This window comes from Duganella caerulea (assembly GCF_040362985.1).
Taxonomy (GTDB): Bacteria; Pseudomonadota; Gammaproteobacteria; order Burkholderiales; family Burkholderiaceae_D; genus Rugamonas; species Rugamonas vulcania.
The window spans coordinates 278,130-335,800 of record NZ_BPWJ01000007.1; the positions used below are offsets into that span (position 1 = coordinate 278,130).

Annotated in this window: 41 protein-coding genes and 2 tRNA genes (2 of these 43 cut by a window edge); 27 read left to right on the forward strand and 16 right to left on the reverse strand. The window is 67.3% G+C overall.

What is annotated here, in order from left to right; all coding sequences use genetic code 11:
- Together ACUJB0_RS21955 and ACUJB0_RS21960 are read right to left on the reverse strand one after the other, a co-directional pair.
- Positions 1-1,058, reverse strand: the 5' portion of a protein-coding gene (locus ACUJB0_RS21955) for an NPCBM/NEW2 domain-containing protein (RefSeq protein ID WP_444847066.1). 856 nt of this gene lie to the left of the window's left edge; the window shows 1,058 of its 1,914 coding nt (coding positions 1-1,058); it begins with the start codon at positions 1,056-1,058; the stop codon falls past the left edge of the window.
- A gap of 13 nt (positions 1,059-1,071) precedes the next feature.
- On the reverse strand, positions 1,072-3,036 hold the full coding sequence (locus ACUJB0_RS21960; RefSeq protein WP_444847067.1) for a sialate O-acetylesterase: 1,965 nt from the start codon (positions 3,034-3,036) through the stop codon (positions 1,072-1,074).
- Between the two features lie 166 nt (positions 3,037-3,202).
- On the opposite strand from ACUJB0_RS21960, the gene ACUJB0_RS21965 reads away from it, so the two are divergent.
- Complete coding sequence (locus ACUJB0_RS21965; RefSeq protein ID WP_444847068.1) at positions 3,203-5,512, forward strand: glycoside hydrolase family 31 protein; 2,310 nt, start codon at positions 3,203-3,205, stop codon at positions 5,510-5,512.
- Between the two features lie 7 nt (positions 5,513-5,519).
- Here the strand turns inward: ACUJB0_RS21965 and ACUJB0_RS21970 are convergent, their stop codons facing one another.
- Positions 5,520-5,918 (reverse strand): VOC family protein, encoded by a 399-nt coding sequence (locus ACUJB0_RS21970; RefSeq protein ID WP_444847069.1) that lies wholly within the window; start codon positions 5,916-5,918, stop codon positions 5,520-5,522.
- A 186-nt stretch (positions 5,919-6,104) separates the two neighbouring features.
- On the opposite strand from ACUJB0_RS21970, the gene ACUJB0_RS21975 reads away from it, so the two are divergent.
- A complete protein-coding gene (locus tag ACUJB0_RS21975) occupies positions 6,105-6,662 on the forward strand; it encodes a TMEM175 family protein (protein ID WP_444847070.1) in 558 nt (185 codons plus the stop codon).
- Here the strand turns inward: ACUJB0_RS21975 and ACUJB0_RS21980 are convergent.
- Positions 6,631-7,020 (reverse strand): MmcQ/YjbR family DNA-binding protein, encoded by a 390-nt coding sequence (locus tag ACUJB0_RS21980; protein WP_444847071.1) that lies wholly within the window; start codon positions 7,018-7,020, stop codon positions 6,631-6,633. The two genes, ACUJB0_RS21975 and ACUJB0_RS21980, sit on opposite strands and share 32 nt — an antisense overlap.
- 213 nt (positions 7,021-7,233) lie before the next feature.
- Between ACUJB0_RS21980 and ACUJB0_RS21985 the strand changes: the two genes are divergently transcribed.
- The 4 genes from ACUJB0_RS21985 to ACUJB0_RS22000 all read left to right on the forward strand — a co-directional run bounded on the left by ACUJB0_RS21985 (position 7,234) and on the right by ACUJB0_RS22000 (position 12,094).
- The gene (locus ACUJB0_RS21985; RefSeq protein WP_444847072.1) at positions 7,234-9,357 is read left to right on the forward strand and encodes a M3 family metallopeptidase; all 2,124 of its coding nucleotides are present in this window, start codon (positions 7,234-7,236) and stop codon (positions 9,355-9,357) included.
- Between the two features lie 26 nt (positions 9,358-9,383).
- Positions 9,384-11,510, forward strand: a complete 2,127-nt coding sequence (locus ACUJB0_RS21990; RefSeq protein WP_444847073.1) for a M3 family metallopeptidase — start codon at positions 9,384-9,386, stop codon at positions 11,508-11,510.
- An 87-nt stretch (positions 11,511-11,597) separates the two neighbouring features.
- Positions 11,598-11,807, forward strand: coding sequence for a VF530 family protein (locus ACUJB0_RS21995; RefSeq protein WP_161083084.1), 210 nt, complete (start codon positions 11,598-11,600; stop codon positions 11,805-11,807).
- 8 nt (positions 11,808-11,815) lie between these two features.
- Complete coding sequence (locus ACUJB0_RS22000; protein ID WP_444847074.1) at positions 11,816-12,094, forward strand: DUF4404 family protein; 279 nt, start codon at positions 11,816-11,818, stop codon at positions 12,092-12,094.
- 59 nt (positions 12,095-12,153) lie between these two features.
- Here the strand turns inward: ACUJB0_RS22000 and ACUJB0_RS22005 are convergent, their stop codons facing one another.
- A complete protein-coding gene (locus ACUJB0_RS22005; protein ID WP_444847075.1) occupies positions 12,154-12,663 on the reverse strand; it encodes a DUF1269 domain-containing protein in 510 nt (169 codons plus the stop codon).
- Between the two features lie 159 nt (positions 12,664-12,822).
- Between ACUJB0_RS22005 and ACUJB0_RS22010 the strand changes: the two genes are divergently transcribed.
- From ACUJB0_RS22010 to ahpF, 6 genes are all read left to right on the forward strand, one after another.
- Positions 12,823-15,174, forward strand: coding sequence for a YgiQ family radical SAM protein (locus tag ACUJB0_RS22010; protein WP_506737535.1), 2,352 nt, complete (start codon positions 12,823-12,825; stop codon positions 15,172-15,174).
- Between the two features lie 233 nt (positions 15,175-15,407).
- Complete coding sequence (locus tag ACUJB0_RS22015; protein WP_444847077.1) at positions 15,408-16,823, forward strand: RCC1 domain-containing protein; 1,416 nt, start codon at positions 15,408-15,410, stop codon at positions 16,821-16,823.
- Positions 16,824-16,965: 142 nt separating this feature from the next.
- Positions 16,966-19,773 carry an EAL domain-containing protein gene (locus ACUJB0_RS22020; RefSeq protein ID WP_444847078.1) on the forward strand — a complete coding sequence of 936 codons (2,808 nt, stop codon included), beginning with the start codon at positions 16,966-16,968 and terminating at the stop codon, positions 19,771-19,773.
- A 50-nt stretch (positions 19,774-19,823) separates the two neighbouring features.
- Positions 19,824-20,183 carry an Imm72 family immunity protein gene (locus ACUJB0_RS22025; protein ID WP_444847079.1) on the forward strand — a complete coding sequence of 120 codons (360 nt, stop codon included), beginning with the start codon at positions 19,824-19,826 and terminating at the stop codon, positions 20,181-20,183.
- Positions 20,184-20,380: 197 nt separating this feature from the next.
- On the forward strand, positions 20,381-20,944 hold the full coding sequence (gene ahpC, locus ACUJB0_RS22030; protein WP_444847080.1) for an alkyl hydroperoxide reductase subunit C: 564 nt from the start codon (positions 20,381-20,383) through the stop codon (positions 20,942-20,944).
- A gap of 107 nt (positions 20,945-21,051) precedes the next feature.
- Positions 21,052-22,647, forward strand: a complete 1,596-nt coding sequence (gene ahpF / locus ACUJB0_RS22035) for an alkyl hydroperoxide reductase subunit F (RefSeq protein WP_444847081.1) — start codon at positions 21,052-21,054, stop codon at positions 22,645-22,647.
- A gap of 164 nt (positions 22,648-22,811) precedes the next feature.
- Here the strand turns inward: ahpF and ACUJB0_RS22040 are convergent, their stop codons facing one another.
- Genes ACUJB0_RS22040 through ACUJB0_RS22055 form a run of 4 tightly spaced genes read right to left on the reverse strand, consistent with a single transcriptional unit; the run spans position 22,812 to position 26,231 of the window.
- Complete coding sequence (locus ACUJB0_RS22040) at positions 22,812-23,936, reverse strand: AI-2E family transporter (RefSeq protein WP_444847082.1); 1,125 nt, start codon at positions 23,934-23,936, stop codon at positions 22,812-22,814.
- Entirely contained in the window at positions 23,933-24,415 is a 483-nt protein-coding gene (locus ACUJB0_RS22045; protein WP_444847145.1) for a cyclic nucleotide-binding domain-containing protein, read from the reverse strand. Before ACUJB0_RS22045 ends, ACUJB0_RS22040 begins: the two co-directional genes overlap by 4 nt.
- A 53-nt stretch (positions 24,416-24,468) precedes the next feature.
- Positions 24,469-25,086 (reverse strand): ABC transporter ATP-binding protein, encoded by a 618-nt coding sequence (locus ACUJB0_RS22050; RefSeq protein ID WP_444847083.1) that lies wholly within the window; start codon positions 25,084-25,086, stop codon positions 24,469-24,471.
- Positions 25,077-26,231 (reverse strand): hypothetical protein, encoded by a 1,155-nt coding sequence (locus ACUJB0_RS22055; RefSeq protein WP_444847084.1) that lies wholly within the window; start codon positions 26,229-26,231, stop codon positions 25,077-25,079. The genes ACUJB0_RS22050 and ACUJB0_RS22055 overlap by 10 nt, the downstream gene beginning before the upstream one ends.
- 69 nt (positions 26,232-26,300) lie before the next feature.
- Between ACUJB0_RS22055 and ACUJB0_RS22060 the strand changes: the two genes are divergently transcribed.
- Positions 26,301-27,350, forward strand: coding sequence for a Fic family protein (locus tag ACUJB0_RS22060; RefSeq protein ID WP_444847085.1), 1,050 nt, complete (start codon positions 26,301-26,303; stop codon positions 27,348-27,350).
- A 52-nt stretch (positions 27,351-27,402) separates the two neighbouring features.
- On the opposite strand, the gene ACUJB0_RS22065 is transcribed toward ACUJB0_RS22060, so the two are convergent.
- The 3 genes from ACUJB0_RS22065 to ACUJB0_RS22075 all read right to left on the reverse strand — a co-directional run bounded on the left by ACUJB0_RS22065 (position 27,403) and on the right by ACUJB0_RS22075 (position 29,802).
- Positions 27,403-27,479 (reverse strand) — tRNA-Asp (locus ACUJB0_RS22065).
- Positions 27,480-27,501: 22 nt separating this feature from the next.
- Positions 27,502-27,577 (reverse strand) — tRNA-Val (locus ACUJB0_RS22070).
- A gap of 110 nt (positions 27,578-27,687) precedes the next feature.
- Positions 27,688-29,802 carry a S9 family peptidase gene (locus ACUJB0_RS22075; RefSeq protein ID WP_444847086.1) on the reverse strand — a complete coding sequence of 705 codons (2,115 nt, stop codon included), beginning with the start codon at positions 29,800-29,802 and terminating at the stop codon, positions 27,688-27,690.
- 58 nt (positions 29,803-29,860) lie between these two features.
- Here ACUJB0_RS22075 and ACUJB0_RS22080 point away from each other — a divergent pair, with 58 nt between their 5' ends.
- The 3 genes from ACUJB0_RS22080 to ACUJB0_RS22090 all read left to right on the forward strand — a co-directional run bounded on the left by ACUJB0_RS22080 (position 29,861) and on the right by ACUJB0_RS22090 (position 32,458).
- On the forward strand, positions 29,861-31,141 hold the full coding sequence (locus tag ACUJB0_RS22080; RefSeq protein ID WP_444847087.1) for an MFS transporter: 1,281 nt from the start codon (positions 29,861-29,863) through the stop codon (positions 31,139-31,141).
- A gap of 70 nt (positions 31,142-31,211) precedes the next feature.
- A complete protein-coding gene (locus tag ACUJB0_RS22085) occupies positions 31,212-31,568 on the forward strand; it encodes a nuclear transport factor 2 family protein (RefSeq protein WP_444847088.1) in 357 nt (118 codons plus the stop codon).
- Positions 31,569-31,606: 38 nt separating this feature from the next.
- Positions 31,607-32,458: a helix-turn-helix domain-containing protein gene (locus ACUJB0_RS22090; RefSeq protein ID WP_444847089.1), complete on the forward strand. Its 852-nt coding sequence runs from the start codon at positions 31,607-31,609 to the stop codon at positions 32,456-32,458.
- On the opposite strand, the gene ACUJB0_RS22095 is transcribed toward ACUJB0_RS22090, so the two are convergent.
- Complete coding sequence (locus ACUJB0_RS22095) at positions 32,455-33,288, reverse strand: substrate-binding periplasmic protein (RefSeq protein WP_444847090.1); 834 nt, start codon at positions 33,286-33,288, stop codon at positions 32,455-32,457. The genes ACUJB0_RS22090 and ACUJB0_RS22095 overlap by 4 nt on opposite strands.
- A gap of 104 nt (positions 33,289-33,392) precedes the next feature.
- On the opposite strand from ACUJB0_RS22095, the gene dinB reads away from it, so the two are divergent.
- From dinB to ACUJB0_RS22115, 4 genes are all read left to right on the forward strand, one after another.
- Positions 33,393-34,544: a DNA polymerase IV gene (gene dinB / locus ACUJB0_RS22100; RefSeq protein ID WP_444847091.1), complete on the forward strand. Its 1,152-nt coding sequence runs from the start codon at positions 33,393-33,395 to the stop codon at positions 34,542-34,544.
- Between the two features lie 81 nt (positions 34,545-34,625).
- Positions 34,626-35,522 carry a recombination-associated protein RdgC gene (locus tag ACUJB0_RS22105; protein ID WP_117015403.1) on the forward strand — a complete coding sequence of 299 codons (897 nt, stop codon included), beginning with the start codon at positions 34,626-34,628 and terminating at the stop codon, positions 35,520-35,522.
- 172 nt (positions 35,523-35,694) lie between these two features.
- A complete protein-coding gene (locus ACUJB0_RS22110; RefSeq protein WP_444847092.1) occupies positions 35,695-43,458 on the forward strand; it encodes an SPM autocatalytic domain-containing protein in 7,764 nt (2,587 codons plus the stop codon).
- 127 nt (positions 43,459-43,585) lie between these two features.
- The gene (locus ACUJB0_RS22115) at positions 43,586-46,795 is read left to right on the forward strand and encodes a hypothetical protein (protein ID WP_444847093.1); all 3,210 of its coding nucleotides are present in this window, start codon (positions 43,586-43,588) and stop codon (positions 46,793-46,795) included.
- A 21-nt stretch (positions 46,796-46,816) separates the two neighbouring features.
- Here ACUJB0_RS22115 and ACUJB0_RS22120 read toward each other — a convergent pair whose 3' ends face one another.
- Positions 46,817-47,302, reverse strand: a complete 486-nt coding sequence (locus tag ACUJB0_RS22120; RefSeq protein WP_117015400.1) for an asparaginase domain-containing protein — start codon at positions 47,300-47,302, stop codon at positions 46,817-46,819.
- A 128-nt stretch (positions 47,303-47,430) separates the two neighbouring features.
- Here ACUJB0_RS22120 and ACUJB0_RS22125 point away from each other — a divergent pair, with 128 nt between their 5' ends.
- On the forward strand, positions 47,431-48,198 hold the full coding sequence (locus ACUJB0_RS22125) for an L-asparaginase (protein WP_444847094.1): 768 nt from the start codon (positions 47,431-47,433) through the stop codon (positions 48,196-48,198).
- Here the strand turns inward: ACUJB0_RS22125 and ACUJB0_RS22130 are convergent.
- A complete protein-coding gene (locus ACUJB0_RS22130) occupies positions 48,195-49,190 on the reverse strand; it encodes a D-2-hydroxyacid dehydrogenase family protein (RefSeq protein WP_444847095.1) in 996 nt (331 codons plus the stop codon). The two genes, ACUJB0_RS22125 and ACUJB0_RS22130, sit on opposite strands and share 4 nt — an antisense overlap.
- 283 nt (positions 49,191-49,473) lie before the next feature.
- Here ACUJB0_RS22130 and ACUJB0_RS22135 point away from each other — a divergent pair, with 283 nt between their 5' ends.
- The 6 genes from ACUJB0_RS22135 (at position 49,474) to ACUJB0_RS22160 (ending at position 57,474) form a co-directional block, all read left to right on the forward strand.
- Positions 49,474-51,342, forward strand: coding sequence for a phosphoenolpyruvate carboxykinase (GTP) (locus ACUJB0_RS22135; RefSeq protein ID WP_444847096.1), 1,869 nt, complete (start codon positions 49,474-49,476; stop codon positions 51,340-51,342).
- Between the two features lie 100 nt (positions 51,343-51,442).
- Positions 51,443-52,060, forward strand: a complete 618-nt coding sequence (locus ACUJB0_RS22140; protein ID WP_444847097.1) for a TetR/AcrR family transcriptional regulator — start codon at positions 51,443-51,445, stop codon at positions 52,058-52,060.
- A 209-nt stretch (positions 52,061-52,269) separates the two neighbouring features.
- Positions 52,270-53,271 (forward strand): hypothetical protein, encoded by a 1,002-nt coding sequence (locus ACUJB0_RS22145; RefSeq protein WP_444847098.1) that lies wholly within the window; start codon positions 52,270-52,272, stop codon positions 53,269-53,271.
- A 7-nt stretch (positions 53,272-53,278) separates the two neighbouring features.
- Positions 53,279-53,896 carry an HAD hydrolase-like protein gene (locus ACUJB0_RS22150; protein ID WP_444847099.1) on the forward strand — a complete coding sequence of 206 codons (618 nt, stop codon included), beginning with the start codon at positions 53,279-53,281 and terminating at the stop codon, positions 53,894-53,896.
- Positions 53,897-54,012: 116 nt separating this feature from the next.
- A complete protein-coding gene (locus tag ACUJB0_RS22155) occupies positions 54,013-55,533 on the forward strand; it encodes a carboxylesterase/lipase family protein (RefSeq protein ID WP_444847100.1) in 1,521 nt (506 codons plus the stop codon).
- 132 nt (positions 55,534-55,665) lie between these two features.
- Entirely contained in the window at positions 55,666-57,474 is a 1,809-nt protein-coding gene (locus ACUJB0_RS22160) for a DUF885 domain-containing protein (protein WP_444847101.1), read from the forward strand.
- 4 nt (positions 57,475-57,478) lie between these two features.
- Here the strand turns inward: ACUJB0_RS22160 and ACUJB0_RS22165 are convergent, their stop codons facing one another.
- On the reverse strand, positions 57,479-57,671 hold the 3' portion of the coding sequence (locus ACUJB0_RS22165) for a hypothetical protein (RefSeq protein ID WP_444847102.1). 362 nt of this gene lie beyond the right edge of the window; 193 of the gene's 555 nt are visible here — the last part of the coding sequence; its start codon lies off the right edge, out of view; the stop codon is at positions 57,479-57,481.

Below are 57,671 nucleotides of genomic sequence, written 5' to 3' on the forward strand. Positions count from 1 at the left end.
ATCAACGGTTGCGCCATGGTCCGCAGGTCGGCGCCCAGCATCAGCGGCGAGTTCAGCATGGCCCACAGCGTGAAGTGCGAGCGCGCTTCCACCAGATGGTCGGCGTCGAAATCGCCCTTGCCGATGTACAGCATGTCGGGGTCGTTCCAGCTGCCCGGATGGCCATACAATTCGCGCCGTGCCGCGCTGTCGAAGTTGGTCAGCAGGCGCGACCACGAGGGCGTGATGTCGTCGCTGGTGCGCGACAGGTTGCCGTAGTTCTTGCCCCAGGCGCGCACGTCGGCGGCACCCCAGATGCACAGCGACAGCAGGAAGTCGCCGTCCGGCTTGTTGCGTTTCAGCGCCGCGTTGATTTGCGTGAATTCCGCCTGCACCGCCGGGATGTCGGAACGGCTGACCGATTCCAGGTCCAGCACCGGCGTCAGCGCGCGGTACTGGCCCGAGCGGACCTTGGCGCTGTCGGCGCCGTAGGCGCGCAGGCCGCAGCCGTCGACCTTGATGAAGTCGAAACCCCAGTCACCGAAGAACAGGTTGATGTCCTGGTCGATATGGCCGTACAGGCCGATCTCCCGCTCCAGCACGCTGCCCTTGGGCAGGTCGGTGTCGACGCCGGAATACGCTTGCGAGCAGGTGTTGCGGCCGAGGTCGGAATAGATGCCGGCCTTGAGCCCCATCGCGTGCAGCTTGTCGGTGAGCGGGCGGAAGCTGCCGCTTTGCACGGACGACGGGAAGCGCTCGGCGCGGATCACCAGGCGGCCGTCCGGCATCTGGCGGCGCGCCGCCCAGCCGTCGTCGATGTTGATGTAGCGGTAGCCGCGCGCGGCCAGTCCGCTGTCGGCGATGCGCTGGGCCGAGCCGAGGATCTTGGCTTCGTCGATGTCGGTGCCGAAGGCGTTCCAGCTGCTCCATCCCATCGGCGGCGTCGCGGCGCGGCCGGCGGTGTAGGCGCTCCAGCGCGCGGTCGGGGCCAGCGGATCGGCCGCCGCGTGCAGCGAGGCGGCGGCCAGGAACAGGGTGAGCAGGGCCAGACGCGGCGGCCGGCGGGAAGTCGTTTGCATAAGGGTCTCCGATTTATTTTGTTGTGTCGAGCTGGAAGGTGCCGACCGGCAGGTCGTCGCCACTGAACAGGTTCACGAACGGCGCGTCGGCCCAGCCGTAGCGCACGTGCGTGACGTTGGCTGCGCCGGCGCCGGGCAGGACCACGGTATCGCCGGCCACACGGGCGTCAGTGTAGCGGCAGCTGGCGCCCGCGCACACTTCAAAGCCGATGGCACGGTCGGACGAGTACGTCACCAGGCCGCCGCCCGTGTCGCGGAAGGTGATGACGATGTCCTTGCCGCTGTGCCGCGCGGAGACCGGGGACGGGCTGCCGGGCACGATCTTTTCGCCGTAGGCCACGGCCCGCGCCGCGCGCGCCATCCGCTCGCCGACCACGGTTTTCTGCGTCGGATGGATGTCGAAGCGGTCGCCGACATCGAGCGTGACGGCCAGGCCCGCATGGGCGTCGCGCGCCACCGCCTCGGCCTGCGCGTCGCGCAGCTCGGCCCAGCTGGACTGGCCGGGCGCCTTGGCCGTTCCCGCGAACGAGGTCAGCTGCGTGACCAGGAAGGGCAGCGCCGGCTGGTTGAAGCGCTGGCGCCAGTCGCGCATCAGCAGGGGCAGCAGTCCGCGGTATTCCTGCCCGGCGCCCGCGTTGGCCTCACCCTGGTACCACGCCACCAGCTTGAATTTGTAGCCGACCAGCGGGGCGATCATGCCGTTGTACAGCGTGGTCAGGCTGTTCGGCCAGTCCCACGGCGCCGGCGGCACGGCCTGGTTGCGCAGGACGCTGCCGCGCTGGACTTTCCAGGCGGCCGGCAGTGCGATCGTCTGACCATCCGTGGTGCCGATCACGCGGCTGTCAGGCGCACCTGACAGGCCACCGCCCTGTCCACCGCTCAGCACGCGCATGGCGATCACGTTGCGTCCGGCCTTGAACACGCCGGCTGGCACGGGATACTCGCGCCAGATCCACGACGTGCTGACGCCGCCCACGCGCACGCCGTTGACCCAGGTGCTGTCGTAGGTGTCGACCGGACCCAGCCGCAGCATGTTGGCCGCCTTGGCCTGCGCCTCGGTCAGCGTGACCGCGGTGCGGTACCACGCCACGCCGTCGAAGTCCTTGAAGCCGGCCAAGCCGCTGTCCTTCCATGAGCCGGTCGGAGTGACGGTGGGCCAGGCGGCATCGTCGAAGTCGGGCGCGGTCCACGCGTGCTGTGCGGCGGCGGCCGGATCGTGGGCACGCCACCAAGCCTCGTTGCGCGCTTCCTCGGCGCGCATGCCCTCGGCCGGATCGACACCGTATTGCGCCACGGCGGCCACGCCAGCCGCGTAGTCGCCGAAGCCGCGCAGCGATTCGGCCCCGATCCAGCTCTGGATCGCGGTGCCGCCCCAGCTGGCGTTGATCATGCCGACCGGGATCTTGTAGCGGGCCTGCAGCGTGCGCGCCATGTAGTAGCAGACCGCCGAGGCGTCGCCGACCGATTCCGGCGTCAGCGGCGTCCACGCCACCTTGCCCTTGAACTCGTCCTGCGGCGCGGCCGCGCTGTATTTCTCGATGTTCAGGTAGCGCATGTTGTCGTTGCGCGCGCCATAGGTGGCGCCCATCGCGTTGGTCGACGCGCGCACCGCGAATTCCATGTTGGACTGGCCCGAGCACAGGTAGACGTCGCCGACCAGCAGATCGCTGCGGCTGACCGTCTGGCCGTCCGACGTCACCGTCAGCGCGTACGGGCCGCCGGCCGGTTGCGGGGGCAGCTCGACGCGCCACTTGCCGTGCGCGTCCGCGCTGGCGGTGACGGTCTGGCCGCCAAGCTTCACGGTCAGCGAGCGCCCGGCGCCGGCCGTGCCCCAAACGGCGATGGGCTGGTCGCGCTGCAGCACCGCGTGGTCGGAGAACAGCTTTGCCAAGCCGAGCTCGGCGGCGTGCGCGGGCAGGCCGATGCAGCCGAGGGAAAGCGCCAGCAGGGGCGCGGCGGTGCGGAGTGTCGCCATCATGAATCCTCATTGTTTGGGGGGCAGGGCGGATTCTGCGATCTTGTCCGCCGTGGAGCAATTACGAAAATGGCCAAAGGGGCCAACATTATTGAGGAAATCCGTCGGCATGGATTTTTGACGGGCGCATGTGCCGATAGAATGTGTGCTCTTCAATATGGGGACTGTCATGACGAAAAATCTTCCGCGCGCCGCCGTCGCGCTTGCCATCGCCTCGCTGTGCGCGGCCTCGATGCCCGCCTTCGCGCAGAGTGCCGCGCCAGCCGTTTCCGCCGCGGCCAGGAGCGCCAGCGGCCTGACGGTGACCACCGCCCAGGGCACCGTGCGGATCGAGCCGTGGAGCGAGCGCATCGTGCACGTGCTGTCCGGCCCGGCGGCGCCGTGGAACGGCAACTACAATCCGGCCGTGATCGCCCGCCCGGGCAGCGTCGACTGGACCCTCACTGAAACGGCGGACTACTACCAGCTGACGACAAAGGCACTGTCGGTGCGCGTGGCCAAAGCCTACGGCGGCGTCAGCTTCTTTGACGCGCAGGGCAAGCAGCTGCTGGCCGAGTCCGGGCGTGACGCCTCGAAGGCCGGCGTCATGCAGGGATTCGATTATTCCGGCCCGGTCTACGGGCTGGGACAGCACCAGAACGGCAAGCTGGACTATCGTGGCACGACGGTGCGCCTGCAGCAGGCCAACCGCGACGTGGCGGTGCCGATGCTGACCACGCCGGAAGGCTTCGGCATCCTGTGGAACAACGCCTCGGTCACGCAGGTCGACGCCGGCCTGCCGGCCGGGCCGTATCCGCTGGTCATCCGCTCCGAGGCGGGACAGGGCTCCGATTACCACTTCATCCTCGGTCCCGAGCTGGACGAGGTGGTGGCCGGCTACCGCGAACTGACCGGACGCGCACCTATGATGGCGCGCTGGACCTGGGGCTTGTGGCAGTCGAAGGAGCACTACGCCAACCAGGCCGAGCTGCTCGACATCGCCGCCCGTTACCGCGCGATGAAGGTGCCGCTGGACGCCGTGGTCCAGGACTGGCAGTACTGGCAGCCAGGCGCATGGGGCGAGCACCAGATGGACCCGGCGCGCTATCCTGATCCGAAGGGCATGCTCGACCAACTGCACGCGCAGCACGTGCACGCCATCCTCTCCGTCTGGGCTCGCTTCGACGCCGGCACCCGCAACACGGCCGAGCTGGACAAGGCGGGCGTGCTGTATCCCGAGCTGTACAACAACGTCTACCCGGCCGGCAAGGGCCGCTGGTATGACGCCTATTCGCCGCGCGGCCGCCAGCTGTACTGGGAACAGATCAACCGCACGCTGGCCCCGGCCGGCTGGGACGGCTGGTGGCTGGACGCCAGCGAGGCCGAACTGGGCGGCTGGTGGGGCCAGATGCGCGACGTCACCACCGCCGCCGGCCCCGGCGCGCAGGTGTACAACGCCTATCCGCTGCTGCACACGACGGCCGTGTTCGAAGGCTCGGCGCAGGCCGCGCCGGCCAAGCGTCCCTTCATCCTGACGCGCTCGGCCTACAGCGGCCAGCAGCGCAACGCGGCCATCACCTGGTCCGGCGACACCATGGGGACCTGGGACGTGTTGCGCGCCCAGCTGCCGGCCGCGCTGAACTTCACGCTCAGCGGCATCCCCTACTGGTCGGCCGACATCGGCGGCTTCTTCGGCGGCAAGCCGACCGATCCTGAATATGCCGAGCTTTACACGCGCTGGTACCAGTTCGGCGCCTTCAATCCGATGTTCCGCGTCCACGGCACCGGCGACGGCAAGGAAATCTGGCGCTTCAGCCCGGCCACGCAGCGGATCCTGCGCGACATGACGCAGCTGCGCTACCGCCTGCTGCCGTACATCTATTCGGCGTCATGGGACGTCACCAGCCGCAACGGCACGATGATGCGCGCGCTGGCCATGGACTTCCGCGCCGACGCGCAAGCGGTCGCCACCGCCGACCAGTACATGTTCGGCAAGACGCTGATGGTGGCGCCGGTGATGACGCCGCACACGGACGTGCGCACCGTCTACCTGCCGGCGCAGAACGACTGGTTCGATTTCTGGACCGACAAGCGCTACGCCGGCGGCAAGGTCATCGCCGCCAAGGCCGACATCGCGACCATCCCGCTATTCGCCCGCGCCGGCAGCATCCTGCCGCTGGGGCCGGTGCTGCAGTATGCGGACGAGCGGAGCGAACAGCCGATGGAGCTGCGCGTCTATCCCGGCCGCGACGGCAGTGTCGAGCTGTACGACGATGCCGGCGACGGCCAGGGTTATGTCCAAGGCGAGCGGGCGACCCGCCGCATCACCTGGACCCAGGCCGGCGGCAAGCTGTCGATCGCGCCGGTGCAGGGCAGCTTCCCCGGCATGCGGCGCGAGCAGGCGTTCGTGGTGCGCTGCGCGGCCACGCCGGCCGGCAAGGGCGTGCGCGTGGTGGCCGGTAACGCGGCGGTCGAAGTGTCCTTGCCGGGGTGCCGCTGATTCGGGATCAGGCTTCCGGCGCCGTCCAGACCAGGTTCCACAGGTGGCCGTCGATATCCTCGAAGCCCTGGTCGTACATGAAGCCGTTGTCTTCAGGCGGATGTGGTATGCGGGCGCCGGCGGCGGTGGCCTTGGCGATCAGGCTGTCCACCTCTTCGCGGCTCTCGCAGTTCAGGCAAATGACGAGCTCATTGGTCTCCTTCGCGTTCGCGATGGGCTTGTCGATCAGCGACTGGAAGAAGGGTTCGGTCGTCAGCATGGCCTGGATGGTGTCGTCGACGATGCTCATGAACGCCGCGTTCTCGCCGCTGAAGCGGGGATCGAAGCTGAAGCCGAGCGCTGAAAAGAAGGCCCTGGATTTGTCCAGATTCTTCACGGGCAGGTTGAGGATGATCTGATTTTTCATAGCGTTTCCTTGGTGGAGTGGAATAGGCAACCGGTGTTTCATCCCTACGACGGGTGACGTTACACAAAATCGACACGCTTGAGAAAAATATTTTCCATCCAGGACGATGAAAGAACCCAGGCTTCTGGAGGAGTTGCGTACAGGTACAAGTTGAATCACAATGCGTCGATTAACAGGGAGCGGCGCATGGGTAAAGGCAGGTTGGAAGCATTCAGCGATGGCGTGATCGCCATCATCATCACCATCATGGTGCTGGAACTGAAGGTGCCGCATGGCGCGGATTGGGCGGCGTTGCAGCCTTTATGGCCGGTGTTCCTCAGTTATGTGCTGAGCTTTGTCTACGTTGGGATCTACTGGAACAACCATCATCACCTCATTCACACCGTCAGCAAGATCACTGGCGGCGCGCTGTGGGGCAACTTGCATTTGCTGTTCTGGCTGTCGCTGGTGCCGTTCGTGACCGGCTGGATGGGCGAGAACCACTTCGCCGCGCTGCCGCTGGCCTGCTACGGCTTCATCCTGTTCATGTCCAGCGTCGCCTATTATGTGCTGGCGAAGTGCCTGGCGGCCAATAACGAGGCGCTGCGGCTCGCGCTGGGACAGGACCGCAAGGGCAAGCTGTCCACGCTGCTGTACCTGGTCGGCATCGGCCTGTCGCTTTGGGAACCGATGGCCGGCTTCGCGGTCTATGTGGTGGTGGCGATGGCCTGGTTTATTCCGGACCGCCGCTTCGAGCAGCGCTAGCGTTCTGTGCCAGCGCTTTTTGTTTGGCCTTGCTCAGCGACTCCACCGCGCGGCGGTAGGAGCCGTCCACCAGTTCGGCCAGGTAGTCGGCCGGGAACTTGCCGACGTCGACGATGGTCACCCAATGAAAGCGACCCATGTAGCGCGCCGGCTTTACGCCCGGCATGTCGGTCAGCTCCAGGAAACGGTCCGGCGTCACGCGCACGCTGAAGCGCCATTGCTCCGGCTCGCTGGTCTTGAAGTAGGCGAAGGTCTTGTCCCCGACCTTGTAGACCAGGATGTTCGACGGCTCGCCGTGCAGGCTTTCCACCGCGCCGGGATATTGCCGGCAATGTCGTTTCAGCTGTTGAGTGTTCATTTCTGCGGCCATGTTGCAACGGAGCCTCAGTGTAGCCGCAAAAATGCCATTTCGACAAAGTATTCTTCGGGAAAAGCACCCGCTTTCCGATCAAGTGCAGTGCAGCATTTTTTGCCAGTGACTGCCGCCATATCACCCTGATATGATCTTGCGCTTCCATGCTGCGCTTTGTCGCGTCAGCATTTTTCCCCGGCGTTTATGAAAGATACCCACATGTCCCGTCCTCAAATGCTCATCATTGCGGCCGCCCTCGGCCTGGCCTTCTCCTCGACCGTGCTGGCCGCTCCGGCGGCTGCGCTGGCCGGCAATCCGCTGGCCACGGCCAGCACGCTGCCGTTCCACTATCCGGCATTTGACAAGATCAAGGACGAGCACTTCCAGCCTGCGTTCGTCGAAGGCATGCGCATCCAGCTGAAGGAAATCGAGGCGATCGCCAACAACAAGAAGCCGGCCACCTTCGAGAACACCATCGTCGCCATGGAAAAATCCGGCGAGCTGCTGACCCGCGTGCAAACCACCTTCGGCAACCTGCAGGGCGCCAACACCAATGACAAGCTGGACGCGATCGACAGCGAGATGTCGCCCAAGCTGGCCGCCCACGGCGACGCCATCTACCTGAATCCCAAGCTGTACGCCCGCGTGAAGTCGCTGTACGACAACCGCGACAAGCTCAAGCTGGACGCCGAATCCAAGCACCTGCTGGAACGCTACCACACCGATTTCGTCCGCGCCGGCGCCAAGCTGTCGAACGCCGACAAGGAAAAACTGAAGGCCATCAACGGCGCCATCGCCACGCTGCAAACCACCTTCACCCAGAACGTGCTGAAGGAAACCAACGCCTCGGCGCTGGTGGTCGACACCCGCGAAGAGCTGGCCGGCATGACCGATGCCGCCATCGACGCCGCCGCGGCAGCCGCCAAGGCCAAGGGCATGGACGGCAAGTTCCTGGTCGCGCTGGTCAACACCAGCGGCCAGCCGCCGCTGGCGGTGCTGACCAACCGCGCCGTGCGCGAGCGCCTGATGGCCGCTTCGTTGGCACGCGGCAGCCACGGCGGCGAGTTCGACAGCCGCGAAGTGGTGCTGAAGATCGCCAAGGCGCGCGCCGAGAAGGCCGCCCTGCTGGGCTACGCCAACTTCGCCGCCTATTCGCTGGAAGACCAGACCGCGCACGACACCGCCGCCGTCAACAAGCTGCTGGGCGAGCTGGCCAAGCCGGCCGTCAACAACGCCAAGAAGGAAGCGGCCGACCTGCAAGCCGTGGTCGATGCCGACAAGGGCGGCTTCCAGATCGACGCTTCCGACTGGGCCTTTTACACCGACAAGGTGCGCGCCCAGCGCTTCGCCTTCGACGAGAACCAGCTCAAGCCTTACTTCGAGCTGAACAACGTGCTGACCAACGGCGTGTTCTACGCCGCCGGCAAGCTGTACGGCCTGTCGTTCAAGGAGCGCAAGGACCTGCCGGTGTACAACCCGGACGTGCGCGTGTTCGACGTGTTCGACGCCGACGGCAAGCAGCTGGCCATCTTCATCGCCGACATGTACGCCCGTAGCAACAAGCAGGGCGGCGCCTGGATGAACGAGTACATCTCGCAATCGTCGCTGCTGGGCACGCACTCGGTGGTGGCCAACCACCTCAACATTCCGAAGCCGCCAGCGGGCGAGCCGACGCTGCTGACCTACGACGAAGTCAAGACCGCCTTCCACGAGTTCGGCCACGCGCTGCACGGCATGTTCTCCAACGTGAAGTATCCGCGCTTCTCCGGCACCAGCGTGCCGCGCGACTTCGTCGAATATCCGTCGCAGGTCAACGAGATGTGGGCAGTGTGGCCGGAAGTGCTGGCCAACTACGCCAAGCACTACAAGACCGGCGCGCCGATGCCGAAGGAGTTGCTGGACAAGGTCATCGCCTCGAAGAAATTCAACCAGGGCTTCCTGACCACCGAGTACCTGTCGGCCTCGCTGCTGGACCAGCGCTGGCACCAGCTGACCCCGGCGCAGATCCCGACCGACGTGCTGGGCTTTGAAGCGCAGTCGCTGAAGGACATGGGCGTGGACTTCGCGCCGGTGCCGCCGCGCTACCGCACCACCTATTTCTCGCACAGTTTCTCCGGCGGCTATTCGGCCGGCTACTACGCCTACCTGTGGTCCGAGAAACTGGACGCCGACACCGTCGAATGGTTCAAGGAAAAAGGCGGCCTGAAGCGCGAAAACGGCGACTGGTTCCGCGCCAAGCTGCTGTCGCGCGGCGGCACCGACGATGCGATGAACCTGTTCCGCAACTTCCGCGGCCGCGATCCGATCATCGAACCGCTGCTGGAGCGTCGTGGCCTGAAATAATATAAACCGTTTATAAGAATCGCCACATGAACAACAACCTGATTATCGCCGCCGGCGTGGCGGCTGTCTTCAGCGTCGCGCATGCGGCCGAGCCAGCTTCGATGCTGCCGGCCAGCAATGCCTTCGCCAAGGCCAGCACGCTGCCGTTCGGCTATCCGCCGTTCGATCAGATCAAGAACGAGGACTACGGTCCGGCGTTCGCCGAGGGCATGCGCATCAACGCCGCCGAGATCGAAGCGATCGCCAACAACAAGCAGCCGGCCACGTTCGAGAACACCATCGTCGCGATGGAGAAGGCCGGCCAGCTGCTGTCGCGCGTGTCCAGCGTGTTCGGCAACCTGTCCGGCGCCAACACCAACGACAGCTTCAAGGCGCTGGAGCGTGAACTGTCGCCGAAACTGGCGGCCCACAACGACGCCATCCGCCTGAACGCCAAGCTGTACGCGCGCATCAAGTCGCTGTACGACAAGCGCGCCAAGCTGCACCTGGACGCCGAGTCGCTGTACGTGCTGGAACGCTACCACACCGACTTCGTGCGCGCCGGCGCCAAGCTGTCCAACGCCGACAAGGAAAAACTGAAGGCACTCAACAGCGAGCTGGCGCAGCTGTCGACCAGCTTCGCCCAGAACGTGCTGGAGGAAGCCAACGCCTCGGCGCTGATCGTCGACACCCGCGAGGAATTGGCCGGCATGTCGGACAAGGCGATCGATGCGGCCGCCGCCGATGCCGCCAAGCGTGGGCTGACCGGCAAGTTCGCCATCCCGGTGGTCAACACCACCGGCCAGGCCAACCTGGCGGTGCTGACCAACCGCGCCGTGCGCGAACGGCTGATGGCCGCCTCGCTGGCGCGCGGCAGCCACGGCGGCAAGTACGACAACACGCAAGTCGTGCTGAAGACCGCCAAGCTGCGCGCGGAAAAAGCCGCGTTGCTGGGCTATGCCAACTACGCCGCCTATTCGCTGGAAGACCAGACCGCGCATACGCCGGAAGCGGTCAACAAGATGCTGTCCGAGTTCGCCCGTCCAGCCGTGGCCAACGCCAGGAAGGAGGGCGCGGAGATCCAGCAGGTGATTGACAAGGAACAGGGCGGCTTCCAGCTGGCCGCGCACGACTGGTCGTTCTACAGCGACAAGGTACGCGCCGAGCGCTTCAACTTCGACCAGAACCAGCTCAAGCCCTACTTCGAGCTGAACAACGTGCTGACCAACGGCGTGTTCTTCGCCGCGAACAAGGTCTACGGCCTGACGTTCAAGGAGCGCAAGGACTTGCCGGTCTACGATCCCGACGTGCGCGTGTGGGACGTGTTCGATGCGGACGGCAAGCAGCTGGCCATCTTCATCGGCGACTACTACGCCCGCAGCAACAAGCGCGGCGGTGCGTGGATGAATGCCTATGTGTCGCAGTCCAGGCTGATGGGCACGCATCCGGTGATCGCCAACCACCTGAACATTCCGAAGCCGAACGCCGGCGAGCCGACGCTGCTCACCTACGACGAGCTGCGCACGGCCTTCCACGAGTTCGGCCACGCGCTGCACGGCATGTTCTCGGACGTGAACTACCCGCGCTGCGCCGGCACCCGCGTGCCGCGCGACTTCGTCGAGTTCCCGTCGCAGGTCAACGAGATGTGGTCGGTCTGGCCCGAGGTGCTGTCCAACTACGCCAAGCACTACCAGACCGGCGAGCCGATGCCGCAGGCGCTGCTGGACAAGGTGATCGCGTCGAAGAAATTCAACGAAGGCTACCGCACCACCGAGTACCTGGCCGCCTCCATCCTGGACCAGAAATGGCATCAGCTGGACGCGTCGCAGATCCCGTCCGACGTGCTGGCCTTCGAGGCGGCGTCGCTGAAGGCCGCCGGCGTCGACTACGCGCCGGTGCCGCCGCGCTACCGCACCACCTACTTCTCGCACGTGTTTGCGGGCGGCTATTCGGCCGGCTACTACGGCTACCTGTGGTCGGAGAAGCTGGACGCCGACACCGTCGACTGGTTCACCGAGAACGGCGGCATGCTGCGCAAGAACGGCGACTGGTTCCGCAAGATGCTGCTGTCGCGCGGCGGCAGCATGGATGCGATGCAGATGTTCCGCAACTTCCGCGGCCGCGATGCCCGCATCGAACCGCTGCTGGAGCGCCGTGGCTTGACTGAAAAGTAAGCTCCAGGCTGGACAGGGAAGCAGGGCCGGGCGCGATTTGTGTAAGAATCGCGTCCGGCCCTTTCATTTTATGAGTAAGATACAACCATGAGTAACGAACTGCACGGCGTGACGCTGGAAGCCATCGTGACCCGTTTGCACGCGCATTACGGCTGGGAACAGCTGAGCCGACGGATCGACATCAATTGCTTCATCAGCGATCCGAGCATCAAGTCCAGCCTGAAATTCTTGCGCAAGACCCCGTGGGCGCGCGCCAAAGTCGAAGAACTTTACGTCGCCACGAAATTTACCGACTAGGGATTTATATGGACAGCAATCTGAAGGATACACTGAGTTCCCTGCGCAACCACCTGGCCAGCGCCGGCCCCATCGATGATGAGTTGAAGCAGTTGCTGACGCAGCTGGACGGCGACATCAAGCAGTTGCTGGAGCGCCGCGCCGCCGAGGCCGCGCCGGACGAGAGCACGACCTACGGCCTGGCCGAGCGCACGCAGGAAATCTCGGCCAAGTTCGCGGTGCGGCATCCGCAACTGGAGCCGGCCCTGCGTGAGCTGGGCAACATCCTGTCGAGCATGGGAATCTGAAGCAGGCGGTGAAACAGGCGGGGAGAACCCGGGGAACCTAAGTCCCCGGGCGGCCGGCGTTACGGAAACGCCAGCATCGGCGGTTCCATACCGCCAAAGCTGATTTCGGGATGACGCTTGGCGATCATCTCTTCGATTTCTTCGACCCGCCGCACCGGCACGTCGACGATCAACAGCACCTGCCCCTGCTCGATGCGCGAGGCGAACGGCTTGAGGCGCGAATTCGGCACGGCCGCCGCGTTCATGCCCGAGGCCCAGCCGCCGAAGATCGCCCCGGCCAGCGTGACCAGCAGGATGGCGGCGGTGCGCAAGGTCATGCCGTCCACCGGGAACAGCGTCAGGAACACGCCGGCGCCCAGGCCGACGATGGCGCCGATCACCACGCCCAGCTGGGCTCCATGGATCAGGTCGGTTTTCTGCATGAAGTTCACGTCCGGCATGTCCGAGGGCAGCGCGTCCCTGGCCATGAAGCGCATGTGGCCGATCTCGATGCGGGCCAGCAGCAATTCATCCAGCATGGCGCGGGCGCTCGGCACGTCGGGCAGCATGAAATATAGTCTGCGTCGCATAATGGTCTCCCAGCGATAGGTATCTAACCGTTATAGCAAAGTTGCGGACTATAGCAATGTGAATCCGTCATCATTTTCACTCAAGTGATTGAATAGTAAAAGAATTTTTCTTTCAGGCACAAGCGGACCGGGGGCATTTCCGGTACAATGCTGTCCGATATGAGCTCCCCTACCAATTTATTTGCGACCGTCCCGAAGCGGTCTGCCCGCGCTGCCGCTGCGCCTTTCCTCCCGATGTCCCGCGCCGAAATGGATGCGCTGGGCTGGGACGAGTGCGACGTCATCCTCGTCACCGGCGACGCCTACATCGACCATCCGAGCTTCGGCATGGCGCTGGTCGGCCGCCTGCTGGAGGCCCAGGGTTTCCGCGTCGGCATCATCTCGCAGCCGGACTGGACTTCGGCCGAGGCCTTCCGCGTGCTGGGCAAGCCGCGCCTGTACTACGGCATCACGGCCGGCAATATGGATTCGATGGTCAACCGCTACACGGCCGACCGCAAGATCCGCTCGGACGACGCCTACACCGCCAACGGCGAGCCGAACAAGCGGCCCGACCGCGCGGTCACCGTGTACGCGCAGCGCGTGCGCGAAGCCTTCCCCGGCACGCCGGTGGTGATCGGCTCGATCGAGGCCTCGCTGCGCCGCATCGCCCACTTCGACTACTGGTCGGACAAGGTGCGCCGCTCGGTGCTGACCGATTCCAAGGCCGACCTGCTGATCTTCGGCAACGCCGAGCGCGCGCTGGTCGACCTGACCCACCGCATGGCGGCCGGCGAGGACATCAAGTCCATCCGCGACCTGCGCGGCACCGCCTTCATGGTGCCGGCCGGCTGGCTGCCTGGCGAGGACTGGGGCGTGCACAACAGCACCCGCGTGGACGTGCCGGGCAAGGTCGACGCCCATCCCGATCCGTACATGATGGTGCAGCAGAACACCGCGTCCTGCGCCACCAGCAACGGCGGCGCCGACGAGGGCATGGTCGAGCCGAAGCCGGCCGAGGTGGTCAAGCCGATCCGCATCATGAGCCGCGAAGAGCGCCAGGCCATGGCCAAGGAAAAGCACAACAAGACCGTGGTGCGGCTGCCGTCGTACGAAACCGTCAGCACCGACCCGGTGATGTATGCGCACGCCTCGCGCGTGTTCCACCTGGAGTCCAACCCCGGCAACGCCCGCGCCATGGTGCAGGCGCACGGCGAGCGCGACGTCTGGCTCAATCCGCCGCCGCTGCCGCTGCGCATGGACGAGATGGACGGCGTGTACGACATGAACTACGCGCGCGCGCCGCATCCGTCCTACGGCAAGGCCCGCATTCCGGCGTGGGAAATGATACGCTTCTCGGTCAACATCATGCGCGGCTGCTTCGGCGGCTGCACCTTCTGCTCGATCACCGAGCACGAGGGTCGCATCATCCAGAGCCGTTCGGAGCCGTCCATCCTGCGCGAGATCGAGCACATCCGCGACAAGACCAAGGGCTTCACCGGCACCATCTCCGACCTGGGCGGCCCGACCGCGAATATGTACCGGCTGGCCTGCAAGGATCCGAAGATCGAGGAATCGTGCCGCCGCCTGTCGTGCGTGTACCCGTCGATCTGCGTCAACCTGGGCACCGACCACAGCAAGCTGATCTCGCTGTACCGCAAGGCGCGCGCGATTCCCGGCGTGAAAAAGATCCTGATCTCGTCGGGCCTGCGCTACGACATCGCGGTGCGCTCGCCCGAGTACGTCAAGGAGCTGGTGACCCACCACGTGGGCGGCCTGCTGAAGATCGCGCCGGAGCACACGGAAGAGAACACACTGTCGAAGATGATGAAGCCGGGCATCGGCGCCTACGACGAGTTCAAGGAAATGTTCGACCGCTTCTCGCTGGAGGCGGGCAAGAAGCAGTACCTGATCCCGTACTTCATCGCGGCCCACCCCGGCACGACCGACCTCGACATGCTGAACCTGGCGCTGTGGCTGAAGAAGAACAACTTCAAGCTGGACCAGGTGCAGACCTTCATGCCGACGCCGATGGCGATGGCCACCACCATGTACCACACGCGCAAGAACCCGCTGCGCAAGGTGACCGAGGATTCGGAAGTGGTCGAGACCGCGCGCAGCGGCAAGATCCGCCGCACCCACAAGGCCTTCCTGCGCTACCAGGATCCGGAGAACTGGCCGATCCTGCGCGAGGCGCTGGTGGCCATGGGCCGTGGCGACCTGATCGGCAATGGCGACAAGCATTTGATCCCGTCGTGGTCGGCGGGCGAGGGCAACGCGCCGGACCCGAGCCGGCGCACGCCGTCCGGCCCGGCGCCGAGCGCCAAGGGCGCCCGCTCCGGCGTGGTGGCCAGCGCCCAGCCGCCGGCGCGCCAGCAGGGGCAGCGCGCCAATGCGCTGACCGGCTCGCTGACGGCGCGCCAGTCGCTCGACACCAAGCCGCGCGCCTCCATCCTCGACACCATCAAGGTCAAGAAACCGGCCGCTGCCCCGGCCAAGGGCGCCAAGCCGGCCCCGCGCGGCCGCAAGTAAGCCGCGCGACCGGTCCAATCCGCATCGAATCGGCGGCGCCTCCCGGGGCGCCGCTTTTTTTCGTCTATTCCCGTAAAGAAATGTTGTTAAATTCCCCGATCGGTGCAATTGCGTGGATAATTCAGGCTTGCTCCAACGATGCGTGAGGAGCGCTTGCGGCTACACTTGCAAGCAAGCTGGCCACCGTTCCGGTCGGCCCCGCACGCAGACCCCATTCTGTGAACTGGAAGATCATGAAAAAATTTAAATTCTCGACCCTGCTGCTGGTACCCGTGCTGGCCATCCTGGCCGCCTGTGGCGGCGGCGGTGGCGGCAGCTCGTCCACCGCTACGCCCACGCTGAAGAGCATCACCATCGGCAGCGCCGACAACGCCACCACCATCGCGGTCGCCGCCGCCGCCAAGCAGATGACCGCCACCGGCCTGTATTCGGACGGCACCAGCAAGGTGCTGACCGCAGGCGGCGGCCTGGTGTGGGGACCGGCCAATTCCACGGTGCTGCAGATTTCCACCTCGGGCAACCTGACCGGCAAGGTGGTCGGCACCGACACGCTGACCGCCACCCAGGACGGCGTGACCGGCAAGCTGTCCATCACCGTCACCGCGCCGTGGCGCGCCGTGGTGGCCGGCGGCAACCAGACCATCGCCCGCCGGGCCGACGGCAATCTGTACAGCTGGGGCGAGAACATCAAGGGCCAGCTGGGCGACAGCACCACCATCAACCGCAACGCGCCGGTGCTGGTGTCGGGCGGCGGCACCGCCTGGAAACAGGTGGCGCTGGGCGACCAGTTCGCCGTGGCCATCCGCACCGACGGCACGCTGTGGGCCTGGGGCTACAACCAGGACGGGCAGCTGGGCGACGGCACCCAGATCAACCGCGCCGCGCCGGTCCAGGTCGGCAAGGACAAGGACTGGAGCATGGTGGCGGCCGGCAAGGCCCACGCGCTGGCGGTCAAGAGCACCGGCCTGCTGTACGCCTGGGGCCGCAACGACCGCGGCCAGCTGGGCGATGGCACCACGATCAACCGCTCCGCGCCGCTCAAGATCGGCACGGCGGTGTGGCTGGCGATCTCGGCCGGCGAAACCCACTCGATGGGGATCCAGACCGGCAACGACCTGTACGGCTGGGGCGGCAACACCTATGGCCAGGTCGGCAACCTGCTCAAGGTCGACGTGCCGGCGCCGGTCAAGATCGGCACGGCCAAATGGAACTCGGTGTCGGCCGGCGCCTTCCACACCACCGGCATCAACACCTCGGGCATGCTGTTCGCGTGGGGCCAGAACACCTATGGCCAGCTGGGTAACAACGGTTCGGTCGACCTGACCTCGCCGGTGCAGATCGGCACCGACACCAACTGGTCGCAGGTCGCGGCCGGCACCCAGCACACCCTGGCCGTGCGCAACGACGGCACGCTGTGGAGCTGGGGCGCCAACACCGAGGGCCAGCTGGGCACCGGCGGCACCGACGTCACCACGCCGCAGCAGGTGGGCACCGACAACAACTGGCTGTCCGTGGCGGCCGGCCGCGCCCACAGCCTGGGCCTGAAGGCGGACGACACGCTGTGGGGCTGGGGCCGCAACCAGGAAGGCCAGCTGGGCAGCAGCCTGTCCGTCCCGTACTCGCCGATCCCGGTCAAAGTACCGAACTAAGTAGTACTACGTTGTTTCGACGGACGGCGGGCGCGAGCCCGGCCGTCCGTTGTGTTTTATGGCCGGGTATGGTCAGAAAGCGACGATATCGGTCGCCGAAGCGGCTACAATTTCACCTATGTCGCTTCCCTCAGGAACCCTAGTGTCTTTACCCGATGCCGCCCCCGCTTCCTCCCCGTCCCCCCGTGCCTTGCGCCGGCTGCGCCTTGGCGGCCTGACGCTGCTGGCGCTGCTGTGGCTGGCGCCGGCCGCGGCGCAGGACAAGATCACGCTGCAGCTCAAGCACAGTCACCAGTTCCAGTTCGCCGGCTACTACGCCGCGCTGGAGCAGGGCTATTACCGCGAGGCCGGGCTGGACGTGTCCATCCTCGAAGGATCGGACGGCAACGAGCCGGAGCGCGACGTCGTGTCCGGCAAGGCCGAGTACGGCGTGGGCGCGAGCAGCCTGCTGCTGGCGCGCCTGGCCGGCAAGCCGGTGGTGGTGCTGGGCGTGGTGTTCCAGCACTCGCCGTACGCGCTGGCGATGCGCCAGACCAGCGCCGAGCCGGACATCCGCCGCATCATCGGCAAGCGCGCCATGATCGGCTCGCTGACCGACGAGCTGGGCAGCGCGGACGAGCTGCTGGCCTACCTGGTCAAGGAAGGCATCCCGCCCACCAGCTTCCAGCGGGTCGAGCCGACCTACAACACGGCCGACCTGATCAACGGCAGGGTGGACGCCATCGCGGTCTACACCACCAACGAGCCGGACACCTTCGACCGCCTCGGCTTCCCCTACGATATCTACAGCCCGCGCGCGGTCGGCATCGACTTCTACGGCGACAACCTGTTCACCAGCGAGCGCGAGATCGCCAACCATCCGGCCCGGGTGCGCGCCTTCCGCGCCGCCAGCATGCGCGGCTGGCAGTGGGCCATGAGCCACCAGGAGGAGATGGCCGACATCATCCTGCGCAAGTATTCGCACCGCAGCGACCGCGCCCACCTGCTGTACGAGGCGCGCCAGATGGTGCCGCTGGTGCAGCCGGTGCTCGTCGAGATCGGCTACCAGAACCCGGAGCGCTGGCGCCACATCGCCGACGTCTACGCCGGCCTGGGCATGGTGCCCAAGAACGCCAACTTCGACGGCTTCATGTACCGCCAGGACGGCGGCGCCAGCCTGCTGTGGCTGTACCGCGTGCTGGGCGCGGCCGCGCTGCTGCTGGTGGTGGGCGCGGCCATCCACTTCAGCCTGCTGGCGCGCGAGCGGCGCCGCGCCAACGCCGCCATCCGCACCGGCGAGCAGCGCTTCCGCACCATGTTCGAGGCCTCGCCGCTGGGCATCGCGCTGGTCGACTCGATCACCTACGAATACCGCGACATCAACCCGCGCTTCCAGGAGATCGTCGGCCGCTCGCAGGTCGAGCTGGGCGCGATGCGCTGGCTGGAGGCCGGCCACCCGGAGGACGTGGCCCAGATCAAGGTGCAGATGGGGCGCCTGCTGGCGCACGAGGTGCACAGCTTCAAGGTCACCAACCGCTTGTTCCGCCCGGACGGCGAGCTGGTGTGGATCGAGGTGTCGGTCACCGCCATCGAGACCGAGAAGGGCAGCCACCCGCACCACCTGTGCATGATCGAGGACGTCACCGACAAGAAGCAGAGCGAGGCGCTGATCTGGCAGCAGGCCAACTTCGACCCGCTGACCCAGCTGCCCAACCGCCGCATGTTCCACGACCGGCTGGCGCACGACATGCTCAAGAGCCAGCGCGACCGCTCGCACATCGCCATCCTGTTCATCGACCTCGACCACTTCAAGGAGGTCAACGACACGCTCGGCCACCACCAGGGCGACATCCTGCTGGTGGACGCGGCGCGCCGCATCGGCGCCTGCGTGCGCAAGTCGGACACGGTGGCGCGCCTGGGCGGCGACGAGTTCACCGTGATCCTGTCCGAGCTGGACGGCACCGAGCGGGTCGAGCAGATCGCCCAGCACATCATCGACAGCCTGCGCCAGCCCTTCCCGCTGGGACAGGAGCAGGCCTTCGTGTCGGCCAGCATCGGCATCACGCTGTACCCGGACGACGCGCTCGACATCGACGACCTGCTCAAGCACGCCGACCAGGCCATGTACGCCGCCAAGGGGGCCGGGCGCAACCGCTACAGCTATTTCACGCCGACCCTGCAGGTGGCCGCGCTCAACCGCATGCGCCTGACCAACGACCTGCGCGGCGCGCTCAAGGGCGAGCAGTTCGCGCTGTACTTCCAGCCCATCGTCCACCTCAAGAGCGGGCGCATCCACAAGGCCGAGGCGCTGATCCGCTGGAACCATCCGCAGCGCGGCGTGGTCAGCCCGATGGATTTCATTCCGCTGGCCGAGGCGAGCGGCCTGATCGTCGACATCGGCGAGTGGGTGTTCCGCGAGTCGGCGCGCTGGGTGCAGCGCTGGCGGCATGAGCACCATCCGGAGTTCCAGGTCAGCGTCAACCAGTCGCCGCTGGAGTTCCAGCGCGAGGACGGCGCCTACGACGCCTGGCTCAGCTACCTGCAGGCGCTGGACCTGCCGGGCCAGTCGGTGGTGGTGGAGATCACCGAGGGCCTGCTGCTCGACGCCAACACCACGGTCAGCAACAAGCTGCTGCAGCTGCGCGACGCCGGCATCCAGGTCGCGCTGGACGACTTCGGCACCGGCTACTCGTCGCTGTCCTACCTGAAGAAGTTCGACATCGACTATTTGAAGATCGACCGCTCCTTCACCCGCAACCTGGCGCCGGACTCGAGCGACATGGCGTTGTCGGACGCGATCATCGTCATGGCCCACAAGCTGGGCCTGCGGGTGATCGCCGAGGGCGTGGAGACGCCGGAACAGCGCGACCTGCTGGCCGCCGCCGGCTGCGACTACGGCCAGGGCTATCTGTTCGCCCGCCCCATGCCGGCCGAGCAGTTCGACCAGATGCTGCGCCAGCAGGCGGCGTGATCTGCTTCAAATCCAGGCCGGACGCTGACCGCGGCTATTTGCATCCCCTGATGGCGGACACCCCTGCGCCCGAGGCATGGGACAGCTTCTGGCCGGCGTTGTATGCGCAATTGCCGTTGCCCGCACGGCTGGACGATGTCCCGCTCCCGCTCGGCGAGACCGTGATCCGCAGCGGCGCCGAGGTGCCTGTGTTCGGAATCTATGAGCCGCAAATCAGGGATGGTTGCATGAACTATCTGCTGGGCGGCACTCCGGCGCCGACATTGTGGGAAACCGATGGGGTGGAAAGCACCGGCAATGTGCTCAGCATCAGCTGGCGGTTGATATGGGAAGACCGCCGCTACCAAGACGGCTCGATACCGGCAGAAGAACGCCAGTACTTCCCGCTTGCTACCGGACACCACCCTTAGCGCGATTTCGCCTGCGACCCCGCCCCCCCCCGGCCGGGCGCGCCTCACGCCCGTCCCGAAACAGCGATAATAGCTATTCCGTTTGCCAATCCTATAGTTGATAGCTATTGAAACTATTGGAACAATCAATTTTGCAAATGGGGCAAAAGCCCTTAAACTGGCGTCTCAATGATTCACAACCCAACGAGGAAACCACAATGTCTCTGATCAATACCCAAATCAAACCATTCAAGGCCACCGCATACGCCAACGGCAAGTTCATCGACCTGAGCGAAGAGTCCCTGAAGGGCAAGTGGTCCGTTCTGATGTTCTACCCAGCCGACTTCACCTTCGTGTGCCCAACCGAACTGGAAGACCTGGCCGAGCAGCAGCCTGAATTCGCCAAGCTGGGCGTGGAAGTGTACGGCGTGTCGACCGACACCCACTTCGCGCACAAAGCATGGCACGACACCTCGGATGCGATCAAGAAAGTGAACTACCCGCTGATCGGCGACCCAACCGGCACCCTGTCGCGCAACTTTGAAGTGATGATCGAAGAAGAAGGCCTGGCACTGCGCGGCACCTTCGTCATCAATCCAGAAGGCTTCATCAAAGTGATGGAAGTGCACGACAACGGCATCGGCCGCGACGCTACCGAGCTGCTGCGCAAAGTGAAGGCCGCCAAGTACGTGGCCGAGCACCCAGGCCAGGTTTGCCCAGCCAAATGGACCGAAGGCGCAGCGACCCTGACCCCATCGCTGGACCTGGTCGGCAAGATCTAAGTCTGAGCACGTCTTGAAAGAGACCGCAGTACACAAGTAATACCGCGATGCCGGTCCGGGCGTCCGGCCCGGCATACGCCTAAATATTTGTAAAAGGAAGAAAAATCATGTTAGACGCTACTCTCAAAACCCAGTTGAAAGCCTACTTGGAAAAAGTGGTGCAACCGATTGAGATCGTCGCTTCTCTCGATGACAGCGCCAAGGCCCGCGAGATGGAAGAACTGCTCCAGGAGATCGTCCTGTTGAGCGACAAGATCACGCTGGTCAAGCGCACCGACGATGCCGAACGCAAGCCGTCGTTCAGCATCAACCGCCCAGGCACCGACATCGGCGTGCGTTTCGCCGGCGTGCCGATGGGCCACGAATTCACCTCGCTGGTGCTGGCGCTGCTGCAGGTCGGCGGCCACACCATCAAGTTCGACGAAGCCGTGATCGAGCAGATCCGCAACCTGGATGGCGATTACGCATTCGAAACCTTCATCTCGCTGAGCTGCCACAACTGCCCGGAAGTGGTGCAGGCGCTCAACGCGATGTCGGTGATCAACCCGCGCATCAAGGTCACCACGATTGACGGCGGCGTGTTCCCGCAAGAAGTCGAGGCGCGCCAGATCATGGCGGTGCCGATGATGTTCCTGAACGGCGAGCACTTCGGCCAGGGCCGCACCAGCGTCGAAGAGATCCTGGCCAAGCTGGACACCAACGCCGGCGCCCGTCAGGCGGCCGAGCTGAGCAAGAAAGACGTGTTCGACGTGCTGATCGTCGGCGGCGGCCCCGCCGGTGCGGCAGCGGCCGTCTATGCCGCCCGCAAAGGCATCAAGACCGGTGTGCTGGCCGAGCGTTTCGGCGGCCAGGTGCTCGACACCCTGGCGATCGAGAACTTCATCTCGGTCACCGCCACCGACGGTCCGAAGTTCGCCGTGGCGCTGGAGCAGCACGTCAAGGAATACGACGTCGACATCATGAACACCCAGCGCGCCGCCAAGCTGGTGCCGGGCAAGCTGATCGAGGTGCAGACCGCGACTGGCGCGACCCTTAAAGCCAAGTCGGTGATCCTGGCGACCGGCGCCCGCTGGCGCGAGATCAACGTGCCGGGCGAGAAGGAATACCGCAACCACGGCGTGGCCTACTGCCCGCACTGCGACGGCCCGCTGTTCAAGGGCAAGCGCGTGGCGGTGATCGGCGGCGGCAACTCCGGCGTGGAAGCGGCGATCGACCTGGCCGGCCTGGTCAAGCACGTGACCCTGATCGAGTTCGGCGCCGAGCTGCGCGCCGACGCGGTCCTGCAACGCAAGCTGCACAGCCTGCCTAACGTGACCGTGATCGTCTCGGCGCAGACCACCGAGATCCACGGCGACGGCAAGATCGTCAACGGCCTGAGCTACAACGACCGCGTGTCGGGCGAAGCGAAGAAGGTCGAGCTGGAAGGCGTGTTCGTGCAGATCGGCCTGGTGCCGAACACCGAATGGCTGAAGGGTACGGTGGCGTTGTCGCGCCACGGCGAGATCGAAGTGGACGCACGTGGCCAGACCTCGATCCCCGGCGTGTTCGCGGCCGGCGACGTCACCACGGTGCCGTACAAGCAGATCATCATCGCCACCGGCGAAGGCGCGAAGGCTGCACTGTCGGCCTTCGACCACCTGATCCGCTCGGACGACGAGGAAGTGGTGGCCGAGTCCGCCGAGAAGCAAGCGATGACCGCATAAGCGATCGCAGCAAAGCACAAGGGCCGCTACAACAGCGGCCCTTTTTTTATGTCACAACATTCGCCGAATAATATTGGGGTCAAGTCTGACATTCGGACACGAGCTCTGCTTTAAAGCGCCCGCTTAAAGCAGAGCCCGTGTCCGAATGTCAGACTTGACCCCAATTATGTTAAGTCGACGCTGGCTTGGCGGGTGCGCAGTTCCATGGCGTTGCGGTGGCGGGCGCGCAGGCGTGGGTCGGTGATTAGCCGGCCCAGCGTTTCGCCGATGACCATCACCACACCCAGCAGCGGCAGCACCAGCATCAGGCCCGCCACGCCGGCCACCGAGCCGCCGATGAAGATCATCAGCACCGTGATCAGCGGATGGATGTGCAGGCTGCGGCCCAGCGTCATCGGCATGAAGACGAAATCGTCCAGCAGCCGCACGGCGATGAATACGCCGATCGCCATGTAGGCCACGGCTGGGTCGGCCGGCGCGTCGGTCGAGGCTACCATCACCACCAGCATGCAGCCGACGATGGAGCCGACGTACGGCACCCATGCCAGCATCGCCGCGATCAGCCCCAGCACCAGCGGCGACGAGACGCCGATCGCCCACAGGCCGATGGCCAGCACCGCCGTGTCGAGAATGGTCAGCTTGATCAGGCCCTGGAAGTAGCGGTGCGCGGTCTGGTCGACTTCGTGCAGCAGGCACAGGGTCTTTTCAAAGAAGGCGTTGGGGACGGCGCGCGCGAGGAACTTTTTGAAGCGCAAACCGTCGCGCAGGAAGAAGAAGGTCAGGAACGGCGCCAGCAGCAGCGACGGCAGCCATGCCGCCACCGATACCAGGATGTCGGTCAGGTGCTTTTGCACGAAGGTGCCGGTGAACGCGCTCACGCGGCTGTTGACCGTGCGCGCCAGCTTGATCTGCTTGAGGATGGGGAACTCGCGCTCGAGCGACAGCATCGTGTGGCGCACGAACTCCAGCCCGCCCGTGAGGTATTTGCCCAGCATGTCCTGCCACGAGTCGGACGGGCCGCTGTCCCAGAAAATGAACACCAGCCCGGCCATCGCCAGCAGCAGCAGGAACACGCCGCCGACGATCATCGTGGACGCGTTGTGGCTCAGGCCCATGCGGATCAGGCGCTGCATCGGCGGTTGCAGGATGTAGTACAGCACGATCCCCAGCAGGAAGGGGATGGCGAGGAACAGCATTTGCTGCAGCAGGAACAGCAGCACGCAGGTGGCGGCGATGATGCCGCTCCAGACTACCGGCCCGGCGCGCTGTTGGGTCGGCAAGAAGTTCATATCGCCTCGACCTGCGGCTTGCCGCTCATCCAGTCGCGCAGCCGGCTGCCGATGTGGCGCGCCAAAGCCAGCGAGATCTTGTAGCCGATGACGGCGTCGGTTTCCATCAGGCCCATGAAGTCGGCGCGGAAGAACACCGCCAGCTCGCAGTTGTCCAGCGCGCGCGTTTGCGCGTTGCGCGGCGTGTTGTCGAGCAGCGCCAGGTCGCCGAAGAAGGAGCCGGCCGATAGTTCGGCCACCACTTCGCGCGTCTCGCCCAGCTTGCGGCTGATGATCACCCGCCCCGACATCACCAGGTACAGCGCCTGGCCTTCCTCGCCCTCGTCGAAGATGATTTCGTCGGCCAGGTAGCGGCGTTCGTGCATCAGGCCGTCGACGATTTTCAGTTCGAGCGGAGTCAGCGTGGCGAACAGCGCCGATTCCTTCAGGCGCAACAGACGCGGCGACAACGTGGGCGATTTCAGGAAACCAAACATCAGGGGAACTCCGTGCGGGAATGCGGGCCGGGCCGGCTCATCATTCCCATGATAACTTAAAGTTGCACGGTGGCGGACAGCGGCAGGGCCGGGTCGAGGTGGCTGGTGAGCAGGATGCACTGGCGCGCCAGCCGCTGCGGCGCCGACAGTTGCTGGCGCAGGTAGGCCACGGCGTCCACGTCGAGGCCGTTGAACGGCTCGTCGATCAGCAGCAGCCGCACCGGCAGCGCCAGCGCCAGCGACAGCTGCATCTTCTTGTGCTGGCCCAGCGACAGCGTGGTCACCGGCTGGTCCAGCGTGTGCAGCAGGTGGAACGCTTGCAGCTCGGCGTTGAGCAGCGCCGGGTCGGTGCCAGGATACAGCGACAGGTGCAGGTCGAGGATTTCCTGCACGGTCAGCCATGGCAGTTGCGGCGTGTCGCCGCCGCAGTAGTAGCACTGCAGGCGGTAGGCCAGCGGCTGGGCCAGCATGTCGAGGCCGTCCAGAATGATGGTGCCCGCGTGCGGCGTCAGCGCGCCGCCGGCCAGCTTGAGCAGCGTGGTCTTGCCGGCGCCGTTCTCGCCGCGCAGCCAGGTGATGCCGGCGTCCAGTTGCAGGTCGAAGCGGCGGAACAGCGGATGGCTGGCGTATTCGAAGGTCAGTTGTTGTATGCGCAGCACGGGCTTCAGTTCCATAGTTCGCTTCCAATGGCGGTGAGGATGATGATGGCGCTGATGACCAGCCCCACGCGGCCGCGCACGCTCAGGCGGCGCAGCGTGATGATGGCGGCCTGGGCGACGCCGGCAAAGCACAGCCAGACGGTGGCCACGGTGGTGCTGTAGCCGGCGCTGCTGGCGCGGCCCAGGTGGCCCAGCGTCAGCAGCGCGAACCAGGCCATCACGGCCAGGCCGGGCAGCAGCGCCGACCAGCGGGCGAAGCGGAACAGGCGCTCGATGCGCACCGGCCAGGCCGCCGCGACGGGACGCAGCAATGTGATCTGTTCGGTGACGGCCTTGTCGCCGCGGTCGGTCAGCACCATCAGCAGCAGCGCGGCGTTGAAGCCCCACAGCGCCGGCGGCACCACGGCCGGATGCCACAGCCACGCGCCGATGCCCAGCACGGCGCCCAGCAGCAGCACGGTCTGCTGGATGCCGACCAGATTCTCGGCGCGCCAGAACGGCAGCCAGAACAGCTGGCGCCAGTGGTAGAGCGCGGTCCGTGCACGCTGCATCGCTGGTCTGGCGCCGGCGCTGGCCGGCAGGCGTGGTGTATAGGGGCCGGGCGCGGGGCGGTCGGGATCGAGCCGGACGGCGGCCGGCATGCGGCAGCGCTGGGCCAGCACCAGCGTCGAGATGATCCAGCCCAGCAGCAGCGAGCCGGCGGTCAGCAGCAATGCCTGCGGCGCCACCGGTCGCAGCCAGTCCGGCCATTGAAACAGCCAGATCGCGGTGGACAGCGCGTAGGCCAAGCTCAATGGGACGATGATCATGCCAGCCACGGCGATGTTGGCGCCCCACTGCGAGCGCGCGGGGATCGGCAGCGGACGACACCACTGCAGCACCTGCGCAGGCAGCAGCCGCTTGCGCAGCAGCCAGACCGGTGCGCTGGCGATCAATGCCTGGCCGGCGAACAGGCCCAACGCCTGCGGCCACGGCCGCGTCGCCGCGAACAGTCCCGGCAGCGCGAGGCAGGCGACCAGTCCCACCAGCACCTGGCCGAAACCGAGCAGGATGTATTCGAGCGAACTCTTGAAGCTGACCGCGAACTGCAGCATTGCCTGCTGCGCCAGGCGCATGCGGAATCGCAGGTAGGGGTGCTGGAACGGTATCGAAATATGCATGCCGGAAGGATAACACCCGGCCAATTAGGCCGGACTTAATTGGTTGTAATTGGGTGTATTATTGGTTGAATGCTGCGTACCGATACTCTGCACATCACTCCCGAGATTCTGAATCTTATCGCCGGGATCGATGAATTCAAAGGTGCCTGGCGGGCTCTGGGCCGGCTTACGCCGGATCGCCTGTCAGCCCTTCGTCGCGTCGCCACTATTGAAAGCGTGGGTTCTTCCACGCGCATCGAAGGCGCCAGCCTGTCGGATCGCGAGGTGGCGCGCTTGCTTTCCAATCTCCAGCTTCAGTCGTTTGCCACCCGCGACGAACAGGAAGTGGCGGGCTACGCTGAGTTGATGGGCGTGGTGTTCCACTCCTGGCCGGACATATTCGTGACGGAAAACCATATCAAGCAACTGCACCAGATGCTGCTGCGTCACAGCGACAAGGACGCGCGCCATCGCGGCCAGTACAAGACCAGCGCTAACAGTGTGGCCGCGTTCGATGCGGATGGCCGGCAGCTGGGTGTGGTGTTCGAGACCGCATCGCCGTTCGATACGCCGCGCCGCATGGCGGAGCTTATCCATTGGAGTGCGCAGGAGTTGCGCGAAGCGCGGCTGCACCCCTTGCTGGTGATCGCCATTTTCACGGTGGTCTTCCTGGAGATACATCCGTTCCAAGATGGTAATGGGCGCTTGAGCCGTATCTTGACCACACTGCTGTTGCTGCGCTCCGGTTATGCGTTCGTGCCTTACAGCTCACTGGAGAGTGTCATCGAAGCGAACAAGGAGGCGTATTATCTGGCGCTGAGGCAAACACAAGCGACGATCCGCAGCGACACGCCGGATTGGCAACCCTGGCTGCTGTTTTTGCTACGCTCCCTGGCCGAACTGATACGCCGGCTGGAGAAGAAAATCGAGTTGGAACGCGTGGTGCTGGCGGCCTTGCCTGAACTATCGCAGCGGATTGTTCAGTTTGCGCGGGAACATGGCCGCGTCACCATGGCCGATGCCTTGCGAATCACCGCCCGCAACCGCAACACGTTGAAACCGCACTTCCGTAACCTGGTCGAGCAGGGACAGCTGAGGCGGCACGGCAGTGGGCGCGGCGTCTGGTACGAATTGGGATAAAAGTGGCGCGGAAATGATTAAGGGCCCGACGAATCGGGCCCTTAAAGGAATTTGGCGGAGCGGACGGGACTCGAACCCGCGACCCCCGGCGTGACAGGCCGGTATTCTAACCAACTGAACTACCGCTCCAAATTTCGTTTTTCTGTTTCCTTGGTGGGTGCTGAGAGGGTCGAACTCCCGACCTACGCCTTGTAAGGGCGCCGCTCTACCAACTGAGCTAAGCACCCAGAAAACATATCAGCTTTGCTTCACTACTTTGTTGCAACTGCTGAACGAGGCCGTATTCTACAAGCTGCCTAATCCGTTCCGCAAGGGTTTTTGTAAATTATTTAGAAAATTATTCGTTGATGCCCCATTGGTCCAGCATCCAGGCCAGCTCGAAGGCCTTGCCGTCGATGGCGTCGTAACGCCCGGACGCGCCGTAGTGGCCGGACGTGAAGTCGGTCTTGAGCAGCAGCGGCCGGTTGTCGGTCTTGTGTGCGCGCAGCCGCGCCACGTATTTGGCGGCCGGCCAGTATTGCGCCTGGGTGTCGCGGAAGCCCGCCGTCACCAGCATCGCCGGATATGCCTGACGCTTGATGTTGTCGTACGGCGAGTAGCTCTTCATGTAATCGAAGGCGGCCTTCTGCTTCGGATCGCCGGACTCGAGGTATTCATAGGTGACCATCGGCAGCGTCGGGTCGGTGATCTCGTGGATCAGGTCGGCCTGCGGCACGGCGGCCACGATGGCGTGGAACAGCTCCGGCCGCTCGTTGACCACCACGCCCATCACCATGCCGCCGAAACTGCCGCCCTCGGCGATGAGCCGCTCCGGCCGCGTATAGCCCTCGCGCACCAGGTGTTCGGCGCTGTCGATGAAATCGTTGAACACATTCTTCCGCTTCATCAGCTTGCCGTCGTCGTGCCATTGCTCGCCCAGGTCGTTGCCGCCGCGGATCTGCGCCTCGGCGTAGATGACGCCGCGCTCCATCAGGCTCAGACGGCCGAGGCTGAAGTTGGCCTCGCTGGGGAAGCCCCAGCCGCCGTAGCCGTACAGCAGCAGCGGCGCGCTGCCGTCGAGCTTGACGTCCTTGCGGTAGGCCAGCCACACCGGCACCTTGACGCCGTCGCGCGCGGTGACCCAGATGCGGCGCGTGGTGAAGCGGCCGAGGTCGACCCCGGCCAGCGGCTGGCGCTGGACGACCTTGCGCGCGCCGCTGGCCAGGTCGATCTCGATCACCATCGGCGGCGTGACCGGCGACTGGTATTGCAGCCGGTAGCTGGTGTCGTCGTAGCCGGCCACGCCGGCCGCCTCGGTGTTGGCCTGCGCCAGGTAGACCTCGTCGTCGAACTGCACGCCGCGCCATTGTCCGCTGGCGAAGCTGTAGATGCGCGGACGGCTGAGCGCGGCGGCGCGTTCGTTGAGCACGATGAAATCGCGGTACACGTCCATCGACTCGATCAGCGTGCCGGGCTCGGGCCGCGTCACCTCGGTCCAGTCCTGCGGTGCGGCCAGTGGCGCGCTGACCACGCGGAAGTTGGGCGCGTCCTTGTTGGTCAACAGGTAGAGCTGGTCGCCATGCGTCTCGGCGTTGTAGCGGTGGCCCGGCGTGCGCGGCATCAGCAGGCGCGGCGCGGCGTCGGGCTGGTCGCGCGGCAGCAGCCAGGTGTCGCTGGTGTCGGAGCTGGCGGCCATCAGTTCGAGGTAGCGGCCATCGTGCGTGCGGCCTATGCCGAGCAGGAAATTGCCGTCGCGCTCGCGGTAGACTTCCACCGGCTTGCCGCCCGCGATCGACACGCGCAGCAGGCGGTCGGGACGCAGCGTGGACGGATCGGCCTGCGTCAGCAGGATGGTGCGGTTGTCGGCCGCCCATTCCATCGACGTCACGCGCGGCACGCTCAGCGGCAGTTCGCGGCCGCTGCGCAAGTCCTTGATGTGCAGCTGGAACTGGTGCTGGCCGCTGGTGTCGGCGCGGTAGGCCAGCAGGTTGCCGTCGGGGCTGGGCATCACTCCTTCGAGCGCGAAGAATTTTTTACCGCGAGCGAGGCGGTTCTGGTCCAGCAGGATCTGCTCCGACGCATGGTCGTCATAGCTGCCGTCGGCGGCCGCGCGGCGGCGGCAGTTGAGCGGGTATTGCTGGCCGGCGATGCCGCGGCTGTAGTAGTAGAAATCGCCCTGGCGCGACGGCACCGTCAAGTCGCTGGCGGCGGTGCGATTCCGCATCTCCGCCGCCAGCCGTTTGGCCAGCGGGGCAATGGAAGCGGTGGCGGCCTCGGTGTGGGCGTTCTCGGCTTTCAGGTAGGCCAGCACGGCCGGGTCGCGGCGGTTTTGCAGCCAATGGTATTCGTCGGCCAGCGCCTGTCCGTGGTAGCGTTGACTCCATGGCTTCCTGGCGGCGACCGGCGGTGCGGCGGGATCGGCGAACGCCAGCAGGGCGGGCAGGGCAAGCAGGATGGGCAGGGTGCGTATCATGGCGTCTGTGGGGTTCCGGGCTGTTCTTTGATCACAAATTGTATTGCAAAATAAGCAAATGAAAACAACTATTTCCGATGCCGAACTCGACCCCTTGTACCGCCGCGTCAGCTGGCGGCTGATGCCTTTCCTGTTCCTGTGCTACGTGGCCGCCTACCTGGACCGCGTCAACGTCGGCTTCGCCAAGCTGCAGATGCTGGCCGACCTGCGCTTCAGCGACACCGTGTACGGCGTGGGCGCCGGCATCTTCTTCATCGGCTACTTCCTGTTCGAGGTGCCGTCCAACCTGCTGATGACGCGCACCGGCGCCCGCATCTGGATCGCCCGCATCATGATCAGCTGGGGCCTGATCTCGTCGGCGCTGATGCTGGCCAACAGCGTGGCGACGTTCTATCTGCTGCGCTTCCTGCTTGGCGCGGCGGAGGCCGGCTTCTTCCCCGGCATCATCCTGTACCTGACCTACTGGTATCCGGCGCATCGGCGCGCGCGCATGGTGGCGCTGTTCATGAGCGGCGTGGCGGTGGCCGGCGTGGTGGGCGGGCCGCTGTCGGGCTGGATCATGCAGTCCTTCGCTGGACGTTATGGCCTGAGCGGCTGGCAATGGCTGTTCCTGCTCGAAGGCTTGCCGTCGGTGCTGATCGGCGTGTGGACCTTGTTCTATCTGGACGACGGCATCCGCGCCGCCAAGTGGCTGACCGAGGACGACAAGCGGATGCTGGAACGCGCCATCGCCGAGGACGGCCAGCACCAGCAGCGCCTGCCGTTGGCGCGGGTGTTCGCCAGCGGCACGGTGTGGCTGCTGGCGCTGGTGTACTTCCTGTTCGTGATGGGCTTGTACGGGGTGAGCTTCTGGCTGCCGCAGCTGATCAAGAACAGCGGCGTCAAGAACGTGTTCGACATCGGCCTGCTGACCGCGATTCCGTATTCGGTGGCGGCGGTGGCGATGGTGCTGGCCGCGCGCCACTCGGACCGCAGCGGCGAGCGGCGCTGGCACGCGGCCGCGGCCGCCGTGGCCGGCGCGCTGGGCCTGGTGGTGGCCACCGTCTACAGCGACAACACCGTGATCGCGATGGCCGCGCTGAGCGTGGCGACGGCCGGCATCCTGAGCACCTTCCCGATCTTCTGGAGCCTGCCGACCGCGATGCTGGGCGGCGCGGCGGCGGCGGCCGGCATCGCGCTGATCAATTCGGTGGGCAACCTGGCCGGCTTCGCCAGTCCCTACCTGGTCGGCGCCATCAAGGACGCGACCGGCAGCACGGCCAACGGCATCTACCTGCTGGCGGCCAGCCTGGTGGCCGGCGCCGTGCTGGTGGTGGCGCGACGATTACCTGGGACGTAATCGCCGCCACGCAGCGATTTCCGGACAATGGTTTCTGTCGATTCGACATCAACCACTCAAGGAGATCACCATGCAAACCCCAGCCCACATCGCTACCCAATACCTGGCCGTCTGGAACGAACGCGACGCCGCCGCCCGCCGCGCGCTGGTGGCGCGCGCCTTCGCGCTGGACGCCCGCTACCTCGATCCGATGATGCGCGGCGCCGGCCACGACGGCATCGACGCCATGATCGCCGGCGCGCAAAGCCAGTTCCCCGGCTTCCGCTTCGAACTGGACGGCACGCCGGACGGCCACAACGACGTGGTGCGCTTTTCGTGGACGCTGGCCGTGCCCGGCAGCGCGCCGGTGGCGCACGGCACCGACGTCGCCGAGCTGGGCGAGGACGGCCGGCTGACCCGCGTCACCGGTTTCCTGAACGCGGCGTGAGCGCAGCCGGGCTATCATTGCCGGATAAGGAGACCCGCATGTCCGCATCGCATCCATCCGGCGCCCACGGCGCGACCGATTATTTCAGCGACTTCGCCGCCGCGTTGAAGTACTGGCGCGGCAAGCGCGGCTACAGCCAGCTGCGTTTGTCGACCGAGAGCACGATCTCGCAGCGCCACATCAGCTTCCTGGAAAGCGGTCGCTCGCAGCCCAGCAAGGATTTGATCCTGAAGCTGGGCATGGTGCTGGAGATCCCGCTGCGCCAGCGCAACGTGATGCTGCTGGCGGCCGGCTACGCGCCGGCCTACCAGGAGCGCAAGCTGTCCGATCCCGAGCTGGGCGCGGTGCGGCGGGCGCTGGACTTCATGCTGGCGCAGCAGGCGCCATATCCGGCGCTGGTGGTCGATCGCCTGTGGAACCTGGCGCTGGCCAACGCGCCGGCGGCCGGCATGATGCGCTGGCTGCTGGACTTGCCGGCCGACGCGGCCATCCCCACCGACGGCTCGGTCAACGTGCTCAAGGTGATGCTGGATCCGCACGGCGCGCGCCGCTACCTGCACAACTGGGAGGAGGTCGGCGCCGACCTGCTGCACTGGATCCAGCGCGAGGCGATGAGCGACGGTCCCGGCAGCGAGGCCACCACCTTGCTGGGCGAGCTGCTGGCGCTGCCCGGCGTCGACGGCCTGGGCCAGGCGTCGCCCAACCTGGACCGCCGCGCCTTGCCCTTCCTGCCGGTGACCTTGCGCAAGGATGGCGTCGAGCTGAACCTGTTCACCACTATCGCCACGCTGGGCACGCCGCACGATGTCACCGTGCACGAGTTGCGCGTCGAATCGTTCTTTCCGGCCGACGAGGCCAGCGCCGCGTGGTTCCGCGCGCGCCATGGCTAGTCCGCCGGCATCGCATCCAGGATGTCGCGCACGCCGCCGGCGAAGATCTGGCGGGTGGTGTCGGCGCTCAGATAACGCAGATAGATCTGCTGCACCGTGCCATCGCCAACGATGGCGCGCACCGCCTCGGCATAGCGCCGCCGCTGCACCGCCGGCAGCTGCTTCGACACGTAGATGCCCACCATCGCGCGCGGCGATTCGGCGAAGGCGGTGGCGCGCATCTTGCCCAGCAGGTGGAACTGGCGCTGGTGCAGCACGTGGATGGCCGGCGGCGCCAGCGTGCCGTCGGCGCGGCCGGCCAGGATCTTGCGGAACACCACGCCGTAGTCGTTGACGTATTCCAGCCGGCCCAGCTTTTGCAGCCGGTCCATCTGCGCCTGCGTCGCGGGCGAATACGCGATGCTGCGCGCCACGTTCAGGCGCGCCGTGCTGCGCTCGACGAAATCGGCCAGGCTGCGGAACTCGCCGGCGCTCTGGTTGAGCAGCACCAGTTCGAACTGCGAATAAGTGTAGGGCAGCCACACGCCGTGCTGGTCGCGCTCGGCGTTGCGCAGCGCGGCGCCGGTCACGTCCAGCTGGCCGCTGAAGAATTGCGCGTACACCCGGCCATGCGGATACCAGCCCAGCTGGAAGACGCAGCCGCTGCGCCGGTGGATTTCCTCCAGCAGGTCGACCGTGATGCCACGGATGGCGGAGCCGTCGCGGTAGGAGGCGTAGCCGAGGTCGCTGAGGCCGGCGCTGGCCGGCGGGCAGGCGTCCGGCGCCGCCCTTGCCGCCGGGGCGGAGGACAGCAACATGCTCAGCAGTGCGAAGGTCAGGCGCTTGGTCATGGTGGCCTCCAGTGTAACCCCGGCGGCGGCAAATGGGGCGGGGTCTTGCGGACTGATGCGTTTTAGTGAATACTGTATGTATTCACAGTAATTTTCTCCGCATCATGGTTGAAGACCAGCGCCGCATCGCCCACCTCGACATGGACGCGTTTTATGCGTCCGTCGAATTGCTGCGCTATCCCGAGCTGCGCGGCCTGCCGGTGGTGATCGGCGGCGGGCGCGACGCCCAGCCGGTGCGGCAGGCGGACGGCAGCCACACCTTTTCCCGGCTGCGCGACTATGTCGGCCGTGGCGTCATCACCACCGCCACCTACGAGGCGCGCGCGCTGGGCGTCGGTTCGGCCATGGGCATGATGAAGGCTGCCAAGCTGGCGCCGGACGCCATCCTGCTGCCGGTCAATTTCGACGCCTACCGCCAGATGTCGCGCCTGTTCAAGAACGCCGTGGCCGCCATCGCGCCGGATTTCGAGGACCGGGGCATCGACGAGATCTATATCGACCTGACCCATGTGGAAGGCGAGACGCATGAGCTGGCCCAGCGCATCAAGCAGGCCGTGCGCGACGCCACCGGGCTGTCGTGCTCGATCGGCGTGACGCCCAACAAGCTGCTGTCGAAGATCTGCTCGGACCTGGAAAAACCCGACGGCCTGACCGTGCTGGGCTACGACGACATCCCGGCGCGCATCTGGCCGTTGGGCGTGCGCAAGATCAACGGCATCGGCCCCAAGGCCACCGAGAAGCTGGCGGCGCTGGGCATCGCCACCATCGGCCAGCTGGCGGCCGCCGACGCCGGCCTGCTGCAGGACCATTTCGGCGCCCACTATTCGGCCTGGCTGGCCGACGCCGCGCGCGGCATCGACCACCGCGCCATTTCCACCAGCTCGGAGAGCAAGTCGATCAGCCGCGAGACCACCTTCGAGCGCGACCTGCACGCGCGCCAGGACCGAGGCACGCTGTCGTCCATCCTGACCAAGCTGTGCGACCGGCTGGCGGACGACCTCAAGCGCAAGGGCTACGTCAGCCGCACCATCAGCATCAAGCTGCGCTTCGACGATTTCCAGATCGTCAGCCGCAACGTCACCTTGCCGCAGCCCGTGGCGGACGCGGCCGGCATCCTGCAGGCCGCGCGCGAATGCCTGAAACGGGTGCCGCTGCAACGCCGGCTGCGCCTGCTGGGCGTGCGCGCCAGCACGCTGGAGCCGCCCGGCTCTAGCCAGCAGGTCTCGCTGCCACGGCAAGGCGAATTGTTCGCCTAGGCAAGCAACAGATTCGGTTCAGCGCCGCCATCACCGTGTAAAATGGCGCTCCCCTGGCATTACTGAAACAAGGCTCAACACATGTGGTTCAAGAATCTACAGATTTACCGTCTGCCGGCCCCTTGGGCCTTTACCCCCGAACAACTGGAAGCGGCGCTGGAGCCGCACTCCTTCGTCCCGGCCAGCAGCAATGAACTGCTGCGCCAGGGCTGGGATCGTCCCCGCCCGAACGGCGGCCTGGTGCACGTGGTCAACAAGCAAATGCTGATCCTGCTGGGCACCGAGAAGAAGCTGTTGCCGAACACCGTCATCAACCAGGTCGCCAAGGCGCGCGCCGCCGAGATGGAAGAGGCACAAGGCTTCGCCCCCGGCAAGAAGGCGATGAAGGAACTCAAGGAACGCGTGGCCGACGAGCTGCTGCCGCGCGCCTTCTCGATCCGCAGCAACGTCTGGACCTGGATCGATCCGGTCAACGGCTGGCTGGTGGTCGACGCGGCCAGCCCGGCCAAGGCCGACGAAGTGATCAAGCTGCTGCTCAAGGCGGTCGACAAGCTGCCGCTGGAAAGCCTGCGCGTGCAGCGCTCGCCGGTGGGCGTGATGACCGAGTGGCTGCAGGCCGACGACGCGCCGGCCGGCTTCACGGTCGACATGGATACCGAGCTGCGCGCCACCGGCGAGAGCAAGGCGGCGGTGCGCTATGTGCGCCACACGCTGGAGGCGGACGAGGTGCGCCGCCACATCGCGGCCGGCAAGCAGTGCACGCGCCTGGCCATGACCTGGGACAGCAAGATCTCCTTCGTGCTGACCGAGTCGCTGGCGATCAAGGGCATCAAGCCGCTGGACGTGATCGCGGAAAAGGAATCGAGCACCCGCAACGACGAGGAACGCTTCGACGGCGACTTCATGCTGATGACCGGCGAACTGGCCAAGCTGATGGCCGACGTGGTCGAGGCGCTGGGCGGCGAAGCCAAGGCCTGATCGCCGCGCCACAAAAGCCGTTGCCTGTTGGTTAAGGATGCCGCAAAGTCTTTGATTTTGCGGCATTTTTCATGTAATTTTTGATAAAAACCAGTAAAATAAATTCGTTGCTTTATGGAAATTAGAGCGAATTCTGCTATAGTGAAAGGTGTTATCAAATAAGGAACTCGCGATGAGCACCCTCGTCCCCATACTGTCCACCGACCAGATCGCCAATGCCCTGAGCACGCAGGATGTGTTGTCGTGGACCAGCGAGGACATCGTCGCGTTGAGTTCGCTCCAGGTGCCGGCGCTGCGCACCGACCACCTTGCCGTGATGAGCAGTTCCCAGCTGTCCTGGCTGGCCACCAGCAACGTCGCGGTGCTGACCACGCGCGACCTGGCCGCCATCAAGGCTGCCACGCTGAACGCGGTGGGCGCGCTGCCGTCGGGCTTCATGGGCGCGCTGACCAGCGCGCAGGTCGCCGCGCTGACCACCGCCCAGGTGGCCGCGCTGGGCACCCGGGCCTTCACCAACCTGAGCACCGACGCCATCGCCGCCTTCGAGACGGCCGACCTGCTGGCGCTGAGCACCGCCAATTTCGCCAGCCTGTCGTCCGACCAGGTGGCCCTGCTGGGCACCGCCCAGTTGGGCGCGCTGGGCTCGCGCCAGCTGGCGACGCTGACGGCCGATGAAATCGTCGCCATCGGCACGCGCGGCATCGCCGCGCTGAGCACGCAGGCCATCGCCGGGTTGAGCTCGTCGCAACTGGCCGCGCTGGGCGCCGCACAGGTGGCCGCGCTCGGCACCGCGCAGGCCGCCGCGCTGAGCGGCGCGCAATTGAACGCCCTGTCCACCGACGCCATCGCCGGCATGGAAACGGCCGATGTCGCCGCGCTGAAAAGCGCCGCAGTCGCCGCGCTGGCCACCCGCCAACTGGCGGCGCTGGGCAGCAGCCAGCTGGGCGCGTTGACCACGGCAGATTTCGCCGCGCTCGGCAGCGCGCAGATCGGCGCGCTGTCCACCAACGCGCTGGCCGGCTTGCCGGCCGCCGACCTGGGCGCCCTGAATCCGTCCGTCGTGCCGCAGTTGAGCGCGGCGCTGCTGGCCGCGCTGAGCACGGTGCAGCTGGGCGGCTTCGGCACCCGCCACATCGCCGCGCTGAGCAGCACGCAGATCGCGGCGCTGAGCGACACCCAGGTGCAGGCGCTGAGCACGGCGCAGATCGGCGCGCTGGGTTCGCGTCAGGTGGCCGGCCTGTCGACCGACGACATGGCCGCCCTCGGCAGCGCCGCCATCAAGGCGCTGAGCGTGGCGGCCGTCGCCGCGCTGGGTTCCGACCAGCTGGCGCTGCTGGGCGGCGCCAACGGCAGCCTGTTCGGCATGCTGGGCACGGCCCAGCTGGCCGCGCTGCGTCCATCCGTGCTGGCCGGCCTGGGCACCGCCCAGGTGGCGGCGCTGTCGACCACGCAAGCCTCCGTGCTGAGCAGCGCGCAACTGAACAATCTGTCGCTGGCCCAGTTGGCCGCGCTGGAAACGGCCGACCTGGCCGCGCTGAAAACCGCGACCATCGCCGGCCTGAGCACGCAGCAGATGGCCGCGCTGAGCAGCACCCAGCTGGGCGCGTTCACCACCGCCGAATTCGCCGCGCTGAGCAGCCGGCAGCTGGCCGCCCTGTCCAGCGACTCGATCGCCGGCCTGCCGGGCGCCGATCTGGCCGCGCTGAATCCGGCCGCCATCGCGCTGCTGGGACCGGCCTTGCTGGCCTCGCTGAGCAGCGCGCAACTGGGCGCGCTCGGCACCCGCCACTTCGCCGCCCTGAGCAGCGAGCAGGTCGCCGCGCTGAGCAGCGCGCAGGTGCAGTCGCTGTCGACGCTGCAGATCGGCGCGCTGGGCTCGCGCCAGGCGCTGGGCCTGTCGCCGGACGACCTGTACACGCTCGGCAGCGCCGCGCTGAAGGCCTTGAGCACCGCCGCGCTGGCCGCGTTGAACTCCGACCAACTGTCCGGACTGGGCTACGCCGCCGGCGGCACGCTGTTCGCGCAGCTGACCACCGCCCAGATCGCCGCGCTGCGCACCGCCGCGCTGGCCGGCCTGGGCACCGACCAGGTGGCGGCAATCACCACGGCGCAGGCCGCCGCGTTGAGCACCGCGCAGCTGGCCGCCTTGTCGCTGGTGCAGCTGGCGGTGCTGAAGACGGCCGACATCGCGGCGCTGGGCACCCAGGCCATCGCGTCGCTGTCGACCCGGCAGGTCGCCGCGCTGAGCAGCGCGCAGGTGACGGCGCTGACCACCGCGCAGATCGGCGTCCTCAGCAGCAAACAATTCAACGCCCTCGGCACGGACGGACTGGCCGGGCTGGAACATGACGACTTCGCCGCGCTGGGCACCAATGCCATCGCCGGCCTGGCCAGCGCCAGTTTCGGGGGCCTGAGCACGGCGCAGCTGGCCGGCCTGGGCACGCGCCAGGTGGCGGTGCTGAGCACGGCCCAACTGGCCGCGCTGGGCAGCGACCAGCTGCGCGCCCTGAACGCCGCCCAGGTGGGCACCTTGAGCTCGCAGCAGGCGGGCAGCCTGTCGGCAGCCGGCATCGCCGCGCTCAGCTCGGCCACCTTGTCGTCGCTGCGCACCGCCGCGATCGCCGCGCTGGGTTCCGATCAATTGGCCGCGCTGGGCCAGGTGCAACTGCTGACCACGGCGCAGATCGGCGCGCTGCGCAGCGCCGCGCTGGCCGGCCTGACCACCGCCGAGACCGTCGCGCTGACCGCCGGCCAGGTCGCCGCCCTGGGCAGCGCCCAATTGCATGCGCTCAGCACGCAGGCCATCGCCGCCCTCGAGCCGCTGGACCTGGCCGCGATCCGCACCGCCGCCATTCCCGGCCTGAGCTCGGCCCAGGTGGCCGTGCTGTCGAGCAGCCAGCTGGCCGCGCTGACGATGGCGCAGTTCCTGGCCATGAACCCCGCGCAGCTGAGCGCGCTGTCGTCCGACACCATCGCCGGCTTCTCCAGCGCCAACCTGGCCGCGCTTGGCACCGCCTATATCGCCGCGCTCAGTCCGGCGTCGGTGGCCAACCTGAGCGCGCTGCAATTGTCCAGCCTGACCTCGCGCCAGTTCGCCGTGCTGTCGAGCGACCAGCTGGCCGCGCTGCGCACCGCGCAGGTCGCCGGCCTGGGCGCGCAGCAGATCCTCGGCCTGAGCTCGCGCAACATCGCCGGCCTGTCGAGCGCCGACGTGGCCGCGCTCAGCGCGGTCACGTTGCCGGCGCTGGGCAGCTCGGCGCTGTCCGCGCTGCGCGCCGACCAGCTGGCCGCGCTGGCCAATGATCCGTCCGGCAGCCTGTTCGGCACGCTCAGCACCGCGCAGCTCGCCGCGCTGCGCCCGGCCGCGCTGGCCGGCCTCACCAGCGCCCAGACCGTCGCGCTGAGCACCGCGCAGGCCGCGGCGCTCACCAGCGCCCAGCTGGCCGCGTTGTCCACCAGCGATATCGCCGCGCTCGAGACGGCCGACCTGGCCGCGATCAAGACCGCCGCCATCGCCGGCCTGAGCGCCCAGCAAGTGGCCGCGCTCAACAGCGACCAGGTGACCGCGTTGACCAGCGCCCAGGTGGCCGCCCTGAACAGCAGCCAGATCCTGGCGCTGCAGTCGTCGGCCGTCGCCGGCCTGCAGACCAACGACATCGGCGCGCTCGGCACGGCGGTGATCGCCGCGCTGCCGGCCGCCGTGTTGAGCGCCCTGAGCACCGCGCAGGTGGCGGCGCTGGCCACGCGCCAGATCGCCGCGCTGAACACCGACCAGCTGGCCGGCCTGAGCATGCTGCAACTGGCCGCGCTGACCTCGGCCCAACTGGGCGCCTTCGGTTCGCGCCAGATCGGCGCGCTGTCCACGGCCGCGGTGGACGCGCTCGACCCGGCCGCGCTGATCGGCCTGAAAACCGCCGCGCTGGCCGGGCTGAGCCCGGCCCAGCTGGCCCAGCTGGGCAACGACGCGGCCGGCGCCAGCCATATCGACCTGCTGTCCACGCAGCAGATCGCGTCGCTGCGCGGCGCCGTCTTCGCTGGCCTGAGCACGCGCCAGATCGCCGCCCTCAGCACGGCCCAGGCGGCCGCGCTCAGCAGCACCCAGATCGCCAGCCTGGACACCAACGGCATCGTCGCGCTGGAGGCGGCCGACGTGACCGCCCTGCGCACCGCCGCGCTGACCGGCCTGTCGGCCGACCAGATGCGGGCGCTGACCGCGGCCCAGTTGACCGCGCTGACCAGCCAGCAGCTGGCCGCCCTGAGCAGCCTGCAGCTGGGCGCGCTGTCCAGCCAGACGCTGGCGGGACTGTCGACCGCCAACCTGTCGGGCCTGACCACGGCCGCGATCGGCGCGCTGAGCACCGCGCTGATCGCGCAACTGATGCCGGCCCAGCTGGCCGCGTTGAAATCGCAGCAGGTGGCGGCGCTCAGCAGCGACCAGATCGCCGCGCTGGGCAGCCAGCAGATGGTGGCCTTCAGCTCGGCGCAACTGGCCGCGCTGAGCACGCGCCAGCTGGCCGGCCTGTCGACCGCCGACCTGGCCGCGCTGGACAGCCGCGGCATTCCCGGCCTGAGCACGGCCATCATCGCGGCGCTGAATTCGGACCAGCTGGCCGCGCTGGGCGGCGGCTCTGCCAGCGCCCAGTTCGCCTCGTTGCGCACCGCGCAGATCGCCGCGCTCGGCACGGCCGCGCTGGCCGGCCTGGGCAGCGCCCAGCTGATCGCCCTGACCACCAGCCAGGCCGCCGCGCTGGGCAGCCGCCAGCTGGCCGCGCTCAGCACCGCGCAGATCGCCGCGCTGGAAAGCGCCGACCTGGCCGCGCTGAAGACCAGCGCGATCGCCGCGCTCGGCTCCGACCAGGTGGCCGCGCTGGCCAACGACGCGGCCGGCGCCAGCCATATCGATGTCTTGACGACGGCGCAGATCGCCGCGTTGCGCAGCACCGGCCTGGCCGGCCTGAGCACGCGCCAGATCGCCGCGCTGAGCACGGCGCAGGCGGCGGCGCTGTCGAGCCTGCAGGTGGCGGCCTTGTCGGCGCCGCAGGTCGCGGCGCTGGAGGCGGCCGACCTGGCCGCGCTGAAAACCGCCGCCCTCGCCGGCCTCGGCAGCACGCAGCTGGCCGCGCTTGGCAGCGCCCAGCTGGGCGCGCTCACGACCGCGCAGTTCGGCGCCCTGAGCAGCCTGCAGATCGGCGCCCTCAGCAGCCAGACCCTGGTCGGCCTGTCCACCACCAACCTGGCCGCCATGAGCCTGCAGGCGCTGGCCGGCCTGGACGCGGCGCTGCTGTCCAACCTGAGCCAGGTCCAGCTCAACAGCCTGGGCACGCGCCAGGTGGCGGCGCTGCAGAGCCAGCAGATCGCCGCGCTCGGCAGCGCCCAGCTGGGCGGCCTGACCCTGGCGCAGATCGGCGCGCTTGGTTCACGCCAGGTGGCCGGCCTGTCGGTGGCCGACTTCGGCGCCTTCGACATGCTGCATGTGATGGCGCTCGGCACGGCGGCCATCGCCAGCCTGCGCCCCGAACAACTGGCCGCGCTCGGCACGGACGCGAACGGCTTCCCCGGCCTGTTCGGCACGCTGACCACGGCGCAGGTGGCGGCCATGGGCACCGCCGCGCTGCAAGGCATGACCACCACCCAGATGCTGCTGCTGACCACGGCCCAGGCGGGCGCGCTCGGCAGCGCGCAGCTGGGGGCGCTGTCGCCGACGCTGGTGGCGCGCATGGCGGCGGCCGACGTGACGGCCCTGCGCACCGCCGCCATCGCCGGCCTCAAGACGGCCCAGGCGGCCGTGCTGGGCAGCGGCCAATTGGCGGCGCTCACCTCGGCCCAGGCCGCCGTGTTGAACAGCGCCCAGGTGGCCGCGTTGAGTTCGGACGCGCTGACCGGCCTGCGCAGCGCCGCGCTTGGCGCGCTGAGCACCGCGGCGCTGGCCGGCTTGTCCGGCGACGACCTCGGCGCGCTTGGCTCGGCCCAGATGGCCGGCCTGACGACGGCCCAGGTGGCCTCGCTGCGCAGCGCCCAGATCGACGGCCTGGGCACGCAACAGGTCGCCGCCTTCAACTCGGCGCAGATCCACGCGCTGGCGTCGCAGCAGCTGGCGCGCCTGTCGGTGGACGACGTGGCCGCGATCCGCTCGGCCAACCTGACCGCGCTGAGCACCTCGGCGCTGGCCGGGCTGACGGCCGCGCAAATGACCGTGCTGGGCAATGATCCGCAGCTGGTCTCCTTGCTGAGCACGGCGCAGATCGCCGCCCTGCGCAGCACCGCGCTGCAGGGCCTGAGCGCGGCGCAGGCGGTGGCGCTGACCACGGCCCAGGTTGCGACGCTGAGCAGCGCCCAGCTGAGCGGCATGCAGCTGACGGTGGTGGCGGCGCTGGAAACGGCGGACGTCGCCGCGCTGAAGACCTCGGCCATCGCCGGCCTCAAGACCCAGCAGCTGCTGGCGCTGACGGCCAGCCAGCTGGGGGCGCTGAACACGGCCCAGGTGGCCGCGCTCAACAGCACGCAGCTGAGCATCCTGAACGCCGGCCAGGTGGCGGCGCTGAGCACGGCCGATCTGGCCGCGATCAACCCGGTGCTGTTCAACGCCGTCGCGCGCGAGGCCAATCTGCTGGCGAACCTGAGCATCGCCCAGCTGCGCGCGCTCACCACGGCGCAGTTCGCCGCGCTGGGATCGTCCACCATGTCGCAGATCCAGGCCAGCGCGCTGGGCCTGCTGACCACCGCCGGCATCGCCGCGCTCAGCACGGCCGCGATCGGCGCGCTGAGCAGCGACCAGCTGCTGGCGCTGGACACCGCCCAGATCTCCGCGCTGACCGTGGCGCAGATGGCGGCCTTGCGCCCAAGCGCGGCCGATACCGACCAGTTCACCTCGAACCAGATCGTGGCGATGTCCTCGGCCCAGTTGGGCGCGCTGAGCACCGCCATGATCGCCGACCTGACCGGGGCCAACCTGGCCGCCATCGAAACCCGCGACATCCGCGGCCTGAGCACGCGCCAGATCGTCGCGCTGACGCCGGCGCAGATGCAGGCGATGCTGCCGGCCCAGCTGACGGCGCTGAGCACGACGCAGACCCGCGCGATGAGTTCGGCCCAATACAACGACATGAGCACCGCGCAGAAGGCCGCCTTCACCCCGGCCCAGCTGCTCACGATGCCGTACGTCACGCCGCTGGTGCTGGACCTGGACGGCAACGGCGTCACCACGCTGGGGCTGGACGCGGGCGTGCGGTTCGACCTGGCGGCCAGCGGGCAGCAGCGCGCCACCGGCTGGGTCGGCCACGGCGACGGCTTGCTGGCGCTGGACCGCAACCACAACGGCGTCATCGACGACGGCAGCGAACTGTTCGGCTCGGCCACCAGGCTAGCCGGCGGCGGCACCGCCGACAACGGCTACCAGGCGCTGGCCGAACTGGACAGCAATCACGACGGCGCGGTCAACGCGCTGGACGCCGGCTACGGCGACCTGCGCGTGTGGGTCGACGCCAACGCCGACGGCGTCAGCCAGGCCGGCGAGCTCAAGACGCTGGCCGACCTGCGCATCACCAGCCTGAACCTGGATGTGCGGCGGGGCGGCGCGGTCGACCACGGCAACATCGTCGGCCTGACCTCCAGCTACACCACCGCCGACGGCCAGCAGCACGCGGCCGCCGACGTCTGGTTCCAGCAGGGCGTCAGCGCCCAGGTCAGCGGCCTGGCGCAAGCCTTGTCCGCGTTCGGCGCCGGCGCGCAGCAGCCGCAACAGCAGCCGGCCGGCCTCGACCTCGGCCAGCCGCAGGCCGGCGCGCTGGCGGCCAACGCCGCCCGCATGGCCGACGTGCTGCGCCAGGTGCGCGAGCTGGGCCAGGACGCGTCCGGCGCGCAAGCCGACAGCGATGTGCTGCGCCTGAAGGCGCTGCAGGGCGGCGCCAGCCACGGCGTGCTGGCGGTGCCCAAATAGCCAGCCTGAGCATCTCGGGAAAGCCCGCATTGCGCGGGCTTTTTTTGCTGCGCAGGCATAGCATTTCCTCAATATTTCTGATTCCCCCAACTTTGAGCCTGGACCACTTCATCAAAAAGGAAACGACATGACCTTCGACAGCAGCCTGACCCCGGCGCAGTTTGCCGCCGGCGGCACGCGCCTGATCACACGGCTCACCACCACCGACATCGCCCACCTGGGCACCGAGTACATCGCGGCCATGACGACCGCCCAGGCCGGCGTGCTGAGCGCCGCCCAGCTGGGGGCGATGCCGGCCGACAGCGTCGGCGCGTTGCGGCCGGAAGACTTCGCGGCGCTGCGCGCCAACAACCTGGGCCTGGCGTCGCAATCGAGCGCCTTCATGGCGGCGCTGGCGCCGGAACAGCTGGCGGCGCTGACCGCGGTCCAGGCCGGCATGCTCAGCGCCAAGGGCGTGCGCGGCCTGTCGCCCGAGGCGCTGGCGGCGATCGGCGCCAAACAGACCGGCATGCTGGCCAACACATTGATCGCCGGCCTGCAGCCGGAGCAGGTGCGCGCGCTGGGCACGGGCCAGATCGCCGCGCTCAAGGCCGGCCAGGTGGCGGCCCTGCCGCTGCAGCGCAAGGAGGGCGAGGACCTGTTCAGCGCCGGGCAGATCGCGGCCTTCACCACCCAGCAGATGGCGGCGCTGAGCACCGGCCTGCTCCGGCAGTTGAGCGCCACCGAGCTGGGCGCGATCGAAACGGCCGACTTCGCCGCGCTGACCTCGCGCCAGATCGGCGTGCTGAGCGTGGCGCAGCTGCTGGCGCTGAGCCTGGACCAGCTGCACGCGCTGCAAAGCCGCCAGACCAACGCGCTGGGCAGCGACCAGATCCAGGCGCTGGACGCCGAGCGCCTGCAGGCGCTGGGCACGGCGGTGATCGGCGCGCTGAGCACGGCGCAGATCCACGCGCTCAAGGCCGACCAGCTGCACGCGCTGACCAGCGCCCAGCTGCACACGCTGACCGCGCGCCAGTTCGGCGTGCTGTCGACCGCCGACATCGCGGCGCTGGACGGCAACGGCCTGGCCGCGCTGCGGGTGGCGGTGATGGCCGCGCTCAACTCGGCCCAGCTGGCCGCGCTGGGCGCCGGCGACGACGGCGATTTTGGCCGCTTCTCGACCGCCCAGGTGGCGGCCCTGAGCAGCGCCGCGCTGACCGGCCTGAGCGCGCACCAGGCGTCGCAACTGACCAGCGCCCAGGCCGCCGCGCTGAACGCGGTCCAGCTGGGCGCGCTGAGCACGCAGGCCATCGGCCAGCTTGACGGCGGCGACCTGGCGGCGCTGAAGGCGGGCAGCATCGTCGGCCTGAAGACGCGCCAGATCGCCGCGCTCAACGGCGAGCAGTTCGCCGCGCTGAACACGGCGCAGGTGGCGGTGCTGAGCAGCAGCCAGATCAACGCGCTGGACGGCGACGCCTTCGCCGCCATCGAGACGGCCGACCTGGCCGCGCTGGGGCAGGGCGCGATCGCCGGCCTGTCGACCCGCCTGCTGGCGGTGCTGGACGCGCAGCGCATCGCCGCGCTGACGATGCGCCAGGTCGCGTCGCTTGGCTCGGCCAGCCTGAACGCGCTGAGCGCCGAGCAGTTCCAGGCCTTGAGCACGGCGCAGCTCGCCAAGCTGAATCCGGCCGCGGCCGGCGCCCTGTCGATCGCGCATCTGGCGGCGCTGTCGCCAACCGCGCTGGCGGCCCTGCCGGCGGCCGCGTTCGGCGCGCTGAACTCGGCGCAGTTCGCCGCGCTGGGCGGCGCCGAGCACCAGATCGGCTCCCTGAACACGGCGCAGATCGCGCAGCTGAAGCCCGCCGCGCTGGCGGGCATGACGGTCGAGCAGGCCATCGCGCTGACCACCGCGCAGGCGGCCGCCCTGAGCGGCGCGCAAGTGGCGGCCTTGTCGCTGGCGGCGGTGGCGGCGCTGGAGTCGCAGGACTTCGCGGCGCTGAGCGCGGCAGCCATCTACGGCCTGAGCACCGCCCAGCTGGCGGTGCTGGGCAGCGAGCAGATCCTCGGCCTGACCACGGCCCAGGCGTCCGGCCTGGGCAGCCAGCACATCGCCGCGCTGTCGGCCGAGGTGCTGGCCCAGATGCACACGGCGGAGATCGCCGCGCTGCGCATCGGCGCCATCCCCGGCCTGCGCACCGACCAGCTGCAAGCGATGAGCAGCGACCAGATCAACGCGTTCACCGGCGGCCAGGCGTCCATGCTGAGCAGCGCGCAGTTCGCCGCGCTGTCGGCCGATGTGGTGGCCAACCTGCAGCTGAGCGACCTGGCTGCGCTGAACAGTTCGGTGATCGCCGGCCTGTCGCCGGCCAACCTGGCGGCCCTGACCAGCCGCCAGATCGGCGCGCTGGCCGGGCGCCAGGTGGCGGCGCTGACCACCGCCGCGCTGGCCGGCCTGACGCTGGAACAATTCGCCGGCCTGTCGGTCACGCAGTTCGGCGTGCTGAGCTCGCGCCAGTACCAGGCGCTGCGGGAGGACGAGGTGGCGGCCATCGACACCGCCCACCTGGCGGCGCTGTCGTCGCAGGTGATCGCCAGCCTGAACACGACGCAACTGGCGGCCTGGTCGACCACGCAGGTGGGCGCGCTGAGCGCGGCGCAGGCGGCCGCCCTGGTGGCGTCCCAGCTGCGCGGCCTGGGCAGCGACGGTTTGGCGGCCTTGACCACGGCGGCGGTCGGCGCCTTGAACACCGCCGTGATCGCGCAGCTGGTGCCGGATCAGTTGCACGCGTTCGGCACGGCGCAGATCGCCTCGCTGTCGGTGCGCCAGATCGCGGCGCTGCCGACCGCGCACCTGGCCGGCGTCGACCTCCTGACCACCGATCAGATGGTGGCGCTGACGTCCAGCCAGGTGGGCGCGCTGAGCAAGCCGCTGCTGGCGGCGCTGGGTTCGGACGACCTGGCGGCGATCGAGACGCGCGACCTGCTGGCGCTGGGCAGCGCGCAGCTGGCGGTGCTGTCGACCGCGCAGATCGGCGCGCTGACGACGGCGCAGGCGGTGGCGTTCACGACCGCGCAGACGGCGGGCCTGAGCACGGCGCAGCTGGCCGCGCTGGCGGCGGCCAAGCTGCCGCACCTGGCGGCGCAGGCGTCGCCGACGCTGCGCACCCGGGTGGGTGGCATGGTGGAGGCGCTGGCGGCCTTCAGCGCCGGGCAGCCGGAGCCGGCGGCGCCATCGTCCGCCTTGTCGATGCCGGGCGCGTTGAAGGAGGGGGCCGGCATGCTGGCCGCGCCGGATGGCTTGCGTGTGGCTAGCCTGGCGCCGGAAGCGAAGGACTTGCTGGCGGCGCCGCGCAAATAAGCGCAGCCGGGTGGCTTTGCCTCAAAGCGGCTGGAACACTCCAGCCGCTTTGTTTTTCTGCACGTTATCCCACGCGAAAATCTTGCCGTTCATGGCCACGTACACGCCGGGCGGCAGGGTCTGCGCCACGCCGGCCGCGAAGCCCAGGTTGAACATCGCGTCGGAATTGGCGATCTCGTAGGGAATCATGGCGCCGGTCAGCACGATGGTCTGGCCCAGGCCGGCAGGTCCCAGCACAGCGGCGGTCTGCGGCATGGTGTCGGTGCCGTGGATGATGACGATCGCCTTCTCGCTGGCGGCGCGGCACGAGGCCAGGATGCGCTCGCGGTCGGCGTCCACCATGTCCAGCGAATCCATCAGCGGCAACTGTTCCAGCGCCACGTCCACCGTCAGGCGGCAGCGCGCCAGCAGCGCCGGCACGTGGCTGTCGGCAAAGCCCAGGGTGCCGTTCAGTTCGTTGTAGTGTTTATCGAAGGTACCGCCGGTGGCGAGGATGCGCAGGGTCATGATGAAAGCTCAAGCTGATTAAAATGATCTGCATCATAACCCAAACCGCTACGTGAAAAGAGTCCCGCCATGGGCTGGAAACTTGGGCATACTATGTCTACACTGGTTTCTTTGTTCGTTTCGATCCCATGAAAGCCCTTGCCCCCGGAACCGTCATTTTCCACCGCCATCGCGGCTACGGCGTCATCACGTCGGTCAATCTGCTGACCGGCTGGATCTCGGCCCGTTTCGGCAGCGAGGCGCGGACGCTGGACCTGAACCTGTCCACCGACGAGGTGCAGTTCGCCGACGGCGAGGCCATCCTGTTCCGCCGCGCCCCGCCCGACCGCATGCCGCACGCGCGCCTGATGGCGCTGGTGCGCGCGCTGCACCAGGCCGGCTACCAGCGGCTGTACCTGTATTCCTGGCCCAAGCCGTCCGGGCTGCACTGGCGCTGGCATTTGTTCACCGGCCAGCGCGACTGGATGCAGCGCTCGTGGCGCGAGGGCTGGTACGGCTCGGGCGCGGACTACAACGTCAATCCGGTGATGGGCTGGGGCGACTCGCCCGGCGCCACCACCGAGGAGCTGGTCCACGCGCTGGCCCGCTTCGACCCGCAGGGCCTGGCGCAGGCGCTGGGCCGCGACGAGGACCACACCGCCTGGTTCGCCAACGTGTGCGACGCGCTGCTGCCGGGCTATATGTACAGCCTGGACATGCAGCGTCCCGACGGCGGCCCGCTGATTGACATGCCGCCGGTGCCGGTGGTGCCGGTGCGCGCCACCTTGCCGCCGTACCCCGGGCCGGACATCGCCTGGCCGCCCGGCTGGGCCGGGCTGTGGAGCAAGGTGCACGCCATGCCCGCGCCCCGCATCAACCTGACCGGCCTGCCGGAAGTGCCCGAGCAGGCCGACTAGCGCGCGTTGGCCAGGTAGCCGGGATTGTTGATCTTGTCGCAGCGGCCGGCCGCGAAATCGACGATGTTCTTGAACGCGTGGTGGAAGTACAGCTCGTAGCTGTCCTGCTCCACATAGCCCAGGTGCGGCGTGGACAGCACGGTCGGCATGCGCAGCAGCGGACTGTCGGCCGCCAGCGGCTCGGACGGGAACACGTCCAGCGCCGCGTAGCCGGGCCGGCCCTGCGGCAGCGCCTGCTCCAGCGCGTCCGGCTGCACCAGCTCGGCGCGGCTGGTGTTGACGAACAGCGCGGTCGGCTTCATGCGCGCCAGGTCCTCGGCGGTGACGATGCCGCGCGTGTCCGGATGCAGCCGCAGGTGCAGGCTCAGCACATCCGATTCCCCGAACAGCGCCTCGCGCGAGGGCGCCGCCGCGTAGCCGTCGGCCACCGCCTTGTCGCGGCTGGACTGGCTGCCCCACACCACCACCTTCATGCCGAATGCGCGGCCGTAGCCGGCCACCATCTGGCCGATCTTGCCGTAGCCCCAGATGCCCAGCGTGCGGCCCTTGAGCACCACGCCCAGCCCGTTCAACTGCGGATTGATGGACGCGGTCTGCCACAGGCCGTCTTTCAAATTGGTCGCGTACGGCACGATCTTGCGCGCGGCCGCCATGATCAGCGCCCAGGTCAGCTCGGCCGGCGCGGTGGGCGAACCGACGCCCTCGGCGATCGCGATGCCCAGCTCGGTGGCGGCCTCGACGTCGACATGCCCGGCCAGCTTGCCGGTCTGCGAGATCAGCTTGAGGTTGGGCAGCTTGGCCAGCAGCGCACGGTTGAGCACGGTGCGTTCGCGGATCAGCACCAGCGCGTCGAACGGCGCCAGCCGGATGGCCAGCTGGCCCAGCCCGCGCGCCGAGTTGTTGAACACTTTAACGTCGTGTCCACGCAATAAATCAAAGCAAGCGAGCGTGGCCGTGGCATTCTGGTAATCGTCGAGAATCGCAATTTTCATGGGAGATAACCGATCTTATGGGGAATTTCGTAGGGAAATAACAGCTTGCAAGAGAACCTGAATAGCTTACTACTTTACTCAACTAATTCTCCTACATTTTTGATTGGAACGGCTGTTGACGGGTGTACAATCGCCTCAAAAAACAGGCCTGTCGATCATGAATCCGGGCCGCGCAAGACCGCCGTGACACCGCCGACCCATTTCGAATGGGCTACTGAGCGCAAGCCAAAAGCTGACGACGATCCTGCCGCACCGCAGAATTTTAATTAGCATTGGAGGTAGTATGAATCAACCCGTCATGGGTGGCGTTGCAGCACTGCTCAACGTCCCAGCTTACATCAAGCAGCAAAAGTTGATCAACTGGGTGGCCGAGATCGCCGCCCTGACCAAGCCGGCGCGCATCTACTGGTGCGACGGCACGCAGGAAGAATACGACCGCCTGTGCGGCGAGATGGTTGCCGCCGGCACCATGAAAAAGCTGAACCAGGAAAAGCGTCCGAACTCCTACCTGGCCTGCTCCGACCCGACCGACGTCGCCCGCGTCGAAGACCGCACCTTCATCTGCTCCAACACCAAGGAAGAAGCCGGCCCGACCAACAACTGGATGGCCCCGGCCGACATGCGCGCCACGCTCAACCCGCTGTTCGACGGCTGCATGGCCGGCCGCACGATGTACGTGGTGCCGTTCTCGATGGGCCCGCTGGGCTCGCCGATCGCCCACATCGGCGTTGAACTGTCGGACTCGCCATACGTGGCGGTCAACATGCGCATCATGACCCGCATGGGCAAGGCCGTGTACGACGTGCTGGGCACCGACGGCGAGTTCGTGCCGTGCGTGCACACCGTCGGCGCGCCGCTGACCGCCGGCCAGAAGGATGTCGCATGGCCGTGCAACGCCACCAAGTACATCGTCCACTTCCCGGAGACCCGCGAGATCTGGTCCTATGGTTCGGGCTACGGCGGCAACGCGCTGCTGGGCAAGAAGTGCTTCGCGCTGCGCATCGCCTCCAACATGGGCCACCAGGCCGCCGCCGTTGACGGCAAGGGCTGGCTGGCCGAACACATGCTGATCCTCGGCGTTGAATCGCCGGAAGGCAAGAAGCACTACGTCGCGGCGGCCTTCCCGTCGGCCTGCGGCAAGACCAACTTCGCCATGCTGATCCCGCCGGCCAGCTTCGACGGCTGGAAGGTCACCACCATCGGCGACGACATCGCCTGGATCAAGCCGGGCGCCGATGGCCGCCTGTACGCGATCAACCCTGAAGCCGGCTACTTCGGCGTGGCGCCGGGCACCAACACCCGCACCAACTCGAACTGCATGGCCTCGCTGGGCTCGGACACCATCTTCACCAACGTCGCGCTGACCGACGACGGCGACATCTGGTGGGAAGGCCTGACCAAGGAAGCGCCTGCGCACCTGATCGACTGGCAGGGCAAGGACTGGACGCCGGCCTCCGGCACCAAGGCCGCCCACCCGAACGCCCGCTTCACCGTGGCCGCCACCCAGAACCCGGTGATCGATCCGGCCTGGGACGACCCCGCCGGCGTGCCGATCTCGGCCTTCATCTTCGGCGGCCGCCGCTCGACCACCGTGCCGCTGGTGACCGAGGCCCGCAACTGGGTCGAAGGCGTGTACATGGCCGCGACCATGGGTTCGGAAACCACCGCCGCCGCCGCCGGCCAGATGGGCGTGGTGCGCCGCGATCCGTTCGCGATGCTGCCGTTCATGGGCTACAACATGAGCGACTACTTCCAGCACTGGCTGAACATGGGCGAGAAGCTGGGCCAGATCAACGCCGCCGCGCTGCCGAAGATCTACTGCGTCAACTGGTTCCGCACCGACGAGCAGGGCCACTTCGTGTGGCCTGGCTTCGGCGACAATATGCGCGTGCTGAAGTGGATGCTGGAACGCATCGAAGGCAAGGCAGGCGGCGTCGAGAACATCTTCGGCACCACCCCGCGCTTCGGCGACCTGAAGTGGGACGGCATCCCGTTCTCGCCGGAAGAGTTCGAAACGATCACCTCGATCGACAAGGACGCCTGGCGCGAAGAATTGAAACTGCACGATGAACTGTTCGCCAAACTGGCCTACCATCTGCCGACCGAACTGACCGCCGTCAAGGCTGAGTTGGAGAAGCGCCTGGCACGATAAGCCGGCCGGAGGAGACCGAAAAAATCCCCGTGTGCGCATGCCATGGCACACGGGGATTTTTTTGCTTGCAGTTTCGCACGGGTGTGCTAAAGTTCGGTCCATGGACACCCTGACCGCCAAAAGCGAAGCCACCTTCGCCACCATCATCGACGCCGCGCTGGACATGGCGGCGGCCGACGGCATCGGCAAGCTGTCGCTGGGCGAGCTGGCCAAGCGCACCGGCATCAGCAAGAGCGGCGTGTTTTCGCGCGTCGGCTCGCTCGAGACGCTGCAGGCCGCCGTGCTGGACGAATACGACCGCCGCTTTTCGCAGCAGGTGTTCCTGCCGGCGCTGCAGCAGCCCAAGGGCTTGCCGCGGCTGCTGGCCATCGTCGCCGCCTGGTCGCAGCGCGCCTGCGACGAGAGCCTGCGCAACGCCTGCCTGTACAGCGCCGGCGCCTTCGAGTTCGACGACCAGGACGGCCCGCTGCGCGACCGCCTGCAGCAGGGCGTGGCGGCCTGGCGCGCCGCGCTGCGCAAGACCATCCTGCAGGCGATGGAGCTGGGCCACCTGCGGCCCGACACCGACGCCGGCCAGCTGGTCTACGAAATCTACAGCCTGATCGTGGGGCTGATCCACGACACCCGTTTCCTGCGCGACGAGCAGGCCAGGCGCCACATGCAGCGCGCCTTCAGCCGGCTGATCTCGACCTACAAAAGCTTCAACGACATGGAATAAACCCTGCCGCAGCCCGTCTGCGGTTTTCTTGAAACTAATTTCGCACACATGTGCGAAAACTGGAGCCCGCTATGAAAACCGTCCTGTTCCTGTTGCCGCTCGCGATCTACCTGCTGTGCCGGCCCTTTAGCCGCACGCTCAGGTCGCTGCCAAATAACAACGACGACTTTATGCTGTTTTAAGCCGGGGAATTTGATTACAATCGGCCGATGGAAATCAAAACCCACACCGGCGAACAGGCCAGCCTGCTGGAGCGCATCGCGCAAACCCAACGTCCCGACCTGGTCGTCATGATGGGCTATGGCGACGAGCTGCCGGTGTTCCGGCGCGCCCGCGCGCTGTGGGAGTTTTACGCGACCCACTTCCCCGGCATCGAACTCATTTTCCCGCGCTGGTCGAACAAGCTCAGACGCGGCGAGGTCGTGTCCGAGGGCCGCGACCTGTTGGTCGGCATCGGCGACGGCTTCCAGGGCGACGCCGGCTACAGCAACAGCGGCGTCTGGTCGCAATCCGAGAACGCGCGCTGGATTTACCGGCAGGTGCTGGCGCAGGACTACGTGCTGCGCAACCGCGAAGGGCCTTTCTTCCTGTACCAGACCACGGTGACCTCGGTGGTCGATTTCCGCGGCCTGTGCACGGTGCTCGACCGGCTCGATCCCGTCAACTGCTACGCCGGACCGCTGGCCCGGCTCAATGGGCCGGAAGCCTTCAACGGCCTGACCTTCGTCAGCGGCGCCAGCGTGGTGCTGTCGCGCGATGTGCTCGAGCGCATGCGCGAACGCTACGACCCGCGCCACGTCTTTGCCACTTTGCCCAACGATATCTGGCAGGCCGCCTTGCTGCATGACGTACCGCGCCAGGCGCTGCCGACCTTTAACCTGGTCAAGCCGCGCGCCGCGCGCGCCGACGCCGGCTACATCACCGCGCTGGTCAAGCAGCAGCTGCAGCAGGGCCAGTACCATTTCCGCGTCAAGACCGTGGCGCCGGAGGACGCGGCCGGACGGCGCGAAGACATCGATCCCTGGATCATGTTGCGCACCATGGAAGCCATCCTCGAAAGCGAGCACACGCCGGCGGCCACGCTGGCGCTGGTGGACAAGGTGCGCCGCATGACCGACGGCGGCGCCGGCGCGCCGGTCGCGCCCATCCGCGCCGAACCGCTGCATACCGGCCATCGCGATTTTCCGCTATCGGACCTCGAGATTGCGTAGCGCCGGTTTGACTCCCCAACTGATCATCTTCGATTTCGACGGCACGCTGGCCGACACCCTGCCGGTGTTCCTCGACGTGTTCGACCAGGCCGCCGACAAGTACGGCTTCCGGCGCATGGACCGCGGCCGCCACCACGCGCTGCGCCAGCTCGACGCCCGCCAGATGATGGCGCTGCACGAGATCCCGCTGTGGAAGGTGCCGGCCATCGCCACCTTCATGCGCTCGGCGATGGGGCGCGGCGTGGCCGACATCCGCCTGTTCGACGGCATGGCCGAGGTGTTGCGCGCGTTGAAGGCGCGCGGCGTGCTGCTGGCCGTGGTCAGCTCCAACTCGCGCGACAACGTGGTCAACGTGCTGGGGCCGGAACTGGCCGCGCTGTTTTGCCGCTTCGAATGCGGCGCCTCGCTGTTCGGCAAGCTGCCCAAGATCCGCAAGGTGCTGGCCGCCACCGGCGTGGCGCGCGAGCACACGCTGCTGATCGGCGACGAGATCCGCGACGCCAAGGTCTCGGCGGAAGCCGGCATCGACTTCGGCGCCGTGGCCTGGGGCTTCAACAACATCGAGGCGCTGATCGCCGAGCGGCCGGCGCGCGTGTTCCGGCAGGTGGACGAACTGCTCGCCTAGGCCGGTGTTGTTAAATTTCGAAAGCCCGGTTGGGGAAATTCATACCTGCGCCGGCGCGGAAAGCAGGTAGTCTTGCGCACTCCCCCGTGCGCGGCACGGCAACCTGGAGAACGATGATGACGCCTTTCCGTGCGATCACCCTTGCCGCTGTATGCGCGGCGGCCTTGCCTGCCCATGCCACCCAAGCCACCACCGCGCCGGTCGGCGTGACGGGCGGCGCCATCGCCGGCCTGCGCGACGGCGACATGCGGAGCTACCTCGGCATCCCCTACGCGGCGCCGCCGGTGGGCGCCCTGCGCTGGCAGGCGCCGCAGCCGGTGGCGCCATGGACGGGCGTGCGGCAGGCGCGTGCGTTCTCGGCCGCGTGCGCGCAGTCCGCGCCCTGGGTCACCAATCCGAAAAGCGAAGACTGCCTTTACCTCAACCTGTGGGCGCCCGCGCGCGCGGCCAGGCTGCCGGTCATCGTCTGGATCCACGGCGGCGGCTACTACGGCGGCACGGCTGCGGTGCCGCTGTTCGACGGCGCCAACCTGGCCCGGCGCGGCGCCATCGTCGTCACGCTGAACTACCGGCTCGGCATCTTCGGCTTCCTGGCCCATCCGGAGCTGTCGGCGCAATCGCCGGACCATGCTTCCGGCAACCAGGGCATCCAGGACCAGATCGCCGCGCTGCGCTGGGTGCGCGACAACATCGCTGCCTTCGGCGGCGACCCGTCCCGTGTGACCATCGTGGGCGAATCGGCTGGCGGCGAGTCGGTCGCCATCCTGGTGGCGTCGCCGCTGGCCAAGGGCCTGTTCCAGCGCGCCATCGCGGAAAGCGGCAACGACGCCATGCCCATCGAACCCGCCGAGGACGCCCAGTTCGACCGCAAGACCGCCGAGGCGCAAGGCGCTGCGCTCGCGCCGCACTTGGCCGACCTGCGCGCGATGGACGCCGCCGCCCTGCAGAAGCTGCCCTGGTCGCCGCGCACGCTGGTCGACGGCCACGTGCTGCGCGAAGACCTGACCACGATGTACCGCAACCACCGCCAGAACGACGTGCCGCTGCTGGTCGGCTGGAACGCCGAGGAGGGCAAGGACTTGGCGCCGGAAATCCTCGGCACCGGCGACTTCACGGCGGCCGGCCACCGCGAGCTGGTGGCCAGGCTGGTGGGCCATCCGCCGTCGGCCGCGCTGCTGGCCGCCTATCCCGGCGCCACGGATGCCCAGGCCCGCGCCTCCATCGTGCAACTGACCAACGACTGGTGGGGCTGGCGCATGACGCACTGGGCGGGGCTGCAGGCGCGCCACGGCCGCTCCAAGGCCTATGCCTACTTCTTCGCCCACCAGCCGGCCGAACCGGCCACGCCATGCGGCTACGGCTGCGGCGCCGGCCATGGCGCGGAGATCCCCTACGTGTTCGACAATCTCCACACCGATAAGCGCACGTGGAGCGCGGCGGACCGGCAACTGGCGGCCAGGCTGGCCGACACCTGGGTCAACTTCGCCCGCACGGGCAGCCCGAACGGCAAGGGCTTGCCGGCCTGGCCGGCCTACGACGGCGGCGCGACGTCCATCCTGCGCATCGGCGACGCGGCGCAGCTCAAGGCCCATCCGCTGCCGGACTTGAGCGAGACTGGACCGCTGCGCAGGGACTAGCCGGCCAGTCCTGCCGATCCGCGAAAAATGCATTCCATGACCGTGTTTTAACATTCCGTCTCAATCCGCGCGCCCGGCGCGGCGGGGCGGCATACAGTGCATGCTCAACATTTTTCCGATAGGCCTCTAGACATGACAACTGCAACCACCCGTATCGGCGTCGCCAGCGCCCTGTTGTTTTCCCTGATCCTGGGCGTGGCCCATGCCGACACCCCGGCACCCGACCTGGCCGGCCGCCGCGAGGCGCTGAACTCCCTGATCAAGGAACAGTGGGAATACACGATGCGCTCCAGCCCGGAATGGGCGTCGCTGCTGGGCGACAAGCGCTACAACGACAGATGGTCGGACTTCTCGCAGGCCGGCATCGACGCCGACCTCAAGGTGACCGCCGACTTCCTCAAGCGCTTCGAGGCCATCGACACCACCGGCTTCCCGCTGCAGGAGCAGCTGAACCGCGAACTGATGGTGCGCCAGCTGCGCCAGAACGTCGAAGGCGGCCGCTTCAAGGAATGGGAGATGCCGCTGGCGCAGAACTCCGGCATCCACATCGACACGCCGCAGCTGGTGTCGGCGCTGCCGTTCGAGACCGTCAAGGACTATGAGGACTACATCGCGCGCCTGCACACGCTGCCCAAGCTGTTCGACCAGACCCGCGTGCAGATGGAGAACGGCGTGCACGACAAGCTGATGCCGCCGAAATTCCTGATCCCGAAAATCGTCAAGCAATGCGAGGACGTGGCGGCCATGAAGCCGGCCGATTCGCCGTTCGCCGAGCCGCTGAAAAAATTCCCGAAAGAGTTCTCGGCCGCCGACAAGGCGCGCCTGAGCAAGGAGGTGCTGGCGGCGGTGCAAAAGGACGTGATCCCGGCCTACAAGAAGCTGGCGGTCTACACCAAGACCAAGTACGCGCCGTATGGCCGCATGGACGTCGGCATGTGGTCGCTGCCGGACGGCGCGGCGCGCTACGCGTACAAGGCCAAGTCCGCGACCACCACCGACATGTCGCCGGAAGAGATCCATCAACTGGGCCTGTCCGAGGTCAAGCGCATCGAAGGGCTGATGCTGGCGACCGCGCAGAAGCTGGGCTACCAGGACCTGAAGAGCTTCAACAAGGCGGTGGCCGCCAAGCCGGAGCTGCATCCGAAATCGCGCCAGGAGATCATCGACCTGTACCAGAAATACACGGACCAGATGTACACCCAGCTGTCGCAGCAGTTCGGCGTGCTGCCGAAGGGTAAAGTGGAAATCAAGCCGGTCGAGGAGTTCCGCGAGAAGGGCGCGTCCGCCGCGGCCTACATGCCCGGTTCGCCGGACGGCAAGCGCGCCGGCCGCGTGATGGTCAACACCGGCGATTTCGCGCACCGCTCGACCATCGACATCGAGACCACCGCGCTGCACGAAGGCGTGCCGGGCCACCACATGCAGCTGACCATTGCGCAGGAGATCGAAGGCTTGCCGACCTTCCGCCAGCAGGGCAACTACACCGCCTACGCCGAGGGCTGGGCGCTGTACTCGGAGCGGCTGGGCGAGGAGCTGGGCTTCTACAAGGATCCGTACAGCTACTACGGCCACCTGCAGGACGAGATGCTGCGCGCGATCCGCCTGGTGGTGGACACCGGCCTGCACTACAAGAAGTGGAACCGCCAGCAGGTGGTGGACTTCTTCCACGACCACTCGGGCATCGAGGAAGTGGAAGTGCAGAGCGAGACCGACCGCTACATCGTGTGGCCGGGCCAGGCGCTGGGCTACAAGATCGGCCAGCTGAAGATCCTCGAGCTGCGCGACTACGCGCGCAAGGAGCTGGGCACCGGCTTCGACATCCGCACCTTCCACGACCAGGTGCTGGGCGCGGGCGCGTTGCCGATGGACGTGCTGGAGTCGCACATCAAGGACTGGGTGAGCGCGGAGAAGCAGAAGCAAACCCGCGTCACCGCGCAGTAAGCGCTCAGGGCGGCGACGCCGCCCTTGTTGTCGTGCCGCTGCTGGTCCGGGTACGGGCCAGCAGCGTTTCATTTTCATGCTGGACGTCGCCCCGTAACGTGTTGGCGCCGAACAGCATATCGTCCACACGCCAGCCGGCATCCTCCAGCGTCAGCACGAAGCGTATCTTGCGCCGGTAATTGTCGCCCTGGCCGAGG

What these genes read in the sequence shown, in the direction of transcription:
- ACUJB0_RS22110 (WP_444847092.1), top strand. Translation starts at nt 35,695, where the DNA reads ATGAGCACCCTCGTCCCCATACTGTCCACCGACCAGATCGCCAATGCC.
- ACUJB0_RS22115 (WP_444847093.1), top strand. Translation starts at nt 43,586, where the DNA reads ATGACCTTCGACAGCAGCCTGACCCCGGCGCAGTTTGCCGCCGGCGGC.
- ACUJB0_RS22015 (WP_444847077.1), top strand. Translation starts at nt 15,408, where the DNA reads ATGAAAAAATTTAAATTCTCGACCCTGCTGCTGGTACCCGTGCTGGCC.
- ACUJB0_RS22130 (WP_444847095.1), bottom strand. Translation starts at nt 49,190, where the DNA reads ATGAAAATTGCGATTCTCGACGATTACCAGAATGCCACGGCCACGCTC.
- ACUJB0_RS22145 (WP_444847098.1), top strand. Translation starts at nt 52,270, where the DNA reads ATGGAAATCAAAACCCACACCGGCGAACAGGCCAGCCTGCTGGAGCGC.
- ahpF (WP_444847081.1), top strand. Translation starts at nt 21,052, where the DNA reads ATGTTAGACGCTACTCTCAAAACCCAGTTGAAAGCCTACTTGGAAAAA.
- ACUJB0_RS21975 (WP_444847070.1), top strand. Translation starts at nt 6,105, where the DNA reads ATGGGTAAAGGCAGGTTGGAAGCATTCAGCGATGGCGTGATCGCCATC.
- ACUJB0_RS21970 (WP_444847069.1), bottom strand. Translation starts at nt 5,918, where the DNA reads ATGAAAAATCAGATCATCCTCAACCTGCCCGTGAAGAATCTGGACAAA.
- ACUJB0_RS21985 (WP_444847072.1), top strand. Translation starts at nt 7,234, where the DNA reads ATGTCCCGTCCTCAAATGCTCATCATTGCGGCCGCCCTCGGCCTGGCC.
- ACUJB0_RS22000 (WP_444847074.1), top strand. Translation starts at nt 11,816, where the DNA reads ATGGACAGCAATCTGAAGGATACACTGAGTTCCCTGCGCAACCACCTG.
- ACUJB0_RS22140 (WP_444847097.1), top strand. Translation starts at nt 51,443, where the DNA reads ATGGACACCCTGACCGCCAAAAGCGAAGCCACCTTCGCCACCATCATC.
- ACUJB0_RS22135 (WP_444847096.1), top strand. Translation starts at nt 49,474, where the DNA reads ATGAATCAACCCGTCATGGGTGGCGTTGCAGCACTGCTCAACGTCCCA.
- ACUJB0_RS21990 (WP_444847073.1), top strand. Translation starts at nt 9,384, where the DNA reads ATGAACAACAACCTGATTATCGCCGCCGGCGTGGCGGCTGTCTTCAGC.
- ACUJB0_RS21960 (WP_444847067.1), bottom strand. Translation starts at nt 3,036, where the DNA reads ATGATGGCGACACTCCGCACCGCCGCGCCCCTGCTGGCGCTTTCCCTC.
- ACUJB0_RS22080 (WP_444847087.1), top strand. Translation starts at nt 29,861, where the DNA reads ATGAAAACAACTATTTCCGATGCCGAACTCGACCCCTTGTACCGCCGC.
- dinB (WP_444847091.1), top strand. Translation starts at nt 33,393, where the DNA reads ATGGTTGAAGACCAGCGCCGCATCGCCCACCTCGACATGGACGCGTTT.
- ACUJB0_RS22125 (WP_444847094.1), top strand. Translation starts at nt 47,431, where the DNA reads ATGAAAGCCCTTGCCCCCGGAACCGTCATTTTCCACCGCCATCGCGGC.
- ACUJB0_RS22085 (WP_444847088.1), top strand. Translation starts at nt 31,212, where the DNA reads ATGCAAACCCCAGCCCACATCGCTACCCAATACCTGGCCGTCTGGAAC.
- ACUJB0_RS22155 (WP_444847100.1), top strand. Translation starts at nt 54,013, where the DNA reads ATGACGCCTTTCCGTGCGATCACCCTTGCCGCTGTATGCGCGGCGGCC.
- ACUJB0_RS22005 (WP_444847075.1), bottom strand. Translation starts at nt 12,663, where the DNA reads ATGCGACGCAGACTATATTTCATGCTGCCCGACGTGCCGAGCGCCCGC.
- ACUJB0_RS22075 (WP_444847086.1), bottom strand. Translation starts at nt 29,802, where the DNA reads ATGATACGCACCCTGCCCATCCTGCTTGCCCTGCCCGCCCTGCTGGCG.
- ACUJB0_RS22050 (WP_444847083.1), bottom strand. Translation starts at nt 25,086, where the DNA reads ATGGAACTGAAGCCCGTGCTGCGCATACAACAACTGACCTTCGAATAC.
- ACUJB0_RS22160 (WP_444847101.1), top strand. Translation starts at nt 55,666, where the DNA reads ATGACAACTGCAACCACCCGTATCGGCGTCGCCAGCGCCCTGTTGTTT.
- ACUJB0_RS22090 (WP_444847089.1), top strand. Translation starts at nt 31,607, where the DNA reads ATGTCCGCATCGCATCCATCCGGCGCCCACGGCGCGACCGATTATTTC.
- ACUJB0_RS22010 (WP_506737535.1), top strand. Translation starts at nt 12,823, where the DNA reads ATGAGCTCCCCTACCAATTTATTTGCGACCGTCCCGAAGCGGTCTGCC.
- ahpC (WP_444847080.1), top strand. Translation starts at nt 20,381, where the DNA reads ATGTCTCTGATCAATACCCAAATCAAACCATTCAAGGCCACCGCATAC.
- ACUJB0_RS22095 (WP_444847090.1), bottom strand. Translation starts at nt 33,288, where the DNA reads ATGACCAAGCGCCTGACCTTCGCACTGCTGAGCATGTTGCTGTCCTCC.
- ACUJB0_RS22120 (WP_117015400.1), bottom strand. Translation starts at nt 47,302, where the DNA reads ATGACCCTGCGCATCCTCGCCACCGGCGGTACCTTCGATAAACACTAC.
- ACUJB0_RS21995 (WP_161083084.1), top strand. Translation starts at nt 11,598, where the DNA reads ATGAGTAACGAACTGCACGGCGTGACGCTGGAAGCCATCGTGACCCGT.
- ACUJB0_RS22060 (WP_444847085.1), top strand. Translation starts at nt 26,301, where the DNA reads ATGCTGCGTACCGATACTCTGCACATCACTCCCGAGATTCTGAATCTT.
- ACUJB0_RS22105 (WP_117015403.1), top strand. Translation starts at nt 34,626, where the DNA reads ATGTGGTTCAAGAATCTACAGATTTACCGTCTGCCGGCCCCTTGGGCC.
- ACUJB0_RS21965 (WP_444847068.1), top strand. Translation starts at nt 3,203, where the DNA reads ATGACGAAAAATCTTCCGCGCGCCGCCGTCGCGCTTGCCATCGCCTCG.
- ACUJB0_RS22055 (WP_444847084.1), bottom strand. Translation starts at nt 26,231, where the DNA reads ATGCATATTTCGATACCGTTCCAGCACCCCTACCTGCGATTCCGCATG.
- ACUJB0_RS22025 (WP_444847079.1), top strand. Translation starts at nt 19,824, where the DNA reads ATGGCGGACACCCCTGCGCCCGAGGCATGGGACAGCTTCTGGCCGGCG.
- ACUJB0_RS21980 (WP_444847071.1), bottom strand. Translation starts at nt 7,020, where the DNA reads ATGAACACTCAACAGCTGAAACGACATTGCCGGCAATATCCCGGCGCG.
- ACUJB0_RS22040 (WP_444847082.1), bottom strand. Translation starts at nt 23,936, where the DNA reads ATGAACTTCTTGCCGACCCAACAGCGCGCCGGGCCGGTAGTCTGGAGC.